Genomic DNA, 49,855 nt, shown 5'->3' on the forward strand with positions numbered 1-49,855 from the left:
GTTTAAATCGATACGTATCAGAGCCGCCTGGTAATACACATCGATACAAACCTTAAGGAATTTAAATCTTTTCCTCTATCTGCCCTTCACCCCAGATTGCGAATTTGCACGGACCATCGGCAACGTGGCAGTCGCTAACAATTACAGATCTGGAGCACTTTCGTAATCCAGTACTGGCCCGCTCACTACCTGATCAACGACATGAGGCAGATGAGTTGCACCCACTTTGGATGAAGGCAGTGACTAGACACAGGATCAGGTGATTCAGAATTGTTGAAATAGGCAAAACCTGAAAGGGTTCTAAGCGTGGAATATCAATCAGTTAAGCAATTGAATGACATAGACCGATACTTATGTGTAAGTGATCGGTGCACAGCTTTCGCTTAGGATGATTCCAGCGCTGATCATTACTGCACTTAGCTATAAGTTGCAGCTGCCTGCAGTTGGTTTGGTGCGCAAGTGGATCATATCGACTAATTTTGGAAGAAGTCTGATGCCTGAGATATCTAATATATCATGTTCGCATTAGCTTCCTCTTGGTATGTCCCCTGCTAATCAATATCGGCCTGTAATACGTTCTGTCTAAATAGAATATAGCCTTCCACCTCGATGGTGTACGACGAATGCGGTACGTTACGACCTATCCGAACATCACGTAGGATTGGCTTTAACTACAGTTGTTGGTCTAGTCAATATCGATCCGTGCGTCGGATGCGCAGCGATTTTTACGGTGGCGTTATGGGGGACTTCCTCATGTTAGCAAGTATGCGGAATGCTCCGCTCCACGCCTTTATCTGCCAGATTTTTGCGTCTTGTTTTCAGGACAAACTTTACTTGTAGGAGTTCATCAGATGGCAAGAACAGTGTCGGACTTTGTAGTTGAAGCCTTGCGAGGTGCTGGAGTGAAGCGCGTCTACGGTGTGGTGGGCGATTCGCTCAACGGGTTTACGGATGCACTGCGCCGGGATGAATCCATCGACTGGATTCATATGCGCAACGAGGAAGCAGCTGCATTTGCAGCTGGTGCGGAAGCACACCTTACCGGCGAGCTGACCGTTTGTGCTGGTAGCTGTGGCCCCGGAAACCTTCACCTCATCAACGGGCTTTTCGATGCTCACAGAAACCGTGTTCCCGTATTGGCGATTGCAGCCCATATCCCAAGCACCGAAATAGGGATCGAATACTTCCAAACGACTCACCCTGAAGTACTGTTCAAGGAATGCAGCCATTATGTTGAATTGGTTTCCCGTCCGGATCAGCTCCCTCAGGTGTTGGAGCGCGCGATGCGCGCGGCGATCTCAAAAAAAGGGGTGGCAGTAGTGGTGCTCCCGGGGGACGTCGCTTTGCATCCTATCTTGGTACCGGTACCGCGTTGGCTTGTGCCCAGCGATCCTGTCATCCATCCGCGCAGTGACGAGCTTGAGCAGCTCGCTTTCATGCTGAATAAAGGCAAAAAGATCACACTGCTTTGCGGGGCGGGTTGCGCGGGCGCACACGAGGAGATTTTGAGCTTAGCTCAGAAGCTGAAAGCTCCTATCGTACATGCGCTTCGTGGCAAGGAATTCATCGAGTACGACAATCCCTACGATGTGGGAATGACTGGGTTAATCGGGTTCTCTTCAGGCTATGCGGCTATGAAGGATTGCGACACTCTACTGATGCTGGGCACCGACTTCCCTTACCGGCAGTTTTATCCAGCAGATGCGCGCATTTTCCAGGTTGATATTCGCGCTGAAGCACTTGGAAACCGTTGCGGTTTGGACATGGGTTTGGTTGGCCAAGTGAAACCCACACTTCAAGTACTGCTTCCTTTGCTAGAGGAGCACAATGACTGCGGTCATCTCGATGCTGCCCTGAAGCATTACAGGGAAACTCGCGCAGACCTGGACGCGCTGGCAGAGGGAGGCTCAGACGGCGCGATGATTCACCCGCAGTACGTGACCCGCCTGGTTAGCGAACTGGCGTCTGAGGATGCTATTTTCACCTGCGACGTCGGCACGCCAACTGCTTGGGCTGCACGCTATTTAAAAATGAACGGGAAGCGCCGCCTCATCGGTTCGTTCAACCACGGTTCTATGGCCAATGCAATGCTCCAGGCTATCGGTGCGCAGTGCGCCTTCCTTAGTCGCCAAGTCGTCTCTATGTCTGGCGACGGTGGTTTTGCAATGATGATGGGCGATGTCCTGACATTGAGGCAGATGAAACTGCCCGTAAAAATCATCGTGCTTAACAACGGTACGTTGGGTTTTGTGGAAATGGAGATGAAAGCCCACGGTTTTCTGGACGTTGGTTGTGAACTGGAGAACCCGAACTTTGCAGCAATGGCCCAAGCCATCGGTATCAAGGGCATCCGGGTTGAAAAATCTGCGGATTTGGCCGGTGCATTGAAGGAAGCCTTTGCTCATCCGGGCCCCGTCGTGGTGGACGTTGTCAGCGAAAGGCAAGAGTTGATCATGCCGCCAAAAACCACATTCGCCGAAGCGCAAGGGTTCGGGCTCTTCATGTTGAAAGCTGTCCTTGATGGCCGGGCCAAGCAGCTCATCGATCTAGCCAAGGTGAACCTGGTGCGATAAACACTACATTCCACAGTAAACGTCGACAGCCGCAGTGCCGTTGCAACTTGCAGTGCTCGCAAAAAAACGCTCATCCAATTTTCTATCACGGACACAGTAGACGTAAGACTAAGTGTAAAAGCGGTATCGCCGGCTGCGCAGCACACCCCGTTCAAGACCTCCTTATTATCACAAGGAACAATAGACGATCGATGCCGCAGACGCTGGAATACTAGCCTCTAATGGGTATTCAAATATCAACCATGCATGCTGGTTCGTGGAGGTAATATGCGAATTGTGTTCTGTGGCGAGACCTTTCCCGATACTGCGGAGGCCCTTCAGCAAGCATTGCCAGTCGATGCCGGTGACGAAGTGATTGTGTGGTCGGGAGAAGATCTAAGTACGCTTCCTCACAACATAGATGTATTGATTCCCAAAATGCACGGTGTCGATTCCCGCTTGCTTGAAATGAGCCGCTGCCGCCTCGTGCAACAATGGGGGGTCGGTCTGGAAGGTATCGATATTCTTGCGGCCGAAGATTTAGGGATTCCAGTCGCTAACGTCCCGGCCAATGGAGGAAACGCAGACTCCGTTGCGGAGCATGCGTTGCTTTTGATATTGGCGTTGCTCCGAAATCTGACCCAAGCTCAACTTAATGTGCGGAACGGTATATTGGGTGCGCCATCAGGGAGTATGTTGGCGGGGCGTACAGTGTGCCTCTTCGGCTTGGGAGCAATCGCATTGCCGCTTGCTCGGCGTCTCAAATCTTTTGACGTCAAATTAATCGGCCTGACGCGCCAGTTCAGTGCCGCGAAGATGGCGGAATTTGGCTTAGATGAATGTTACTCGCTAGAGGAAAAATCGACCTGCTTGAAACAGACTGACATATTGGTCATCTGCGCTCGCCTCACTCCTGAAACCCGCAATAGCATAAGTGCCGATGACCTTGCTTCTCTGCCCTCTGATGCATTGCTTATTAATGTGGCGCGTGGTGGTCTCGTTGAGGAAGCTGCGTTAATTAGCGCACTTCGCTCGGGGCATTTGGGCGGTGCAGGGATAGATGTGTACTGGCAGGAACCTGTCGATACTCAGCATCCGCTTTTGCAAATGAGTAACGTGATCGCTACACCTCATATTGCTGGCATCACACTCGACTCGCTCAAAGATATTGCGGCAGGCGTTGCGGCTAATATCAATCGCCTGCGCTTGGGTTTGCCCTTGCAAGGGGTGACGAACAGTCGAACTGCCGAATGATCTTTTAGCACAGCCTATATCCTGTGCATCCATCTATCCGTTAGGCTAAGAGCAACTTACTACTTGCGTTAAGCGAGACTTATCGAGCGCATGGGCGTAGCGTAATGAAAGAGGTTTCAATGAGCAATTTCATCAAAAACACAGATACGAATATTGCGGCGTTAAACCAAGGTAGTCACTTTGCAGACTTGAACGGCGTCAAATTACACTACCAGGTAAAAGGGAATGGTCCGCTATTGTTTGTTGTTTCTCCTGGATGGGGTATAGGAAGCCTTTATCTGCAACGCGGCCTAGACTTTCTGACGGGACGGTTCAGAGTGGTGTTTGTGGATACCCGCGGCAGCGGTTTATCTGGGCGCCCAAGTGACCCGGCCATGATGGGTAGCAACCAAATGGCTGACGACCTGGACGCTCTAAGATCGCACCTCGGGCTCTCCACTATTGTTTTGTTGGGACACTCAAATGGCGGAGCTATTGCATTGTCCTTTGCTCAACGATACGCCGACCGGGTCAGCAAGTTGATACTGATCGATAGTCAGTTGTTTGGGTTTGCTGCAGCAGAGGATACTCATCGCTTCCTCTCCACTCGGGCCGAGGATCAGGACTACTCAAGCGCAGTCAAATTGGCTCATCGCTTTTTTTCGGGCAAGGACAGGCAGCCAATCAACGATGACGAACTCACGGAGTTTGTCGGTAATATCCTTGCGCTGTATTTGAATAATCCGAGCAAAAATCTCGTCACTACCCGTCAGCAGCTTTCAGATAAACCGATCTCTTTTTATGCGTTTGGCAGTCAAAATGCCGCAGACGCCGCTGCTCAAAATGATCAGACGGTTTTGCTCCATTTGGTAAAAGCACCCGTCCTAATCGCCAGTGGCAGGCATGACTGGGTTTGCCCTGTCGCCGTCGCAGAACGAATGCACGCAGGTATTGAAAATTCCACTCTGGAAATATTTGAAGAAAGCGGGCACTTGCCGTGGATCGAAGAGCCGACGAAATTCCAGTCACAAATTTTCCACTTTCTATCCATCGGTTGAGGCAGATCGACTCTGGGCGTCGATTGGCGCATCACTCCGAGAGAAGTGATCAGCTCTATCCTAATGGATACCTCTTGCGAGGTCAGATACCGATTTTCATAAACGTCCACTATTGGCCGAGGCTGTGTAAAAACGTTTTTGAGCGCGACAGGTACTCAAAACCGGACTGAAAATCGCGTTTCTACGCGAAATCCACATCTGCTGACGTGCCGATAAATTTCAGATTTAACGTAGACGCGCACACTTCAATTTTGGCGCAGCGTTTTTACACACTCTGGGCCGAAAACGGTCCAGAGCGACATGCTCAAACCACAGTGGGCCGCAACGCGTGCGCCAGATCAATCAATGCGCGTAATCGCGCCGGCACGAAGCGATGGCCCGAGTAGTAAAGCCTCAAACCGCCAAACGACGGGCACCACGGTACCAGCACTGGCACCAGGGCGCCGCTGACCAGTTCTTCCTGCATGAACCACTCGGAAATGAAATCGATGCCAAGGCCCATCACCACGGCCTGTTTGATAGCCAGCATCTCGTTGAAAATGAAGCGCACCGGCAGATCCATCTGCAACCTCTCACCGTCTCGCTCCAGTTCCCACTGGTAGAGGCCGCCGTGGGCCATGCGCATGCCAATGCTCTGGTGGCTGAGCAGGTCTCGCGGATGCTCGGGCATACCATGGCGTTCGAGATACTCGGGCGTTGCCACCACAAGCATTCGGATGTCATCTGACAGCCTTAAACGCCTCGTGCTCGAGCAGAGACTGTCTACCAGCGAGCAAACCCACTACAGGAAAATGAGCGATGCCCAACGTGACCAGGATCGCCTGCGCGATCGCCTTGCCACTGCTGATGTCCGGCTGTCAGTCCTCCTCGACGAGGGTTCAGCCGGTGGCTGTTCAGTGTCTTCCGCCTCCGGCGCCGGCGGCGTGGATCATGCAACCGTACGCGCCCGACTTGACCCGGCGCATGCTCAACGAATTATCACCATCACCATCACCATCACCATCACCGACGCCGGCGACCGTGGACTGATCGCGCTACAGGCGTGCCAAGCCTATGCGCGATCAGTGTCCCAGTGATGTGGGAAGCGGCTGGCGAAAGGATCTTCGCCGTTCAGGATTTTGATTTGGGTCGATAGCTCGGTGATGTGCTTGTCTTTCGCCATCAACTCCCATGCGCTTTTGGTTTCGATATCGGATGCTCTCCTGCTTGCTTCACTTGCCTCAGTTCTGGCAGCGGCCAGTTGCGACCGGAGTGCTTCGCACTCCTTGGTAGCCTGGCCGTGTATTTCGACCAGCTTGAAATCCTCTCGCGCTCCTGGCGAAGCTGTGTAGTCAGCTCCTGAATTTCGTTCTCGCTCATCAGCAGCTGGTGCTGGCAGGTTTCGAGCGGCGTGGGTGAGTCAAGCCAGTCGTAGGTGTCTTCAATCAGGAAATCCGCCAATGGTAGATACTCATAAATGCTGTGCAGTATTATTTCTACGAACGAATTTCGAGCCGCAAGCGACCAGCAGCGCTATATTCAGACCTCCGGTGGATTTGGGTGAGCGAGATGAACGAATATCAGGCGCTGCGCGCTGTCATTTCTGATGTGCTGACTCAGGAATTGCATCAGGATTTGAGGGTTCGGCTTTAATGTGTCGTACGACGGCGGGGGTGTCACGGATCAGGCGCACAGCGCCAACCGCCAGATGGAATGAATGTGCCGAGTGAAGACATGACGGCTTCATTGGCGAAAACATCCGGAGCAAACGGGTCCACCGATCATGGCAGCAGGAATTGGCCAGTGTTGGCGGGGAGCGTTGAGCACTCGATTTTCCATGGGGTTTCTCCGGCGTGATGCCGGCCAAAAGACAGTTCGTGCCATTGGCAAATGTCAGCGTCTATCTGGGTCACCCCGGCGAAACCTTTCTGTCAGACAGCCGCTCCATGATGACGCGCGGCACTGGACTCGTCGGGTACACCTCTGCACGGAGTGCGCCAAGGCCACGTCGGCCAGTGCTTGAGCGGGACGCATAAAAAATCCCATGCCAATACAAGCATCGGATTTTTATTTCTTGCGATTAAAGGAGGATTGAGCAAGGAAAACAATCCTCGATGGAGTTGGGAGTCGAGACGATGTTCTGGGTCAGTTCCCCATTGGCCTAATGCCGATCAGTTAAGCCTCTCTGCTTGAACAGGTAGGCGTAGCGAACTTGCGCAAGCATTAGCAGTCGGCATGACGACACTCTTCTAGCTTACCCTCTACAAGCGACAGGCGCCGAGTCAAATTGAGTGCCTTCAGAAAGCGCTCATCATGACTCACCACCACGAGCGCCCCTCGGTAAGCACTCAATGCCATTTCGAGCTGTCCCACCGCATCCAGATCCAGACTGTTAGTCGGCTCGTCTAGCAGCAGTAACTGCGGCGCCGGTTCAGCGTGTAGCAAACATGCCAATATGGCGCGCAAACGTTCCCCTCCCGACAGCAATCCTACCGGCAATTGCATTTGCTCACCGCGCAGGAGCATGCGAGCCAGACGATTGGCTCGCTCTATAGCCGGTAGGGTTGGCGCAAACCGCGCGAAATTCTCGACCGCAGAGGCCTCAGCATCTAGCAGATCCAAGCGCTGAGAAAGGTAGGCCACTCGTCCTGACCCACGGCAGATTGTTTCTGCAGTGAAGTGAGATATGCCACCGATCACCTGCAGCAATGTAGATTTGCCTACCCCGTTCGCACCACTGAGGCCGATTCGTTCGGGGCCGCGAATATCAAGATCCACTCCTGACGAACCAAACAGTGGTCTTTCATCGCGAAGGACCTGCATGCTTTTCCCAGAAAAGACAATCAGGCCTTGAGGCACCTGAGTCGCAGGCAGTGAAAGGTCCGAACAGAGCTCCTCACGCAAAGCATGTTTGGCCTCGGCTAACCGTGCTTGAGTACGATCAACCTTCGCCCCATGGGCTTCGTTGGATTTAGCCGCCGACACTTGGGCGCCGCGCTTGAGATTACCAGCGACGATTTTCGGCAATCCTGCCGAAGCAAGGTTACGGGAGGCGTTACTTGCCCGACGTTCAGCCCTTTCACGCGCCAACTGCATCTGTCGCTGGTCACGCTTCACCTCTTTTCGCAGGCTGTTCACGTTTTGCTGGGCAGCTTGCTGTTGAGCTCGGACTACTTGCTGGTAGAAATTGAAGCCTCCACCGTAGAGACGCAATTCAGTGCGGTTCAACTCGGCGACCTGGTCCATACGCTCCAACAACTCGCGATCATGACTGGCTACAACCAGGCAGCCGCTCCAAGTATCGAGCACTTGATACAGTCGTTGTCGCGCCTGATGGTCGAGATTGTTAGAAGGCTCATCCAATAACAGGATGTCGGGTTGACCGAGTAACTGCGCAGCCAGCCCCAGCGACATGATTTCACCGCCGCTAAATTCGTTCAACTTACGATCAAATGGCACATCGCCAAGACCCAAGCGAGCCAAGCCTGCACGAGTTTTCTCCTCGATGTCCCAATCGTCTCCGACCAAGTCAAAGAGAGCTTGCTCAGCATTGCCCGAAAGAATTGCAGCCAAGGCTTCTAATTTCACCGCAATGCCCAGTAGTTGGGCGACGCTCATGTCGAGTGTCAGCGGTAAATGTTGAGGAAGATAGGCCAGCGTCCCCTGAACGGCAATCTGACCTGCCATGGGCTCAATATGGCCCGCCAAGAGTCTTAGTAATGTGCTCTTGCCGGCGCCATTAGGTGCCACTAAACCGGTGCGGAGCGGACCAAATACGCAGGACAGTTGATCAAATACAATCTGACCGTTGGGCCAGGCAAAGCAAAGTTGGGAAGTGTGAATGAGAGATTCAGACATAAGCGATTCTCCGGCAGCGCCAGCAAACGTTCGCATGGCGGCTTGACAAGTGCGCGGACGTGGCGAAAAGCAACGTTCGAGCCTATCGAGGGCGGAAAAGAATCGCGTATCACATGGCTTAGCGGGTTATCCTTCAGTTATCGAATATCGACCTTGAACTTTTTGGTCTGGCATTCCGCCGAATTTATATGGCTTTGACGGCAGGGTCAAATTCTATTAACCAAAAAGAACTCCATGTGGGAGCGAGATTGCTCCCACATGTTTGGCAACTCAACTGATCGGCATTAGGCCATTGGCCCCTGTTTTTGTATGCGCATTTCACCGCTGCATTTCGGCCGCGTCAATCCTACTCCTGACGACACCAGCACGATTGAGCTTAAGCGCAACCGTCAACACCTTTTACCTATCAAGTGCATTCGTACTGCTTGCAGCTTTGATTTCAATTGCATTGCCTCGTTATGCGTCTAGTGAATGAACGCTTCGACGCAAGGCGTATGGAAATTAGCGAAGTTATGTCCGGAGCATAAACTCGCTAATTTCGTTACACATGCCTGGTTCAGACGGAGATTGCTCCGTCGGCGTCCAGTAAAGGGTGAAATAACCACGAGAGGTCTACCCCCCTCCCACAAGGTGGGAAGGGGGCTGCATCTGTTCAACGATTTTGTTGTTAACCAACCGCGATCACGTTAAACCGGCGCGACTTGAAGCTGATCGTCTCTTTGAATTCCTCCACCTGACCAATGCGCCGGACACTGTCCCTTACTTCGGAGAGGTGACGAGCTTCTTGGAAGCCTGCATCTCACCTGACCCGAACGCCAAATTCGCCTAATCACAGCGGAGGGCTGATCTCCGTATTTTTGACAACTTTTTGTGATTAAAGTCTCAAACAGCAAAATCCCGGAATTTGATCGCAAAGTGCTGGAGGTTTTAAGGGAACCGCTCGAATCCGGGCATATCGTCATCTCCTAGGACAAAAAAATTAATGAGAAAACAAGGAATAAACTGAGAGAAAAAAATGCGATTACACGTTCCGTTGACGTGTCATGCGTATTCAAAAAGGTCATTGCTGTACCGGCCTCATCAAACCAGCTGGGTGGTGTCGCTCGATTTCTCGAGTGCGCTCGTAGTTAGTACACTGGGTTGGCTGACCAACCACATCCGCCCGACGTTGCGTTGAGCTTCTCGCTCCAAACGTCGGCTCGACTGGATCTGGTTGAGATAGTCGTAGATGTAGTTCTTCAGTAAGATTGCGGGGTGGTAAGCAGGCCGGCCAGTATCGGCTGGAATGGCACCTTCAAAACCCAAATTGACCAGGTCGAGTTCGTCGACAAAGAAGTCGACTACGTGCACCGGATTGGTATCGCTGACGCAGTCGTCGAGGCTCTCGGGAAGTAAGGTGCCTTGGCTGGTAGGCTTTGCTGGCCTTTTCGCTACTGATTGGTGGAGTTGGCGACCGACAGCTTTTGGCCGAGGCTGTGTAAAAACGTTTTTGAGCGTGACAGGTACTCAAAACCGGACTGAAAATCGCGTTTCTACGCGAAATCCACATCTGCTGACGTGCCGATAAATTTCAGATTTAACGTAGACGCGCACACTTCAATTTTGGCGAAGCGTTTTACACACTCTGGGCCGATTGCTGCCTATTTAGGACCCATGCAGGCGATTTCGGTGACTTCAATTTAAAGTCCTGCCTTTTATCCTGCAAAGTCGTCGTCACCAACTTGTCTTTCCGAAACCCTCATACTCGCCCGCTGTAAAATCTAATGACTTCATTTTACTTTTAATGACCGACGAAGGGAAGGTAGACGGTAATTGCAATAAGCTGTGTAAGCCCAAAGTTTATTGTGACATCTATGGAAACCTTCAGGTGTATCGAATGCTTTGTGCGCAGTGCCGGGGTCGATAGCTTCGCCAAGACCGCTTGATGCTTGAGCTATACCAACTGCGGGGCCAAGAGTGTCGCCAAGCTGGAGGTGTGCTTCGGAGTGAGGCTGTTCAGCGCTGCACCGCGGAAACTCTTCTAGCAATGGTCCGACATCACGACATAAAACCTTTCACAAACGGTGCCCATGCTGGCGTTTAAGGTTTTCGCGATACGGCTGGCTATGGTCAGCTGATTCCATTCTTAATGAAAAGAATTCCAATCGTAGTGAAAACTCATGGCAGGGTTCGCGACTAGGGTAGGGCCCATGCCTGCGCTTGCCAAGGGGTGCTGCACATTTGGATCAATAAGTTGTCAGTTACGGTCATTGAGTGACAGCAGTGCGACTCTTAGTCTGTCGAACATGACTGACGGGGGCCGAAGAGCTCCTGCATTTTTTCCGTGATCGCTCGTTGTGGAGTTACCGATGGCCGCCGCTCATTACCCGCACCTGTTGGCCCCGCTGGACCTGGGTTTTACCACGTTGCGCAACCGCACCCTGATGGGCTCGATGCACACGGGCCTCGAGGAAAAGCCCGGCGGTTTCGAGCGCATGGCGGCGTATTTCGCCGAGCGTGCCCGTGGCGGTGTAGGCCTGATGGTTACCGGCGGTATCGGCCCGAACGACGAGGGCGGGGTTTACTCCGGCGCGGCCAAGCTGACCACCGAGGAAGAGGCGCTCAAGCACCTGATCGTCACCCGAGCGGTGCATGAGGCGGGCGGCAAGATCTGCATGCAGATTCTTCATGCCGGGCGTTATGCCTACAGCCCGAAACAGGTGGCCCCGAGCGCGATCCAGGCGCCGATCAACCCGTTCAAGCCTAAAGAGCTGGATGAGGAAGGCATCGAAAAGCAGATCAGTGATTTCGTCACCTGCTCGGCGCTTGCGCAAAAAGCCGAGTACGACGGCGTCGAGATCATGGGCTCCGAAGGTTATTTCATTAACCAGTTCCTCGCGGCCCACACCAACCATCGCACTGACCGCTGGGGCGGTGCTTACGAAAACCGCATGCGCCTGCCGGTAGAAATCGTCCGCCGGGTACGCGAAGCGGTCGGCCCGAATTTCATCATTATCTTCCGCCTGTCGATGCTCGATCTGGTGGAAGGCGGCAGCAGCTGGGAAGAGATCGTGCAATTGGCCAAGGCCATCGAGCAGGCCGGTGCGACGATCATCAACACCGGCATCGGCTGGCACGAAGCGCGGATTCCGACCATCGCCACCAAGGTGCCGCGTGCGGCGTTCAGCAAGGTCACGGCCAAACTACGTGGGGAGGTAGGAATTCCGCTGATCACCACTAACCGCATCAATACCCCGGAAGTCGCCGAGCAGATTCTGGCCGAAGGCGATGCCGACCTGGTGTCCATGGCGCGCCCGTTCCTCGCCGACCCGGATTTCGTCAACAAGGCTGCGGCCGGCCGTGGCGATGAAATCAACACCTGCATCGGTTGCAACCAGGCGTGCCTGGATCACACCTTTGGCGGCAAGTTGACCAGTTGCCTGGTGAACCCGCGGGCCTGCCATGAAACCGAACTCAATTACCTGCCGGTGCAGCAGATCAAGAAAATCGCAGTGGTCGGTGCCGGCCCTGCAGGTCTGTCCGCCGCCACCGTGGCTGCTGAGCGTGGTCATCAGGTGACCCTGTTCGATTCAGCCAGCGAAATCGGCGGCCAGTTCAACATCGCCAAGCGCGTGCCGGGCAAGGAAGAGTTCTTCGAAACCCTGCGCTACTTCAACCGCAAATTGCAGACCACCAACGTCGAGCTGTGCCTGAACACCCGTGTGGATGTGGCGCAGCTGGTCGAGGGGGGTTACGACGAAATCATCCTGGCGACCGGCATCGCGCCACGGGTGCCGGCGATTCCGGGCGTCGAGCACGCCAAGGTGCTGAGCTACCTGGACGTGATCCTCGAGCGCAAACCGGTGGGCAAGCGTGTCGCGGTGATCGGCGCCGGCGGTATCGGTTTCGACGTGTCGGAATTCCTCGTTCACGAGGGTGTGGCCACCAGTCAGGACCGCGAAGCGTTCTGGAAGGAGTGGGGCATCGATACACACCTCGAAGCGCGCGGCGGTGTTGCGGGGATCAAGGCTGAGCCGCATGCGCCGGCCCGTGAAGTGTTCCTGCTGCAACGCAAGACATCCAAGGTCGGCGACGGTCTGGGCAAGACCACTGGCTGGATTCACCGCACGGGACTTAAGAACAAGCAGGTGCAGATGCTCAACAGCGTCGAGTACCTGAAGATCGACGACGAAGGCCTGCACATCCGCATCGGCGAAAGCGGCGAACCGCAGGTGCTGCCGGTGGACAACATCGTGATCTGCGCCGGGCAGGATCCGTTGCGTGAGTTGCAGGACGGTCTGGTTGCGGCCGGGCAGAACGTGCATTTGATCGGCGGCGCGGACGTGGCGGCGGAGCTGGATGCCAAGCGCGCGATTAACCAGGGTTCGCGGTTGGCGGCTGAGTTGTAATACGCAGGTTTAACGTGCCAATGGCCATCGCGAGCAGGCTCGCTCCCACAGGTTTTGTGGTGTTCACGTATTTTGTGACCGACGCAAATCCAATGTGGGAGCGAGCCTGCTCGCGATGGGTTCCTTTGAGCGACTAGAATGCGGGCTCTATCTGAGAACGATCAGGCGCCAATGCTTTCTCCTCCTGCCAACTGGCTCCCCCAAGCCCCCCTCGAATCCCTTCACCTCGACTGGCTCGCCACCGCTGGCATCGAAGTAGCAATCCTGCGTCTGGACCAGATTGACCCGCTGATCAGTGGCAACAAGTGGTTCAAACTCATTGAACACCTGAAAGCTGCCGACGAGAACGGCGCCCAGGGCATCATCAGCCTGGGCGGTGCCCATTCCAACCATCTGCATGCATTGGCCGCAGCGGGCAAACGCTTCGGTTTCACCACGGTCGGCCTGCTGCGCGGGCATCCGCAAGACACCCCGACGGTGAAGGACTTGCAGGCGTTCGGCATGCATTTGCACTGGTTGGGTTATGGCGGTTATCGAGCGCGGCACGAACCAGGTTTCTGGGCGCCATGGAGGGAGCAATACCCCGAGCTACATCCAGTGCCGGAAGGTGGCGGCGGCTTGCTTGGGGCGAAGGGCTGCGGGCAATTGGTGACTCTGGCCTGCGAGCAACTGAGTGGTCCGGCCTGGAGCAACTACGACGGATGGTGGCTGGCCTGCGGAACGGGTACCACCCTGGCGGGGCTGGTTCTGGCCGAGGCGGGTGAGCATCCGGTGTATGGCGCGCTGGCGGTGCCTGACGATCATGGCGTGACGCAGCAGGTCGAGATGATTGTGCAGGAAGCCGGTCTGATCGATCCCGCGTATGAACTGCTGGACGCTAGCCGTGGCGGTTTTGCCAAAATCGATCCGCCGTTGCTTGCGTTCATCGAGCAGACCGAACAGGCCAGCGGCATTCCCCTCGAACCTCTGTACACCGGCAAAGCGTTGCTGGCGCTCAAGCAGCAAGTGGAGGCGGGTAAATTTGCCCGGGGAACGCGGCTGATCTTCATCCACACCGGCGGCTTGCAGGGCCGCCGGGGTTTCAGTTCACAAACCTGAAGGGGGCATTGTGCTTTTGTGGTGATCAGTATTTTCAGTAGCCGGGCTCAACCGCGCTTGGGCATCATCCGCAGCAAGGTGTTATCGCGCACTACATAGTGGTGGTAGAGCCCGGCCACGGCGTGCAGTCCGATCAGCCAGTAGCCGATCGTCCCGCCGAGCACATGCCAGCCCTCAAGTTGCTTGGCCAGCGGTTTGTTTTCTTCGATCAGCAACGGCAGGTCGATGCCATAGAACATCACCTGATGCCCCTCGGCGCTGGTAATCAACCAGCCCAGAATCGGCATGGTGATCATGAAAATATACAGCGCCCAATGCATCAGTTTGGCGAGCAGGGTTTGCCATTGAGGCGAGGCGGGAAAGATCTGCGGCGCCGGCCCCAGGCTGCGGGCGAACAGCCGCAGCCAGACCAGCACGAATACCGTCAGGCCGAGCATGAAGTGCGCTTCCTTGATCAGCGTCCGGCCGCCGCTGCCTTTGGGGAATATCCCGCGCAATTCGATACAGGCGTAAACCGCTATTAACAGAACCAGCATTAACCAGTGCAGCGCGATCGATACGGTGCTGTAACGTGATTCGGAATTCTTCCAGGGCATACGGTGTTTCCTCACAGGTCTGGTCTGAAGTCACCGTTCTTGTTCGACGGTGTGCAGTCACTGTAATCCTGTTTGGCTGGATTTGCCTGCGGGCAATGGGCTGTTTAATGCTCTAGATCAAGTGATCGGCCACAAAAAAGCGCCAGCTCCGTTAAAGGAACTGGCGCTTTTTTATGAAGTGAAAGGTGCAATCAATTGGTTTGCGGCATCTCGCCATTGGCCAGACGCTTGTTGATGTCGGCAATCACCTCGGGTAAATCGGTGATGGTGTCGATCATGTAGTGCGGCCGTGAACCTTCGAACATTGCGTGAATGCGCTTGCGTTCGCTGGCCAGTTTATCGCTGCTCAGGGCGCGATAGCTTTCGTAATCCAGACCCAGCGCGTTGCCGGAGCAGATCAACGCCACGGTCCACATGCCGGCGCGGCGACCTTCGAGGATGCCCGGCACCGTGTCGTCGATTTTCACGCAAGCCGCAACGTCGTCGATACCCAGGGCAATCACGTTGGCCAGTGCCTGAGCCGGCCATGGGCGGCCGTTGGGCACTTCGTCGGTGGCGACTACGTGATCGGCGGCGTAGCCGTTGGAGGCGGCCAGTTCGACGACTTTGTCCATGACCTGTTTCGGGTAGCCGGAGCAGGAGCCGATCTTGATCCCTTGCTGGCGCAGATTGGCGATGGTGTCCAGGGCGCCCGGAATCAGGGCCGAGTGTTCGGCGATTTTTTCGATCTGCAGCGGCATGAAGCGTTTGTAAATGGCGGTAACGTCATCGTCGGTCGGGGTGCGACCGAACACGTTGCGGTAACGCTCGGCGACTTGAGGCTGATCGCACAGGGTACGAATGTGGTCCCACTTGCCCATGCCCATCGGCCCGCGGGCTTCTTCGATGGAAACCTGGACGTCGAACTCGGCGAAGGCTTCGACGAAAATCTGCGTCGGGGCGAAGGAGCCGAAGTCGACCACGGTGCCGGCCCAGTCGAGGATGGCGGCTTGGAGTTTGGTTGGGTTGGTGTAGTGCATGGTGATTAAATCCTGTGGCAACTGGCTAATAGGGGAGCTGCTTTTGGTGGGAGCGGGCTTGCTCGCGAAGGCGGTGTGTCAGTCGACATCAATGTTGAATGTCAGTCCGCTTTCGCGAGCAAGTCGAATCGTCGCACCGCCGCTCCCACAGGGATGGGTGGTGAATCAGATGTCGAGTACTTCCATCTCGCGCAGCACCTCGGCGACCGCCGCCACAGCCGCGCGCATTTCGGCCTGGTTGAGGTGGCCGATGCTGCCGACGCGGAAGGTTTCGACCTGGGTCAGTTTGCCGGGGTAGAGGATGAAACCCTTGGCCTTGACCCGCTCGTAGAATTCCTTGAACTGATAGCGCGGGTCTTTCGGCGCGTGGAAGGTGACGATGATCGGCGCCTGGATCGCGGCGGGCAGGAAGCTGCGCAACCCCAGTTTGGCCATGTCATCGAGCAGCACCTGGCAGTTATTGGCGTAGCGTTGATACCGTGCGGGCAAGCCGCCTTCTTCGTTGTATTGCAGTAGCGCTTCGTGCAGCGCCGCGACCACGTGAGTTGGCGGGGTGAAGCGCCATTGGCCGGTCTTGGCCATGTAGGTGTGCTGATCGAACAGGTCCATCGCCAGTGAGTGCGAGTTACCGGCAGCATTGGCCAGCGCTTCTTTGCGCGCAAAAACGAACCCCATCCCCGGCACACCTTCCAGGCATTTGCCCGAGGCGGCGATCAGTGCGTCGAATGGCACGTCCCGGGCGTCGATCGGCAGGGCGCCAAACGAGCTCATGGCGTCGATGATCAGGCGTTTGCCGTGCTGCTCGATAACGTGGGCGATTTCCGCCAGCGGGTTGAGGATGCCGGTGCTGGTTTCGCAGTGAATCAGCGCGACGTGGGTGATGCTGGTATCGGCCCGCAGCAGGCGGTCGACGTCGGCGGCGGTGGTCGGTTCGTCTTCGGCGGTTTCGAAGGTGCTGAACGAGCGGCCGAGCACTTCGCAGATTTTCGCCAGGCGTTTGCCGTAGGCGCCGTTGATCAATACCAGCACTTTACCGTCGCGAGGCACCAGTGTGCCGATGGCCGCTTCGACCGCAAAAGTGCCGCTGCCTTGTAACGGCACGCAGTGATGGCTGTCGCCCCCGTTGATGATTGTCAGTAGTTGTTCGCAGAGGCTCGCGGTCAGTTGGTTGAAGCGGTCATCCCATGAGCCCCAGTCGACCATCATTGCCTGACGGGTGCGGCTCGATGTGGTCAATGGGCCGGGGGTGAGCAGGATGGGCTCGGCAGTACTCATTCTTGTGTCCTCGCAAAAGCTCCGTGGGATGAAGCTACGGGACATAAATTGCAATTCGGTGAGCTATCAATCAAATTGTTTGTTGTTATACCAGCCATCAGTGAGGGTTATTCATGAATCTGTTCCAGCTGCGCGCCTTCGACGCCGTGGCCCGCGAGGGCAGCTTTACTCGTGCCGCCGCGCGGTTGTTTATCAGTCAGCCGGCCGTCACCGGGCACATCAAGGCGTTGGAGGAGCACTACCAGATCACGTTATTGCGACGTACCGCGCGGCGCGTCGAGCTGACGGAAGAGGGCACTAAACTGGCGGCGATCACTCGGGCGATGTTCGGCCTGGCCGAAGAAGCGCAGGTGATGCTGGAGGCCAACCGGCAGTTGCTGACCGGGCGTCTGGAAGTGGCGGCGGACGGACCGCACATGGTCATGCCGATGCTTGCCAGCCTGCGCGCGCGTTATCCGGGGATCACCGTGAACTTGCGGTTGGGCAATGCTCAGGAAACATTGGCCGCGTTGTTGTCGGAGCATGCCGACGTGGCGGTGCTGACCGAGGTCGAGCCGCGCAAGGGGCTGCACCTGCAAGCGTTGAGCGAGTCGAGGATTTGCGCGTTGGTGCCTGCTGGACATCCGTGGGCCCAGAAGTCGAAAGGAGTACAGCTCAAGGACCTGGACCAGGTGATCATGGTCTTGCGCGAGCCGAGTTCGATTACCCGACGCACGTTCGACGAGGCGTGCGCTCAGGCCAAGGTCAATCCTCGGGTGTTGCTGGAGCTGGACAGTCGCGAGGCAGTGACCGAGGCCGTGGCCGCAGAATTGGGCGTGGGCGTGGTGTCGTCGGTGGAAGTCAGCCACGACCCGCGAGTGGCGGCGGTGCCGATTATTGGTGAGGGGTTGGTCAATCGGCACATGATCGGGTGCATGGAACGGCGGCGGGATTTGCGGTTGATACAGGCGTTTTTTGGGTTGGCGCCCGCTAGATAGACCGCGGCGCCTGCATCGCGAGCAGGCTCGCTCCCACAATGATTTTTGCATCAGACACAAAATGTGTGACCAGCGAAGATCCCCCTGTGGGAGCGAGCCTGCTCGCGATGAGGCCGGACCTGCCTACAGACTCTCGCGAACCATCTCCAGAAACGTCGCCACCACTCGCCGTGTGCAATCGGTAATCGACAAAGGCGTCACTGCATGGGATCCGAGCGGTTGACCAGCCAATCGAGCAGCAGACGGCCATCGCGACGTGGCTCCGGAACGGGCCGGGAAGGCTGGGTATGACCCATGCCGGCACACAGCACTGGTCGGTCCGGGTCGCTGTCGAGAAAGCTGACCAACACCTCGGTGCCGGCCATGGGGAGCCTGGCCGGATCGATCCGACCATCCGGTGTTGCGAGGGCGACCGGTAGCCAGAGACCGTCGGATTCATCCACCTCGAGCGCCGGCGTCGGCCATAGTCTGACCTGTATCCGGCCCTGATCATCGAGCGCTGCCGGTTGCCCGGCAGGGCCCAGCACCCGGGCGGTCTGATAGCCCGGGATGCTCGGCCTGGCGTGTTTGAGCGCCGGCCTGAAGACCGTTGACCAGGGAATGGCGGTGAACTGATTGCTGTAGCGTCGGGCACTGCCGGGCTGGTCCTCGGCGAGAATCGACGGCTGCTGTCCTTGGTGCCGGATATCGGTGAGCAGCCACTGATCGTTGAAACTCGAGAGCGGGTGCTGCGCCACTTGCAGGATCCGTCCGCTGCACAGTTCGCTCTGGTTGCTTTGGCCGTGGATCTGCCGTTGCTGGCAACGCAGGCGTTCCAGCCGTCGGCGGCTGAGCTGATCGTGATGCAGCTGTTCAGGCGCGGGGCGTGCCGTCATCGGGGCCGTTCTGGTGAGCGGGTGGTTCGCTGCTCCATCGCCGATCACCTGCGTGCCGCGGTTTCTGGCCTCCCATCGTGCAGGGGCGAGGTCCGGGTCATGGCGCTGGAACAGTTCGCTGATCACCGGCAAGGCGGAGTCGTTGAATGCGTCGTCATGGAACGGCATCAGCAGCGGTTCCTGAGGGAAACTCAGGCTGTCATCGGCCAGCACCAGCACGTGCCCGTCATGCTGATGTTCGAAGTGATAGTGGATGCCTTCTTCTTCACACAGCCGCTGCATGAAGGCCAGATCGCTCTCATCGTACTGAATGCAAAAAGGTCGGGGCGGGTAGCACCCGTTTGCCAGTTCGAAGCGGTAGCTGTGCTCGGGTAATTGATGCTCCTCCAGCAATTGGTGCACGATCGCGGGCACGCTGAGACGATGAAACACCCGACGCGAGCTGTGCAGGTCAAGTTGTTGAAGATGGGGCGTCAACACCAGGGAGTAGCCGACCCGGTGCGGGCCGCGATGTTCGCGGCTGACGCTGTGGATCACGCCGTGAATGCCCTGGTCACCCGCCAGCCGCAAAAACGCCGGTTGTTGTAACCATTGGTCGAGGTTCATCGCCGGTGCGAGGCCGATCACGTCGATGTCGAATCGATAGGGCTGGTTGAGACCTTCACGGCCACTGAACTGCAACACCTGCAGACTCAAACCGCCGTCAAGAAGTGTCAGGGTGAAGGGGCTTTCCTTGTCGTTGTGCATCGAACGCGCTTCTACCAGGGAGGATGGGCGCAGAGGGTACGGAACCATAGCCCTGAAGCGTCACCGCAAATCGACTTTTCAGAATCGCCCTACAAACACTGGTGAAGATGTCGATTCGTCACGGGGTGAAGATCTTGGAATTTTTGGTCGATTGGCATCTTTAGGCCGTATAAACTTGCGCCATGCGTCGGCCAATAGATGTCTCGGCGCCACAGATCAAGAGAGTGAGTAATGGGCGCACAGTGGAAAGTTAAACACAAAGAAGCGGCATCTAACGCCAAGGGCAAGATCTTCGGCAAACTGGTGAAAGAAATCACCATCGCTGCCCGCAACGGTGCCGATACCGCCACCAACGCACACCTGCGTCTGGTGGTCGAGCAGGCCAAGAAAGCCTCGATGCCCAAGGAAACCCTGGATCGCGCGATCAAGAAAGGCGCGGGCCTGTTGGGCGAAACCGTGCAATACCATCGCGTGACGTATGAAGGGTTCGCACCGCATCAGGTGCCGCTGATCGTTGAATGCGTGACTGACAACATCAACCGCACCGTCGCTGAAATCCGCGTCGCGTTCCGTAAGGGCCAGTTGGGCGCTTCCGGTTCGGTGGCCTGGGACTTCAACCACGTCGGCATGATCGAGGCGTCCCCGGACAGCCCTGACGCCGATCCGGAAATGGCTGCGATCGAAGCCGGTGCCCAGGATTTCGAGCCGGGTGAAGACGGCGCGACGCTGTTCCTGACCGAACCTGCGGACCTGGATGCGGTACAGAAAGCGCTGCCGGAGCAGGGTTTCACCGTGTTGTCGGCCAAGTTGGGTTACCAGCCGAAGAACCCGGTCAGTGGTTTGAGCGATGAGCAGATGGCAGAAGTCGAAGCATTCCTCGAAGGCCTCGATAACCATGATGACGTGCAGGATATGTTTGTCGGGTTGGCGGGTTAAGTCTGTGTGTCATTGATGGTTCTGTTGCCTGACAGGCCGTCATCGCGAGCAGGCTCGCTCCCACAGGAGATTTGTGAACGCCACAGATCAATTGTGGGAGCGAGCCTGCTCGCGATTGACCGCGCAGCGGTCACCAGCTATTCAATTCCCGCACAACCTCGCTGAACCCCGGCCGCGCCAGCACATCCGGCTGACAGCAGCGCTGCTGTAATGCCTCTAACGCCTCACGCCCTTCATCGCTCAACCCCGAGTCGATCCGCGCCAGCAATTCCCCCAGCAGCACCCCGAACGCCCGTACTTCGATCCGTTGCAGCGCACGGCTTTCAAGGCTGTCCGAAGTGGCATGGAAAGACGCCGCGCCAAAGTCACCCAACAGGCAATCACCGTGCTCGTTCCACATGATGTTGTGACCATAGAGGTCGCCGTGAGTAATGCCTTGGTGGTGCAAATGTTCAGCCACTGAAGCAATGCCACCGGCGATGCGCAGCGCTACGCCAACGCTGAACCGGGTGTCGTCGGCGTAGACATCGCGGGTGCAGGACGCCAGGCTCGGCAGGCCGGCCAGGTTGCGGTAACTCGGATCGATCAGTTGCATCACCAACCCGGCCTGCGCCTGCGGATGGCCGACGATCCGCCCTTCGACCCGGATCAGGTTGGGATGGATGCCGGCGGTGATGCAGGCGTTCATTTCGTGCAGCGGCGAGCCATCGCTGGTCATTTCGCCTTTGTAGAGTTTTACCGCGACTTGTTTCGTCTGCTCCCACAACGCCTGATAAATAACCCCAGACGCACCTTCGCCGAGTTTTTTCGCTAGGCTCAGTTGGGACCAGGGAATGCTCGCCGTGGCTTCGAGGGCGGCGGCATCGGCTTCGGTTTCCAGCGGGTTACCGGCGTACGCCAGCCAGGTCAGGCTCGGCAGGGTCAGCAGCCACTGCGGGAGCTCGGTAAGCTGATTGGCGGCGATGCGGATCAGTTCGAGTCGATGGCAATGGCTCAGGCTTTCGGGGAGACGCTGTAACTGGTTGCCGGCGAGCATGAGCTTTTGCAGGTGCGGGCGTTCACCCAGTTCGGTCGGCAGATCCGTGAGGCGGTTGTCGGTCAGGATCAGCCAGCGCAACAGCGGCGGCAGGGCGGCGCCCGGCACGTTTTCGATGGCGTTGGCCTTGAAGCCGATCATCGTCAGCGCCGTGCATTGGCCGAGACAGGCGGGCAGTTCAGTGAACAGGTTGTCCGAGCAGAACAGCACGCGTAAACGGGTCAGGCGGTGCAGGTCGTCCGGCAGGCTGCGCAAGGCGTTGCCGCTGAGGTTGAGCACTTCGAGCGAGTCCGCCAGGTCGAAGATTTCCCGGGGGAACTCGGTCAGGCCGCAGGACAGATCCAGACGGGTGATGCCCGACAGTTGGCCGGCGCGCAGTTGTGCGAGGGTATCCATGGGCAGGTTCGCTATTGATCAGGAGGAGGGCGTGGGGGGCCTGGAAATGGGCGACATGATAGCGGGAAAGTTGTGGTGGCGGTCAGGCCGCCTTCGCGAGCAAGCCCGCTCCCACACGGATCGCCATTGTTCGCGGATTTTGTAGCCACTGGAAATCAAATGTGGGAGCGAGCCTGCTCGCGATGAGGCCGGTGCTGCACCACAAACCTTGCGGTCAAGCCAGACCCCTGACCTCCACCAACTGCCCCAACCGACTGCGCGTGCGCGCCAGATCGATAGCATCGCCACCCAGGCTTTCGCGCAATGACTGGTGACCGAGCAGAATCAGATGCTTGTCCTGGTCGTACAAGACGTCGATCAGGTTGATGAAGCGCTGCTGGGCGGCGATTGAACAGTCGGCGAGGCTGGGCAGTTTATCGATGATCCAGCGGTCGAACCGTCGGCACAGTTCGAGGTAGTCCATGACCGCGGTGGGGTGTTCGCACAGGTCGGCGAAGGTGAAACCGACGCTTCGCCCTTCACAGTATCGGGCTTGCAGGTGCCGTGTCCCGACGGGCAGTTGAATCGCCGGTGCGTTGTGTTCGAGCAGGTGCAACGCCTGACGCTGCGCCACCGTGGCTGGCCAGACATACCGGCCTTGGGTGAACAGCTGCTGTGCGTGGGTGCGCGCCTGACTTCGATAATCATGCGGGCCGCCGACTTCCATCACCTGCATCCGAGCGTTGACCAGATCGATCACCGGTTTGAAACGGGCGTGGTAGAGCGGGTTGGGCAGCAAACCTTCCGGCGGATAGTTGGAGGTCAGCAGCAGCACAATCCCCCGGCGAAACAGCGCCTTGAACAGCCGCGTGATGAGCATTGCATCGCCGATGTCATGCACGTGGAACTCATCGAAACACAGCACTCGGCAGTCTTGCAGCAGTTCGTCGAGGGTGACCGCCAGCGCATCGGGCTGATCGCGATGGCTGAACATGCCCTGATGCAGTTGCGCAAAAAACTCATGGAAGTGCAGGCGCTGTTTTTCCGCGATGGGGATGGCCTGGAAAAAACCATCGAGCAACCAGCTCTTGCCGCGCCCGACTGCACCATAGAGGTAAAGACCGGGGAGTGTCGGCGCGGATGTGCCCAGCAGCGCCAAAGCGTGCCGCGCCATGCAGTCGATCACTCGCTGCTGGCTGTGGCTGAGGGTGTAGCCCTGGGTATGGGCCTTGTGGTGGAAGTAGTCGTGGATCACCCGGCCCTGCGCACTGCCACTGGCCGGTGCCGCAAATGCCTTGCCGAACAAACGGCGTAGCGCGGGCCAGCGTGGTGTGAGTCGCGGACGGTTGGGCGGTCGAACGGCCACTGTGATGTCACCCCGTAGTCTTAAGGCCGCCCCCAGGCTGCGGCGGCGTAGTGTAACCAGATGGGGAATTTGCCTTCCACTGGTGTCGACGAAGCTACTATGGTGAGGGGGCTTGCCTGTGGTGAGAGCGCTTTTGTGGCGAGGGAGCTTGCCTGTGGCGAGGGAGCTTGCTCCCGTTGAACTGCGCAGCAGTTCCTTTTTTGGGGCCGCTTCGCAGCCCAACGGGAGCAAGCTCCCTCGCCACAAAAGCCCTCTCGCCACAGGCAATCTTTTGATCTTCGAGGTTAGCGCTCGATACTGCGATTCCACCGGGCATTCCACGCCGGGCGCTGTTCGTTGACCTGATCCCAGTCGATGGCAATCGCGGTGGTCAGATACTGTTTCATCGCCTCGACCTGACCGCGGGTCTTGTCGGTGGTTGGCGTATTCGGGTTGGACGGAATCTGATCACCATCTTCAAGCGCGGCGGCTTGCGCTTCGGGCGTCAGCAGGAAGGCGGCGAGTTTCTGCGCCAGTTCCGGTTGGGTGTTGTTGGCGATGGCGCATTCGGCGACGTTGAGCACCACGGCGCCTTCCTTCGGCTGCGCATATTCCACCGGCATGCCCTTGAGTTTCAGCGCGGTGACCTGGGTCGGCGTCAGCGGGAACAGCGCCGCTTCGTCGGTCTGGAGCATTTCGGAAATCTTCGCCGAACTCGGAATGTACTCCAGCACGTTGCGCCCGACGGTGTTCGGCCAAGCCTTGAACCCCGGTTCGACGTCGGTTTCGCTGCCACCCTGAATCCGGTTGAACATCAGGAAACCGTGCAGGCCGAAGGTCGAAGACGCCATCGACTGGAACACCAGTTTGTCCTTGAAGCGCGGGTCGGCCATGTCCATCCAGGAGGTCGGTGCGTTCCAGCCTTTTTCCTTGAACAGCCGCGTGTTGTACGCCAGCCCCGTGACCCCGAGGCTGACCGCCACGGCTTGATCCTTGATGCGGCCCTTGGCCGGAATCTGTGCCAGGGGCGGACTGTCTTCGAGTTTGTCGCACAAGCCCATGGCGATGGCGCGGTACATGATGCCGTCGTCGAGGAACATCATGTGCATCTGCGGGTTGCCTTTGCTGGCCTGGACCTTGGCCAGGATATCGGCGGAGGTTCCCGGCACGATCACCACTTTGACGTTATTGGCTTTCTCGAAAGCCGGCAGCACCTTGTCGGCGTAGAGCCGCTCCATGGTTCCGCCGTTCATGCCCAGGTAAAGCGTCGGTTCTGCCTGGGCCTGGCTGACCGTGAGCAGGGCGCCCAAGCAAGAGAAACCGAGCAGTGCACTGCGTTTGAAATGATTCATGGCGCGACCTTCCTCTATCAAGCAACGGAGATGGAGTGAAACCGGGTGATGGAAAACGCATCCAGCGACGTCTTTGACGCGCCGCTACAGATGATCTCGGTGAGCGCCTGGCCCACCGCAGGCCCGATCTGAAAGCCCGCGCCGGCAAAACCGAACGCGTGCAACAGACCGGGTTGGGTGCTGCTGTGGCCGATCACCGGTTGGCGATCGGGCAGATAACCTTCGGTGCCGCTCCAGGTGCGAATCGCCTGGGCACCTTCAAGAAATGGGTAGAGTTCGACGGCCTGGCGCAGGATCTCGATGACGGCGTTCTGACCAGGCCGGGCGCGGGCGTTATCGAGGGCAAAGCCCTGGCCGCCGCCCAACACACAATTGCCGCGAGCGACCTGACGGGCATAGATGCCGCCGCCCTCGACGCCAGTGCTGGCATTCATCACCAATGGCAATGGCTCGGTGACCAACATTGCCGGGTGCCCGGCGTGCATTGGCACCGCTTCGCCGAATTGCGCGGCGAGCTTTCCGGCCCAGGCGCCAGCGCAATTCAGCAGCCAAGGGGCGTGCAGCTCGAGGCCGGATTGAGTGCTGACGTGAAAGCGCTGACCGTCATGCTCCACTGCCGACACTGCGCATTGTTCATGGATTTGCGCACCGTGCCGACGCGCTGCTTGGGCGAAGGCCGGAGACACCAGTCGCGGGTTGGCGTGGCCGTCGTCCGGGCACAACGAGGCACCGACCGCGACCTCTCCGACCCACGGAAAACGTGCGCGCAACTCATTGCGGTCGAGTACCTGCAAATCGAGGCCGAACCCCTGGCTGCTGGCGGCGTAATCCTGCAAGGCGTGCAAGTCGTTGAGGCTGCGGGCCAGTTTCAGGTGACCGCTGCGCTGGTATTCGCCGTTGATGCCAATCAACTGCGGCAGTTGCCCCCAGATCTCGTGAGCCCGTTGCGACAGCGGTAATTGCGACAGCGGCCGGCCCTGACGCCGCACGCCGCCGTAGTTCACGCCGCTGGAGTGTGAACCGCAAAAGTCCCGCTCCAGCAACGCGACGCGCTGACCGGCCTTGCTCAGAAACAGGGCAGCGGAAGCCCCGACAATGCCGCCGCCAATAATGATTGCATCGACCTCGATCATGGCTCGACCTCCAGACCGAACGGCAAGGGTTTGATCGGCGCCTGCGCCCGTAACCGGCCAATGTCAGACAGGGTGCGCTGGCTTTCGCTGGCAATGATTTCCGCTGCGGCGGCGCCACACATCCGTCCCTGGCAGCGACCCATGCCGACCCGGCAATGGGCCTTGACCCGGTTGATCTCCCAATGGCCTTCGCGCACTACCTGGCGGATGTCACCGGCGCGCACTTCTTCGCAGCGGCAGATCATCAGGTCATCCACGGCGTCGGCGGCCCAGCTTTCGGGAAATATGAAAGCGCGCTCCAGGCCTTGGCGGAATCTGCCGATTGTTTGAAGCGACTGTTCCAGTTGGGTGGCCCGCTGTGGCGGGATCAGGTAGCCGATGTCTTCAAGCAGTGCCAGGGCTGCCCGTTCACCGGCCATTTCAGCCGCGTCGGCGCCCATGATGCCGGCGCCGTCACCGGCCAGGTACACCTCGGCGATGCTGCTGCGACCGGCGTTGTCACGCTGCGGCAGCCAGGCACGGTTGAGCGGATTCCAGGTGAATTCGCAGCCCAGCAGGTCGGCGAGTTGGGTTTCACTGCGCAGGCCGTGGGCGAAGGCTATGGCGTCGCAGTCGATTCGATGTTCGCCTTTTGCGTTGTGCCAGTTCAGCGATTGCACGCGGTGTTCGCCATCGATGCGTTTCAAGGTGGCGCCCTGGTGCACCGGGATGCCGTGGGCGGTCAGCCAGGTGCGGTAATAAATGCCTTTGGCCAGCGTGGAGGGTTGCGATAGCAGGCCGGGCAGGGCGCGGGCCTGAGCGCTGAAGGGCGAGCTGTCGAGCACGGCGACTACGTTGGCACCGGCCTTGGCGTATTGGTACGCCACCAGATACAGCAACGGCCCGCTGCCGGCGAACACCACGCGTTCACCAATGGCGCAGCCTTGAAACTTCAAGGCAATCTGCGCCGCGCCGAGGCTGTAGACCCCCGGCAACGTCCAGCCTGGCACGGGCAGAATCCGGTCGGTGGCGCCCGTGGCGACAATCACGCGCGAGAACTCCAGCCGTGCGGCACGGCCCTGATGCAAGGTGTCGAGCGCGCCAGCCTCGGCGTTCCACACCAGCGTGTCGGGGCGGTAATCGAGTTGCTCGCGCAGGTCGTCGATTGTCTGATGCAGTGCCTTGGCCTTGCGTGCTTCGAAGCCATACAGCTTGACCGGCGAACGCTTGAAATTCACCGGCTGACGCCGATAAATCTGCCCGCCACCGCGTGCCGCTTCGTCCAGCAGAATGGGGCGAACACCATGCGCCACCAGCGTCTGCGCGGCACGAATCCCGGCGGGGCCAGCCCCAACGATAATCACAGAATTCATACCCGCCCCCCTGTGGGAGCGAGCCTGCTCGCGAAGACGTCGGCACATTCAACACGGGTGGTGGCTGACAGATTGCTTTCGCGAGCAGGCTCGCTCCCACAGTGGATCGGGGGTGCCTGCAATGTTTGTGATCGGCACGGAACCCCTGTGGGAGCGGGCTTGCTCGCGAAGGGGGCGGAACATTCAACATCGGTGGTGGCTGACAGATCGCTTTCGCGAGCAAGCCCGCTCCCACATTTGATTGGCGTTGCCCACCTGTTTTGTGACCGGCGCAGACCCCCTGTGGGAGCGAGCCTGCTCGCGAAGACGTCGGCACATTCAACACGGGTGGTGGCTGACAGATTGCTTTCGCGAGCAGGCTCGCTCCCACAGTGGATGGGGGGTGCCTGCAATGTTTGTGATCGACGCTGACCCCCTGTGGGAGCGGGCTTGCTCGCGAAGGGGGCGGAACATTCAATATTGATGCTGGCTGACAGATCGCTTTCGCGAGCAAGCCCGCTCCCACATTTGATTGGCGTTGCCCACCTGTTTTGTGATCGGCGCGGAACCCCTGTGGGAGCGAGCCTGCTCGCGATGACGGCGGTACATTCAACATGGGTGGTGGCTGACAATCCGTTATCGCGAGCAGGCTCGCTCCCACAGTTGATTGAGGTATGCCGCATTATTTGTGGCCGGATCCCACAGGGAATCGGGTTTCTGCGGGGAGAGTTGGTGTTCATACCGATCGCCCCGGTTCGCGGCTGATGTGCTGTCCGGCTTCAAGCAGCGTTGAGCAGGCGCGCACCCGGCGGCCATCGCCCAGGCGTACCCAGCAGTCCTGGCAGGCGCCCATCAGGCAGAAACCGGCGCGGGGTTCGGCGCTGAAATCGCTGCCGCGCAGGTGCTCGCTGCAGGTCAGCACGGCGGTCAGCAAGGTGTCGCCGAGCAGGCCACTGGCAGGCTTGCCGTCGAGGGTAAAGTCCAGGGCCGGGCGGTCGCCTTCGGCCAGTCGTTTCAGCAGAGCCATGGCGCCCTCATTGTTTACCCACCAGAACCCGATCCAGGCCATAGACCCGATCAAGCAGAATCATCGTCAGCGCGGTCAGCGCAATCACCAGTGCCGACACCGCCGCCATCATCGGATCGATGGATTCGGTGGCGTACACGTACATGCGCACCGGCAGCGTTTGCGTGGCCGGCGAGGTGACGAAGATCGACAACGTGACCTCATCGAAACTGTTGATGAACGCCAGCAGCCAGCCACCGGCGACCCCCGGCAAAATCATCGGCAAGGTGATTTGCCGAAACAGCGTGAAGCGTCCGGCGCCCAGGGATTGCGCGGCGTGTTCGGCGCTGCGGTCCAGGCCGATGGCCGAGGCCAACACCAGTCGCAGCACGTACGGCGTGATCACCAGCACATGGGCGAAGATCAGCCAGGCGAAGCTGCCGTTGACGCCCATCAGCGCAAACAAGCGCAGCAATGCGACGCCCAGCACCAGATGCGGAATGATGATCGGCGACAGGAACAGACCGTTGAAAAAGTCTCGTCCGGGGAACTCGAATCGAGTGATTGCCAGGGCTGCCGGCACCGCGATCAGCGTCGCCAGCGTGGCGGCGCAGAACGCCAGGATCAGGCTGTTGTAGAACGCATCGACAAAGTCCGCGCGCTCGAACACTGCGCGGAACCAGCGCAGGGAAAACTCCGTGGTCGGCAGGCTCAGGGTGTTTTCCGGGGTGAAGGCGACGAGGCACACCACCACCAGCGGCGCGAGCATGAACAGCACCACCAGGGTATGGAACAGTAGCGCGAAAGGACCGTTTCTGGACATGACGAGTTATCCCAATGACTTCTTGTAGCGGCCTTCGATCATCCGGTTCCACGACAGCATGATCAGCAGGTTGAGCAACAGCAGCGCGACGGCGATGGCCGCGCCCATGGGCCAGTTGAGCTCCGACAGGTACTGGTCGTAGATCAGCGTGGCGACCATCTTTATCCGGCGTCCGCCGAGCAGTCCGGGGATGGCAAATGAACTGGCCGCGAGGCCGAACACGATCAAGGTGCCGGAGAGTACGCCGGGCATGATTTGCGGCAGCACCACTTTGCGCATCACCGTGAGGTGGCTGGCGCCAAGCGACAGCGCGGCTTGTTCGGCGGCCGGGTCGAGTTTTTGCAACGAGGTCCAGACCGGAATGATCATGAACGGCAGCATCACGTGAACCAGCGCGATCACCACGGCGAACGGCGTGTAAAGCAGCTTCATCGGCGAACCGCCGAAGGCTTGCAGCGTCTGGTTGACCAGGCCGTCGGCCCCGAGCAACAGGCTCCAGCCGAAGGCGCGCACCACCACCGAAATCAGCAACGGCGTGAGGATCAGAATCAGGAAAATCGAGCGCCACGGCGCGCCCATGCGGCTGAGGATGTAGGCCTCGGGTACGCCGATCACCACGCAGAGCAGGGTGGTCAGGGCGCTGATCCAAAACGTCCTCAGAAAGATCTCGTAGAAGTACGGATCGCCCAGCAGGCTGCTGTAGTGATCGAGGGTGTAGGCGTCGCTGTTGATTCCCGAGCTGTAGTCGAAGACGTTGAGCGACAGCACCAGCGTCAGCAGCAACGGGATCACCAGCAGACCGAAATACAACGCCAGGGCCGGTGCGGATAACCAATAGCCCTGACGTGCCTGGCGTCCCTGAGGGATGACGGCAAGCGTACTCATGCCGACACCTCGTCGACACTCAGCACCCGCAGCAATGTTGCATCCCAATCGAGGCCGACCGCCGTGCCTTCGATCAAGGGGGCCGAACCGTCGTTGCGACGCACTACGCTGAGTTCGCCCAAGGTTGTCGAGACGCCATACAACCACTGGCTGCCGAGGAAGAAGCGGCTGACGATCTTGCCTTGCAGGCGGCCCAGACCTTTATCCAGCAAGTCGATTTTTTCCGGGCGCAAGCTCAGGGTCAGTTCGCCGTTGCCACGACCGCAGACCTGCGCAACGCCAGTGCTGTCTCGCTCGCCGGGCAGCAGATTGGCCTTGCCGACGAAGCCGGAAATGAACTCGGTGCGCGGGTGTTCGTAGAGGGTGTAGGGCGCGTCGATCTGAGTGATGCGCCCGGCCTGCATCACCACCACCCGATCGCTGATCGACAGCGCTTCGGACTGGTCGTGGGTGACCATGAGTGTAGTGATGCCGACTTCGCGCTGGATGCGGCGGATTTCGAACTGCATCTCTTCGCGCAGATTGGCGTCGAGGTTGGACAGCGGTTCGTCGAGCAGCAGCACCGGCGGCTCGATAACCAGTACCCGGGCCAGCGCAACACGTTGGCGCTGCCCGCCGGAAAGCTCTCGTGGATAACGCTCGGCGTGCAGGTGTAGACGTACCAGTTTCAGCACCCGATCCACCCGTTGCTGCAATTCGCCGTTGGGCACTTTGCGCATGCGCAGGCCGAAGGCGACGTTGTCTTGCACAGTCATGTGCGGGAACAGCGCGTAACTCTGGAACACCACGCCCAGACCGCGACTGGCGGGTTTGGCGTGGGTGATGTCGCGACCGTCCAGGACAATGCGCCCACTGCTGACTTCAACGAAGCCGGCGATCATTTGCAGGGTGGTGGTTTTGCCGCAACCGGAGGGGCCGAGCAAGGAGACGAACTCGCCTTTCTCCACTGACAGATTGGTGGCGACGACCGCGTCGATCTCACCGTAACGTTTGCCGAGGTTTTCAAGTTGCACGAAGGCCATGACTGCGCTCCACCTGAGATTGTTATGCGTCGCCAAAGGCGCGCTTTTTTGTATGGGCAGATACGAAAAGGATGTTGCCGGGGTGCGTTGGCGCTCGACTTCTGTCGGCTGCCGCTGTTGTTCGAATCGCCCCTGATGGACGCAGAGTAGGACGAAGAATAGGATGGGCTCAATGGCCTATTTCACTGAAGCGATGACTATTTTCAGTTTCATTCAGTGAGTAAATTTATTGTCGAGAAATAACATGTCAGATTCCATTAAGCGGAATGAAAATAAAAATGAAGTCGGCGTCGGTGCCGTCTCAAGACTATTTGCGGTGCTGCGCAGTCTGGGTGACACCGTCGAAGGCGGAGAACGCGTGACGCAACTGGCCCGGCGCATTGGTTTATCGCAACCGACCACCCACCGCTTGCTGCGCAGCCTGATGGACGAGGGCATGGTCGAACAGGACGCGCGCAACAAACGCTATCGCCTGAGCCTGGAATTTTTTGCATTGGCGGCACGTGCCGGCAACACCGGCAACTTGCGCGAACTGGCGCGGCCGGCGTTGCTGCGGCTGTCGGCATCATTGGGGGATTCGTTGTTTTTACTGGCACGCAGCGGCTTCGATGCGATCTGTCTGGACCGCAGTGAAGGGCCGTTTCCGATCCGCACCTTTACCGGTGACATCGGCGGGCGGGTGGCGCTTGGTGTGGGGCAGGGCAGCCTGGCGATTCTGGCGTTTCTGCCGGAAGAAGAGCGCGACACAGTGATTCATTACAACCTGCCGCGGCTCAAGGATTTTCACCTGTATGACGAGGTGTTCCTGCGCTCGGAAGTCGAGAATGTGCGCACCCTCGGTTACGCGGGGCGCAACACTGGCGTATTGCAAGGCATGGCTGGGGTGGCCGTGCCGATCCTCGACCGCGAAGGCCGGGCGGTGGCGGCGCTGAGTGTGGCCACGGTCAGCGATCGCCTGGGGCCGGATCGCTTGCCGACGGTGGTGGAGATGCTCAAGCGTGAAGCTGCGCTGATCGGGCCGCGGATCAATCCGTTCGATCCGCTGTTGCGAAGGCCTTCGCAAGTGTTTGGGCAGGGGTGACCACAATTCACAAGTCTCCACCGATCCAAATGTGGGAGCGAGCCTGCTCGCGATTGCGGTGTATCAGTCGATATTAATGTTGAATGTACCGGCCTCATCGCGAGCAGGCTCGCTCCCACAGGGGGGGGTGGTGATCAGAACTGCGCAGTTTGTTTGAGCATCTGCGCCGCCGGCGTATCACTCGGGCTGACCATCGCGTAGTTGTAACCGGCACCCGACCAGTACTCGGCCTGCAACTCACCGTCGCTGCGACTACCGCGAGGCAGCAGGGTGTTTTTCGGTCCGGGTGGACGGACGTAGAAGCTGACTTTATGCCCGCTCTGATCCTCGTACACCACCATTGCCGCCGGCCCTTGTTCAGTGCTGAGCAGCCGCCCGCTGATGGGGGTGTATCCGGCAGCGGTCAGGTTCGGCAGGCGATGGGCCTGGCTGAAATACCGATCGAGCCAACCCTGCATGTCGCCGTCATCGCTGACTTTGTAATCCGCCGGCAGGATGCCTTGCTGGGCAATCAGCCGGTAGGCCTGCATCGCATCGGTCATCGGCAATGGAGCGCTGACCAGGGTCATTTCCCTCGCTTGCCAACCGCTCAAACCGCCGACGCTGACCGCGATCAGCAACACCGCGGCGCTGGCCAGATGGCGGCGCGACTGGTGTTTGACTCGCTGGCGAATCATTGTCGGGTCGAGTTGCGGGTTGGCCGGTTGCTGCAAGGCGCCGCTCAGGGCCGCGCGCAATTGTTGGGCATCGTGTTGCCAGGCGCGTACTTGCGCGGCCACTTCGGTGTTGTTGGCCAGATAAGTCTCCACCCGATGTCGGTCGGCATCGCTGAGTTGGTGATCGACGTAGGCGTGCAGGTCACGCTCGCTGGGAGGCAGGCTGATCATTTGAGTCTCCGCAGAGAAGGGTGGGTGATTTCGCCGTCACTGAGCTGGCGCAAGGCCTGGCGTGCGCGGGACAGGCGCGACATCACGGTGCCGATGGGGACGTCGAGAATCTCGGCGACCTCCTTATAGCTCAAGCCTTCCACCGACACCCAGAGCAGCAGCGCACGCTGTTCGGTGCTGAGCTGATCGAAGGCTTGCAGGGTCGATTGGGCGATCACCGTGCGTTCTGCCGAAGGCTGCGCATCATCACGGCCGGTAAAGAATTCGAGCATCCGCGCATAACGCCGGGAGCGGCGATGGGCGTCGAGAAACTGTCGATAAAGAATCGAAAACAGCCAGGCACGCAAGTCGCCCTCGGGACGTTTGTCGCCCCAACTCGACAGCGCGCGCTCAAGGCAGGCCTGCACCAGATCATCGGCGCTGCTGGGGTTGCGCGTCAGCGATACGGCGAAACGCCGCAGCCTGGGAATGACTTCCCTGAGTTGTTCGTCGATATCGTTCATGAAGTTCTGACCAGTCACTACGCTGTGGTGAGTGTTCAGGAAGACGCCTGGCATTCGAGGTTATTCCACGCCTGGAAAAATAAACACCGGGCGATGGAATAAACCTTGGCGCGGTTCGTCTGCCTGATTCTTCTCACTTGTGGCCGATGGCCCTGGAGTCATTCATGGTAGATCGCTCATCACCGCCAACGGGACCTGACCGGCCACCGCTGAGTGCCGCGAGCCTGACGTTGCGCCTGACCGGCATTGTCGTGGTGGTCGCCGCGCTGGCCGGGGCTTTTGCCTACGTCAACGGCACATTGGACCCACAACGCCTGACGCCAAAAGCCTTGGTCAATGTGCTGGAGAAAAACAACGGTGTGCATCCGGGGTTTCGTCGCAATCATGCCAAAGGCGTGTGCGTGATCGGGCATTTCGAGAGCAGCAGCCAGGCGCGCGAGTATTCCAGCGCCCAAGTGTTCAGCGAAGCGCGGACCCCGGTGGTCGGGCGTTTCGCGCTGCCTGCCGGCAATCCTTACGCGCCGGACAATAGCGTGCCGATCCGCAGCCTGGCGTTGCGTTTCACCCAGGCCAACGGTCAGCAGTGGCGCACCGGGATGAACAGCATGCCGGTGTTCCCGGTGGGTACACCGGAGGCGTTCTATCAGCTGCAACAGGCACAATCACCGGACCCGGCTACCGGCAAACCGAACCCTGGGGCTGTTCCGGCATTCTTCGGTTCTCATCCGGAAGCCGCGCCATTTCTGGCCTGGATCAAAACCGCCAAACCTTCGGCCAGTTACGCGACGGAAACCTATAACAGTGTCAACGCGTTTTACCTGGTGAGCGCGGTCGGTCACCGGCAAGCGGTGCGTTGGAGCATGACGCCAGTGGCTCAGGATGCGACAGGTGCAACGGCCCCCGAGGGCGGTGATTTTCTCGAGAAAGATCTGGTGAAGCGTTTGTCCGCCGGCCCGCTGCGTTGGCAGTTGAACATCACCTTGGCGAACCCCGAGGATCCGGTCAACGACGCGAGCAAGGCCTGGCCCGACGGCCGCAAAGTGCTGAACGCCGGCACTCTGGTGCTCGAAAGTACCCAGCCGCAACTCAATGGCGAGTGCCGTGACATCAACTACGACCCACTGGTATTACCCAGCGGTATCGAAGGCTCCGATGACCCGTTACTCGCTGCTCGCTCAGCGGGTTACGCCAGTTCCTACTTGCGTCGTACCAGCGAAGTCAGCCAGTTGCCCGCCGCTAAACAGGAGGCTCAACAATGAGTACCCAACCGAATCATTTCGCGCCGTTGGCGCGGCTGCTGCACTGGCTGATGGCGCTGATGATCATCTCGATGCTGTTTATCGGCGCGGGCATGGTTGCCTCGGTGTCCGAGCGCCATCAGTGGCTGATCCATCTGCACAAACCTTTGGGGGTCGCGATTCTGTTGCTGGTGATCGTGCGTCTGGCCGTGCGTTTTTCGACCCGGCAACCACCACTGCCGGCGGACCTGCCGGGTTGGCAAGCGCTCGCGGCCAAGGCTTCGCATATCTTGTTGTACGCCTTGATGCTGATTTTGCCGCTGCTGGGCTGGGCGATGATTTCGGCGGCTGGCGATCCGGTGATGCTCAGTAGTTCGTTGCAGTTGCCGTCGATCCTGCCGGCGAATGCCCAGGTGTTTGCGTTTCTGCGCAAGGCGCATGGGTATCTGGCGTATCTGCTGTTTCTGACTGTGCTGTTGCATTTGGCGGCGGCGTTGTTTCATGGTTGGGTGCGTCGGGATGATGTGCTGAACAGCATGTTGCGGGGTAAGGATCGCGGCTGATCCCAGCAGCCGCAGCTAAATACTGTGGATGTACGCGATCAATGTAGGAGCTGCCGAAGGCTGCGATCTTTTGATCTTGGGGACACCTTCGATTTCTAAGATCAAAAGATCGCAGCCTTCGGCAGCTCCTACGCGTCAGCGTGAAGCTGCTTCCATAGGTTGGTCCTTTGTGGCCAACGTCATCCACCAGTAAATCAACGCCACGGCATTGATCCCCCCTCCCAACAGGCACACTCCAAGCCATCCGGCCCAGGCATACATCGCCGTCGAACCGATAGAACCCAAGGCGCTGCCGATCGAATAGAACAGCATGTAGCCAGCGGTGAGTCGGCTTTGCGCTTCGGGGCGCACGCTATAGATCATGCTCTGGCTGGTGACATGAACGGCTTGCAAGCCCAGATCCAGCGTAATCACCCCGAGCAGCAGCGCCCATAACGAAGATTGGGTGAGTGCGATGGGCAGCCATGAGGCGAGCATCAGCAGCAACGACAGTCCACTGGTCCATTGACCCAGACCGCGATCGGCAAGATGCCCGGCGCGAGCGGCGGCTAGCGCACCGGCGGCTCCGGCCAGGCCGAACAGCCCGATTTCGGTGTGGGAAAGTGAAAGCGGCGGGGCACTCAGCGGTAATACCAAGGGTGTCCATAGCACCATGGCGCTGGCGAAGGTCAGCAGGGCGAGCATGGCCCGTTGACGCAATACCGGTTCTTCCTTGAACAACGTGAATACCGAGCCGATCAACACGCCGTAAGCGCTATCCGGTCGCGCATCTTCGTGCTTGGGCAGCACACGAAACAACAGCAGCGCCATCACCAGGGTCAACCCGGCGGACAACAGATAAATCGAACGCCAACCGGCCAGATCGGCCATGCCGCCCGCCACCGTTCGTGCCAACAGAATGCCGACGACAATGCCGCTGGTGATCACGCCCACCACACGTCCACGTTGCGCCGGGATGGCCAGGGTCGCGGCGTAGGCCACCAGGACTTGCGTCACGACCGCCAGTAATCCGGTCAGCGCCATGCCGAGCAACAGCCAGATGCTGTTCGACGCTAATGCAATCATCAACAAGGCCAGCGCCGACAGCAGGGTTTGCACGACGATCAGCCGGCGACGGTTGAGCAGATCCCCTAGCGGAACCAGCAACAACAGACCCACGCCATAACCGATCTGGGTAAGAGTGACGACGATACCGATGGTTGCCGGTTCCATGGCGAAGGCTTCGGCCATGGCATCGAGCAGCGGTTGTGCGTAATACACATTGCCGACGGCCAGGCCGCAGGCGACGGAAAATAGCAGCACCACTGCGCCGCTCAGTGGGTGGTCACGTTTCATCACAGGCTTCCTTGTGTGGTTTCAAAATAAAACCAGTTGTACGGTAGGGAGTCTGGTTTTATATTGCAACCACATTTGTTGCCGGCGGACGCGGTCATGGTTAAACGTACAAGCATGGAAGGCGCCGAATGCCCGGTCGCCCGTTCACTGGATGCGATTGGTGATTGGTGGTCGTTATTGATCGTGCGCGATGCGTTCGATGGCCTGCGGCGATTCGGTGAGTTCCAGCGCAATCTGGGCATGGCCAAAAACATTCTCTCGGCACGCCTGCGCACGTTGGTGGCTCACGGGATTTTCGATTTGGTGCCTGCGTCGGACGGCAGCGCGTATCAGGAATACGTGCTGACGGAGAAGGGCAAGGGGCTGTTCCCGTTGATCATCGGGTTACGGCAGTGGGGCGAGGCGTTTTTCTATGAGGCGGGGGAGGCACATTCGCGGGTTGTCGATCGTGAGAACGGTCGACCCGTGCGGGCTCTGGAATTGCGTGCCGAGGATGGGCGTTTGTTGGGGCCGGAGGATTGTGTGCGGATTGTGGCTGAGTAAAAAATCAAAAGATTAAAAGATCGCAGCCTTCGCCAGCTCCTACAGGCGTACACAAAACCCTGTAGGAGCTGGCGAAGCCTGCGATCTTTTGATCTTAAATAATCAGCGCAAGGTATCGACCATGTCGGTGATGGTCGTCAGCACATCCTTGCCCAACTGCTTCGAGCGTTTGCCGGACCAGCCGGTCAGCGGGTTCGGTGCGTCGTTGTGGTCTTTGAAGGGCATTTCCAGGGTCAGCGACAGGCAGTCGAACTTCTGACCGACGCTGTTGCAGGCCAGGGTCATGTTGGCTTTGCCAGGCTCGTCGCGGGTGTAACCGTGTTTGGTCTGGAAGTCTTTGGTCTGGTGTTTCAGATGACTGCGGAAATGTTCTTCGAGTTTTTCGATCCGCGACGTATAGCCCGGGTTGCCTTCGCAACCGGCGGTGAACACGTGGGGGATTTCTTCATCGCCATGGATGTCGAGGAACAGGTCGACGCCATACTTTTCCATCTGCTGCTGAACGAACAACACTTCCGGGCTGATTTCCTGGCTGGCGCTCTGCCATGCACGATTCAGGTCCTGGCCCATGGCGTTGGTGCGTAAATGACCGTGGAAGGCACCGTCCGGGTTCATGTTCGGCACCAGGTACAGGTCGGCACTGGCCAGGAGTTTTTTCAGCACCGGGTCATCGTGTTTTTCCAGGCGCTCGATCACGCCTTCCATGAACCATTCAGCCATGTGTTCGCCGGGGTGTTGCTGGGCGATGATCCAGACCTTGCGCTGACCTTCGGCACCCGTACCTTTGCGCAACAACTGGATGTCGCGACCTTCAACGCTCTTGCCGGTGGCCAGCAGTTCGGTACCGGTCTTGGTCAGGGCCTGTTCGATCAGCCAGTCATGGCGGCCACGGCTGTAGGGTTCGAAGTAGGCGAACCAGGCATGGGTGGCAGTGGCTTCGAGGCTGAAACGCAGGCAGTCGCCTTCGAAGATGGTTGGCACCCGGAACCAGTTGACGTGGTCATAGGACGCCACCGCCTGATAGCCATCCCAGGCTTTGTTGTACGAGGATTTGCTGGCGTTGTTCAGACGAAACCAATGATCTTGACCGACGTGCAGACCGCTGGCCTTGAAATGGAACCACTGGAAGTGCTGGCTGCGGGTGTCTGGCTTGATCGCCAGCAGCGCTTGCAGCGGATTGCTGATGTCCAGCACTTCGATGTTGCCGCTGTCGAAGTTTGCGCTGATGTCGAAAGAAGATTTACCCACGGCCATAATCGGTTCCTGAATATGATTTTTATGGCTGCTACTTTACACGCAAGGGAGGGAGAAACCGGGGGGAAATTGCGGGGATAAAAAGGGGGGGCGTCCTCCTTGACGCCGATGCAGCTTAGAGACTGTGAAAGTGATTCTCAAGTGCTATTTTCGTTAGTTTGGCCCAACGCTGCCGGGCTTCTCTTGCCAGCAGATATTCTTTTGATATCATCCGCGCCAATCGAATTCGCAGCACCTACAGACTTCATTAGCCTGAAGCTCAAAGCCAGATTAACTGGCAAAAAAAGACCCGGCAAAAAGCCGGGTCAAAAACCGTGATTAGCCTGATGAGGAGATAGTCCAGGAGACCGACCTAAGGTCCCTTGGGCCATCGACTGATCTCGCGACCAGATGCATGCAATAATAATCATTATCATTTGCAAGTCAAATGTTTTTATCTGCGCGATTGGAGAATGTCCTGTCCACCTCCTGAGCGCTTCGTCCTCAATCGTTCTGATTGCCCTCCAGGGACCGGTCGACCATCGCCTTGGCCATGTCGATCATATGCACCGTCGAAAACGCCAGATCCCGGCTTGCACCCTGCAGCTGGTTGGCTGATTCATGCGCGGTGGCGGCGGCACATCGCAACAGATCCGAAGCATGGACCAGTGCCTCTTCGCTGCTGATGTTACGGTTCACATCAAAGAAACGTTCTTCGCCGGCCTCTTCTGACACAGCTGGTTTCAAGTAATAGTCCAGCGCCCGCTGCGCGGCAGCAGAGCCTTTTGGCGAGTTGAGCGTCGTGTCGAATTGCATGTCGGGCAGGGTAATGCTGGGGATGGTCATGACGATGGCAAGCTCCGTGATAGATTCAAATCCGTGAGCCCAGCTTAGTACGTACTGTATTTGTGTCTTGAATTTAAATACTACAATTTGTGTTTTGTTGGTCGGAGTACCCCACGTATCGTGCCGCACATGGATAAATGGATTGAATTGGTCAAGGCCAAAATGAGTGAACTCAAAGTCACTCAAGAGATACTCGCCGAGCGCATCGGAATGTCCCAGGGCGGCGTCGGCCATTGGCTGAATAAACGTCGTCAACCCGGCATCCAAGAGATGAACCGTGTCTTGCAGGCGCTGGGGATGGACTATCTGGAAGTCGCGATGGTGATCAGGGAACCGCAGATCTCACAGGATGAAGAGATCTCTCTGACGCAGAAGTACAACCCGTACTTTCGCTACCCGGTCAGTGACTGGCGGGAAACCGGGGAGGTGCGCGACGGCGAGTTATTGAGCTACGGCGCTTCATCGGCTGTCAGCAAGCCGCGCTTCGAGCTGTCCGATTACCATGCACAGGGCGCGGCGTTCTGGCTGGTGGTGGTCGGCGATGCGATGACCGCACCCACGGGTGTGAGCATTGCTGCGGACATGTTGATTCTGGTGGACCCGGCCATCGTGCCGGAGCCTGGCAAACTGGTGATCGCCCAATGGCCCGGGAGCGCCGAGGCGGTTTTTCGCAAACTGATCGAAGAGGGCGGGCAGCGTTATCTGGTCCCGCTCAATCCGACCTATCCGAAAGCCCTTTACACCGAAGAGTGCCGAATCATCGGCGTGGTGGTTCAGGCGACTGCCAAATTCTAATCAGATCGGTCCTCGAAAGGCGTAGGACCGATCTTCATTTCATGCTTGTTCCAACTCCACCAACGCACTGCCTTCGCTGACCATCTCGCCTTCCTGGCAATACAGCGCCTTGATAATCCCAGCGTGGGGCGCGCGAATGCTGTGCTCCATTTTCATCGCTTCCAGCACCACCAATTGCGCCCCGGCTTCGACCGTTTGCCCGGCCTCCACCAGCACTCGCACGATGCTGCCGTTCATGGGCGCGGTGAGGCCGCCCTGATGGCTGTGGCTGGCTTCGACAGCACCGATCGGGTCATATGGCTCGATGCGGCGCAGCTCACCGTCCCATTGCAGATACAGCATATCGCCACGGCGGATTGCCCGATGCTGGCGGCGCAAGCCGTTGTGTTCGGTCAGCAGGTATTCACCCTTGAGCTGTGCGGTATGAGCGTCGGCATCACCCAGGGTCAGCGCCCGGTCTTGCCCTTCGCAAATCAAATGCAGGGTGATTTCTGTCGGCAGTCCGGCACGGAATCCGTTGCCGATACCCCAAGGCGAACTCAGGTCATCAGCGCGGGTTGTGCTCGGCTGGCTCTGGGCAAATGCCTGCGCGGCCGCTTGCCAGAATTCATCGCTGAGGTTTGAAGGTGCTGGCAGCAGTTGTTCCTGATAACGCGGAATGAACCCTGTATCGAGTTCAGCCGCGGCAAATGCAGGGTGGCCGATGATTCGGCGCAGGAAGTTGATGTTGGTTTTCAGCCCGCCAATGGCAAACTCATCAAGCATGCTCAGCAAACGCAGCCGCGCCTGTTCACGGTCTTCGCCCCAGGCAATCAGCTTGCCGAGCATCGGGTCGTAGAACGGCGAAATCTCGTCGCCTTCTTCAACGCCACTGTCCACGCGACGACCCGGTCCTTCGGCGGATTCGCGGTACAACGCCAGATGCCCGGTGGCTGGCAGAAAATCGTTGCCCGGGTCTTCGGCATACAGCCGCACTTCGATCGCATGACCGTTCAGTGGCACCTGATCCTGGGTCATCGGCAGCGCTTCACCACGGGCTACGCGAATCTGCCAGGCCACCAGGTCGAGGCCGGTGATGGCTTCGGTGACCGGGTGCTCGACTTGCAGGCGCGTGTTCATCTCCATGAAGAAGAACTCACCGCGCGCATCCAGCAAAAACTCCACGGTGCCGGCGCCGACGTAACCGATGGCCTGTGCCGAGCGCACGGCGGCTTCGCCCATGGCCCGACGCAGTTCCGGGCTCAGACCCGGAGCCGGGGCTTCTTCGACGACTTTCTGATGCCGGCGCTGGATCGAGCAATCACGTTCATTGAGGTACAGGCAGTTGCCATGCTGGTCGGCGAACACCTGGATTTCCACGTGGCGTGGCTTGAGCAGGTACTTCTCCACCAACATCCGCGAGTCGCCGAACGACGACTGCGCTTCACGTTGCGCCGAGGCCAGGGCTTCGGCCAGTTGGCTGACGTCCTCGACCACTTTCATGCCTTTTCCGCCACCGCCCGCCGTGGCCTTGAGCAGCACCGGATAACCGATGCGTTCGCAGGCGTCGCGGAAGGTGTCGAGGTCTTGGGCTTCGCCGTGGTAGCCGGGCACCAGTGGCACACCTGCGGTTTCCATCAAGGCTTTGGCCGCGGACTTGCTGCCCATGGCGTCAATGGCCGAGGCGGGCGGGCCGAGGAAGATCAGGCCGGCCGCTTCGATTGCGCGGGCGAACCCGGCGTTTTCCGAGAGAAAGCCATAACCGGGATGAATCGCCTGAGCGCCGCTGGCTTTCGCGGCAGCGATCAGTTTGTCGATTTGCAGGTAACTGTCGGCGGCTTTGCTGCCGCCCAGGTCGACGCGGAGATCCGCTTCGCGGCTGTGCCGGGCATCACGGTCTGTGGCGCTATGCACGGCCACGGTGGTCAGGCCCAGAGCCTTGGCGGTGCGCATCACTCGGCAAGCGATTTCACCGCGGTTAGCCACCAACAGGGTGGTGAGAACAGGTGCGCTCATCAACGCGGCTCCTTGAGGGTGTTTTCGGCTTGCCAGTTCGGCGGACGTTTTTGCAGGAAGGCGCGCAGGCCTTCCTGGCCTTCGGGGCTGACGCGGATTCGGGCGATGGCGTTCTCGGTGTAGCGCCGAAGCGCCGGGGTCAGCGCGCCGTGGCCGACTTCACGCAGCAAATCCTTGCTGGCGCGCATGGCCGCCGGGCTGTTGAGCAGCAGGTTGTCGATCCACTGATCGACTTTCTGCTCCAGCTCAGCCATCGGGTAGCTCTCCGACAACAAGCCGATTTCCCGAGCCCGCTGCCCGCCGAAACGTTCGGCGGTCAAGGCATAGCGCCGTGCCGCGCGTTCGCCAATGGCTTGCACCACGAACGGGCTGATGACCGCCGGCGCGAGGCCGATGCGCACTTCCGACAGGCAGAACTGCGCGTCGTCGGCACCGATGGCCATGTCGCAGCAACTGATCAGACCCAGCGCACCGCCATAGGCCGCGCCTTGCACTACCGCCACGGTCGGAATTTTCAGCTTGGCGAGGTTGTACATCAACTCCGCGAGTTCCCGGGCGTCGTCGAGGTTGGTGTGGTAATCGAGTTCGGCCGATTGCTGCATCCAGGCCAGATCGGCGCCGGCGCTGAAATGCTTGCCGCGCCCACGGATCAGCAGAAAACGCAGACTGGCATCGCTCGACACTTTGTCCAGCGCGAGGATCAGTTCGCGGATCATTTCGGCGTTGAAGGCGTTGTTTTTTTCTTCACGGCTGAGCCACAAGGTCGCAAAACCCCTTGGATCGCTCAGCAGTTCGAGGGTGTTGAAGTCGCTCATATTCATCCGTCTCCACAACTCATGTGAGAGCGGGCTTGCTCGCGAACGCGATAACCGGTTTTACGATTGCTTCGCAATCGAACGGGGGCAAGCCCCCTCGCCACACAAGCCCGCTCTCACAGAAAATCACATCCGGAACACGCCGAAGCGGCTCGGTTCGATAGGCGCGTTCAGCGACGCCGACAAGGCCAGGGCCAACACGTCACGGGTCTGCGCCGGGTCGATAACACCGTCGTCCCACAGTCGAGCGCTGGAATAATAGGGGTGCCCCTGTTCTTCGTATTGATCGAGGATCGGTTGCTTGATCTCGGCTTCCTGCTCGGCGCTGAACCCATGGCCACTGCGCTCGGCCTGCTCACGTTTGACCTGCACCAGCACGCCCGCTGCCTGTTCGGCCCCCATCACCCCAATCCGTGCGTTCGGCCACATCCACAGGAAGCGTGGATCGTAGGCCCGACCGCACATGCCGTAGTTACCGGCGCCGAAGCTGCCGCCGATGATCACGGTGAATTTCGGCACCTTGGCGCACGCCACGGCGGTCACCAGTTTCGCGCCGTGCTTGGCGATACCGCCGGCTTCGTATTTCTGGCCGACCATGAAGCCGGTGATGTTTTGCAGGAACAGCAATGGAATGCCGCGCTGGCAGGCCAGTTCAATAAAGTGCGCGCCTTTCTGCGCGGCTTCGGCGAACAGGATGCCGTTGTTGGCGAGGATCGCGATCGGGTAACCGTGCAGGTGGGCAAAGCCGCAGACCAGCGTAGTGCCGAACAATGCCTTGAATTCATCGAACACCGAGCCGTCCACCAGGCGCGCGATCACTTCGCGCACGTCGAACGGTTGCTTGGCGTCCGCCGACACCACGCCGTATAACTCGTCGCTGCTGTACAGCGGCGCGATCGGCGTGCGTTGTTGCAGTTCACCGAGCTTGCGCCAATTGAGGTTTGCGACACTGCGGCGGGCCAATGCGAGGGCGTGTTCATCACTCTCGGCGTAATGGTCGGCGACCCCGGAAATCTTGCAATGCACATCGGCCCCGCCAAGGTCTTCGGCGCTGACCACTTCACCCGTCGCGGCCTTCACCAGCGGTGGGCCGGCGAGGAAAATCGTTGCCTGCTGACGGACCATGATTGCTTCATCGGCCATCGCTGGTACATAAGCGCCACCGGCGGTGCAGGAGCCCATGACCACCGCAATCTGCGGAATGCCCATGGCGCTCATGTTGGCCTGGTTGAAGAAGATCCGCCCGAAGTGTTCGCGGTCCGGAAACACTTCATCCTGACGCGGCAGGTTGGCGCCACCGGAGTCCACCAGATAAATGCACGGCAGGCGATTCTGTTGGGCGATGGTCTGCGCGCGAAGATGTTTTTTCACCGTCAGCGGATAGTACGAGCCGCCTTTCACGGTGGCATCGTTGGCGACGATCATGCATTCGACGCCTTCCACCCGACCGATTCCGGCGATCACGCCAGCGGCGGGAACGTCTTCGCCGTACACCGCGTAGGCGGCCAGTTGACTGATCTCGAGAAATGGCGAGCCCGAATCGAGCAGGCGATTGATCCGTTCCCGCGGCAGCAGTTTGCCTCGCGAGGTGTGGCGTTCTTGAGCCTTCGGGCCGCCACCTTGCTGCACTTGCGCAAGCAGGGTGTGCAGGGCGTCGACCTGCTTGAGCATCGCTGCGCTATTGGCCGCGAACTCCGCCGAACGGGGATTGAGCTGGGTATGCAGGATAGCCATGTGCAGCTCCGTTTAGCGGGTTTCGTTGAACAGTTCGCGACCGATGAGCATGCGACGGATCTCACTGGTACCGGCGCCGATTTCATACAGCTTGGCGTCACGCAGCAGACGACCGGCCGGGAATTCGTTGATGTAGCCGTTGCCACCGAGAATCTGGATCGCGTCGAGGGCCATTCGGGTCGCGCATTCGGCGCTGTAGAGGATGACTCCGGCGGCGTCCTTGCGGGCGGTTTCGCCGCGCTCGCACGCCTGGGCCACTGCATACAGGTAGGCGCGGCTGGCATTGAGTTGGGTGTACATGTCGGCGACTTTGCCCTGGATCAGCTGGAATTCGCCGATGCTCTGGCCGAACTGTTTGCGGTCGTGGATGTACGGAACGATCAGGTCCATGCAGGCCTGCATGATCCCGGTCGGGCCGCCCGAGAGCACAACGCGCTCATAGTCGAGGCCGCTCATTAGCACTTTCACGCCGCCGTTGAGCACGCCGAGGATGTTTTCTTCCGGGACTTCGACGTCATCGAAAAACAGCTCGCAGGTGTTCGAACCGCGCATGCCGAGTTTGTCGAACTTGTTGCTGCGGCTGAAGCCTTTGGAATCACGTTCAACGATGAACGCGGTGATGCCGTGCGGGCCTTTTTCCAGGTCGGTCTTGGCGTAGATCACATAGGTGTTGGCGTCGGGGCCGTTGGTGATCCAGGTTTTGCTGCCGTTGAGCACGTAGTGATCACCACGTTTGTCGGCGCGCAGTTTCATCGAGACCACGTCGGAGCCGGCATTCGGTTCGCTCATGGCCAAGGCACCGATGTGCTCGCCGCTGATCAGTTTCGGCAGGTATTTGCTTTTCTGCTCGTGAGTGCCGTTGCGGTTGATCTGGTTGACGCACAGGTTGGAGTGGGCGCCGTAGGACAGGGCGACCGAGGCCGAACCACGGCTGATTTCTTCCATGGCGACGACGTGCGCCAGGTAACCCAGGCCAGCACCGCCGTACTCTTCCGGTACGGTAATGCCGAGCAGGCCCATGTCGCCGAATTTGCGCCACAGGTCGGCGGGGAACAGGTTGTCGATGTCGATCTGAGCGGCGCGCGGGGCGATCTCTTTGGCGACGAAGGACTGAACCTGATCGCGCAGCATGTCGATGGTTTCACCGAGGGCAAAGTTCAGGGATGGGTAGCTCATGGGGCACCTTTTGGCTTTTTTGTAGGGTGGGGAGGGCACTGATTCGACTCTCACCTTTACGTTAACGTAAGCCTGTGACGAATGGCTGTCAATCACCCTTTACGTTAACGTCAACTTTAGCGAGAGTAGAGCCAGTTCTGAAAGACTGTGGCGAGGGAGCTTGCTCCCGCTCGGCTGCGAAGCAGTCGTGAAATCAGCAATCAGGTGCTGCCTGACACACCTCCGTTGCTGATTTTGCGACCGCTTCGCGCTCGAGCGGGAGCAAGCTCCCTCGCCACACAAGCCTCGTTCCTACAATAAAGACAATAGGGGTCGTCATGGATCAACCCAGTGCAAGCCCGCAGCGCAGCTATACCCGTGGTTCCCAGGACAAAGCCTTGCTGGCGATGACCATCGGTCAGGCGTTCGATAACACGGTCGCGCAATACCCGAACGGGGAGGCGCTGGTCGTGCGCCATCAACAGCTGCGTTACACCTGGCAGCAGTTGGCAGAAACCGTCGACCTGCACGCCAGAGCGTTGTTGGCGCTGGGCTTGCAGACTGGTGACCGGCTCGGCATCTGGGCGCCGAATTGTGCCCAGTGGTGCATCAGCCAGTTCGCCAGCGCGAAAATCGGTGTGATTCTGGTCAACATCAATCCGGCTTACCGCAGTTCCGAACTCGAATACGTGTTGAAGCAGTCCGGTTGCCAATGGCTGGTCTGTGCCGGTGCCTTCAAGACCTCCGACTATCACGGCATGTTGCAAGGGCTGGTACCGGAATTGGCGGAGCAATCCATCGGCCAGTTGCAGAGCGAACGCCTGCCGGAACTGCGCGGGGTGATCAGCCTGGATGCGCAGCCGCCATCGGGTTTCCTGCCGTGGTCGCAGCTGACCGATCTGGCGGCCAGCGTGTCGGTCGAGCAATTGCGCGAACGCCAGGACAGTCTGCATTTCGATCAAGCGGTAAACATCCAGTACACCTCCGGCACCACCGGTTTCCCCAAGGGCGCGACCCTCAGCCACTACAACATTCTCAACAACGGTTACATGGTCGGCGAAAGCCTCGGGCTGACGGCCAATGATCGGCTGGTGATTCCGGTGCCGCTGTATCACTGCTTCGGCATGGTCATGGGCAATCTTGGCTGCGTCACCCATGCCAGCACCATGATTTACCCCAACGACGCCTTCGATCCTTTGCTGACGCTGAGCACCGTCGCCGAAGAAAAAGCCACCGCGCTTTACGGCGTGCCGACCATGTTCATCGCCATGCTCGATCAGCCCAAGCGCGCCGAGTTTGATTTGTCGAGCCTGCGCACCGGGATCATGGCCGGGGCGACCTGTCCGATCGAGGTGATGCGCCGGGTTATCAGCGAAATGCACATGAGCGAAGTGCAGATTGCCTACGGCATGACGGAAACCAGCCCTGTGTCTTTGCAGACCGGTCCGTCAGACGAACTGGAATTGCGCGTCACCACCGTCGGCCGCACCCAGCCGCAACTGGAAAGCAAAATCATCGACGAGGCGGGCAACCTGGTGCCGCGCGGCACCATTGGTGAGCTGTGTACTCGGGGTTACAGCGTGATGCTCGGTTACTGGAATAACCCGCAAGGCACCGCCGAGGCTATCGATGAGGCGGGTTGGATGCACACCGGCGATCTGGCGAGCATGAACGACGAAGGCTATGTGTGCATCGCCGGGCGTAACAAGGACATGATCATTCGCGGCGGTGAGAATGTTTACCCAAGGGAGCTGGAAGAGTTCTTCTTCACCCACCCGGCGATAGCCGACGTGCAGGTGATCGGCATTCCTTGCTCCCGCTACGGCGAAGAGATCGTCGCCTGGATCAAATTCCACCCCGGCCACAGCGCCACCGAGCAGGAACTGCAAGCCTGGTGCAAGGAGCGCATCGCGCACTTCAAGACACCGCGTTATTTCAAGTTCGTCGAGGAGTTTCCGATGACGGTGACTGGCAAGATCCAGAAGTTTCGGATGCGAGAGATCAGCATTGAGGAGCTGCGAGGTCATCACGCCTGACCACAACTCCTTGTGGGAGCGAGCCTGCTCGCGATGACGGCAGCACATCCAATATAGATGTCGACTGAACCACCGCTATCGCGAGCAGGCTCGCTCCCACAGGGGGCGCAGTGGAAATGGCAAACACGAGAAAGCACAAAGGGGAGCCGAAGCTCCCCTTTAATTTTGTCGTACGTGCTCTTTTTTTATTATTGAGGGGCGGTCTGTTGTTGTTTTTGGCAACCGTGGCCCTTTACCGCTGTTTTTGTCGATCCCCATCCGGGATCAAGAGCAAACGTATTTTTTTGAGCGCTGATCTACTTTTTCGCTAAGCGATCCAACCAGTTCGGGAGCTACCTGAAGGTAGTTTTATTGTTCTCTGCCCGGTTGCGGGTTACTTCGAAAAGCACCCTGAAAAGCACATCCTCTCCAAAAAAATCTGTTAGCTGCGTCTCTGCCGTGTTGTTCTTGTTATGTCAGAGTCGTTACGTCTTATTTTTATTGGTTTGCAGTTTTTATTCTTGTTATGCCATAGAGATAGCAGAAGCCGTGCCAACTTTTAAAAACCCTTTAAATTCAATGATTTGAGTTTTTATTAGGATTTTTCATCCAACCCAAGCCCGACAATTTGTTTCCGTGTTACTCGTTTCCGCCCACGTTTCAGAACGTGCGGTAACACCCGGACACATCCACCCTGTCACTGTGCGCTGCGGGCCTTGGCCACGCGCGAACCGGTAGGGCGCCCCAGCACTGCGCAAATCTGTTGGCCGGCCCGAATCAAGGCGTCCAGGTCGATTCCGGTCTCGATACCCAAGCCGTTGAGCAGGTAAACCACATCTTCGGTCGCGACATTACCGCTGGCGCCCTTGGCGTACGGGCAGCCGCCGAGGCCGGCAATGGAGCTGTCGAACACGGCAATGCCTTCCAGCAGGCTGGCGTAGATGTTGGCCATGGCCTGGCCATAGGTATCGTGAAAGTGCCCGGCCAGTTTTTCACGCGGTACGTCGGCCGAAACCACTTCGAACATCTTGCGGGTTGCGCCAGCGGTGCCGGTGCCGATGGTGTCTCCCAGCGAAACCTCGTAGCAGCCCATGGCATAGAGCTCGCGAGCGACCCGGGCGACTTGTGCAGGCGCGACATCACCCTCGTAAGGGCAGCCCAGCACGCAGGACACGTAACCGCGCACGCTGACGCCGTGTTGTTTGGCGGCATCCATGATCGGTACGAAACGCTCCAGGCTCTCGCTGATCGAGCAATTGATGTTGCGCCGGGAAAACGCCTCGGACGCTGCGGCGAATACGGCAACTTCCTTCACCCCGGCGGCGATGGCGTCTTCAAAGCCCCGCAGGTTGGGGGCGAGGGCGCCATAGGTCACGCCCGGCTTGCGCTGGATCTGCGCGAAGACCTCGGCGGAGCCGGCCATTTGCGGCACCCACTTGGGCGAGACGAAACTGCCGACTTCTATATAACCCAGGCCTGCGGCGGTCAGCGCGTCGACCAGTTGCACCTTGTCCGCAACGCTGATGGGCTGGGGTTCGTTTTGCAGACCGTCGCGAGGGCCGACTTCGACCAGGCGTACGTGGGTGGGTAGAGACATGGGAATCGACCTGTGTTGATTGTCTGAATGTTCAGAGAACCCTGTGGGAGCGAGCCTGCTCGCGATAGCGCCGGGTCAGTCGACATGAGTGTTGAATGCGCTACCGCCATCGCGAGCAGGCTCGCTCCCACAATGGGATTGTTAAACCGCTTGCTGGCTCTTGATCGTCTGTTCCAGCGCCTGGGTACAGCGCTCTTCAGCCGTGTCGAGTTCCAGTTTCATCTGTTCGATGTCCAGCAATTGCTGTTCAAGCTGTTCCCGACGCTCGGCGATTTTCGCCAGCATGCTGTGCAGTTGCTTGGTGTTACCGCTGGAGGGGTCATAGAGCTCGATCAGCTCGCGGCATTCGGCCAGCGAAAAACCAATGCGCTTACCCCGCAGGATCAGTTTCAGGCTGACCTTGTCACGGGGCGAATAAATGCGTTCCTGGCCGCGACGCTCGGGGCTGAGCAGGCCTTGCTCTTCATAGAAGCGAATGGCCCGGGTGGTGATGTCGAGCTCGCGGGCGAGGTCGGAAATGCTATAGGTCTGGCTGCTCATGAAAGCGCTCGAAAAAGGTCATGGCGCTAAGCTAATGGCAGGTTGACGTTTACGTCAAGGGGCATGGAGCGTCGGTGTGCT

Annotated in this window: 41 protein-coding genes and 2 pseudogenes; 15 read left to right on the plus strand and 28 right to left on the minus strand. The window is 58.8% G+C overall.

The features are described from left to right. The first annotated feature begins 851 nt into the window (after positions 1–851). The 3 genes from poxB to BK662_RS12205 all read left to right on the plus strand — a co-directional run bounded on the left by poxB (position 852) and on the right by BK662_RS12205 (position 4,843). A complete protein-coding gene (poxB, locus tag BK662_RS12195; protein ID WP_123358271.1) occupies positions 852–2,573 on the plus strand; it encodes a ubiquinone-dependent pyruvate dehydrogenase in 1,722 nt (573 codons plus the stop codon). Positions 2,574–2,840: 267 nt separating this feature from the next. Continuing rightward, a complete protein-coding gene (locus BK662_RS12200; RefSeq protein WP_123358272.1) occupies positions 2,841–3,806 on the plus strand; it encodes a 2-hydroxyacid dehydrogenase in 966 nt (321 codons plus the stop codon). Between the two features lie 119 nt (positions 3,807–3,925). Next, positions 3,926–4,843, plus strand: a complete 918-nt coding sequence (locus BK662_RS12205) for an alpha/beta fold hydrolase (protein ID WP_123358273.1) — start codon at positions 3,926–3,928, stop codon at positions 4,841–4,843. Positions 4,844–5,147: 304 nt separating this feature from the next. On the opposite strand, the gene BK662_RS12210 is transcribed toward BK662_RS12205, so the two are convergent. Continuing rightward, positions 5,148–5,555 carry a LysR substrate-binding domain-containing protein gene (locus tag BK662_RS12210; protein WP_259695905.1) on the minus strand — a complete coding sequence of 136 codons (408 nt, stop codon included), beginning with the start codon at positions 5,553–5,555 and terminating at the stop codon, positions 5,148–5,150. Between BK662_RS12210 and BK662_RS36005 the strand changes: the two genes are divergently transcribed. After that, positions 5,467–5,919, plus strand: coding sequence for a lysis system spanin subunit (locus tag BK662_RS36005; RefSeq protein ID WP_446033146.1), 453 nt, complete (start codon positions 5,467–5,469; stop codon positions 5,917–5,919). The genes BK662_RS12210 and BK662_RS36005 overlap by 89 nt on opposite strands. 85 nt (positions 5,920–6,004) lie before the next feature. Here the strand turns inward: BK662_RS36005 and BK662_RS12220 are convergent, their stop codons facing one another. Next, the gene (locus BK662_RS12220; protein WP_123358274.1) at positions 6,005–6,283 is read right to left on the minus strand and encodes a hypothetical protein; all 279 of its coding nucleotides are present in this window, start codon (positions 6,281–6,283) and stop codon (positions 6,005–6,007) included. Positions 6,284–7,045: 762 nt separating this feature from the next. Then, positions 7,046–8,680, minus strand: a complete 1,635-nt coding sequence (locus BK662_RS12230) for an ABC-F family ATP-binding cassette domain-containing protein (protein WP_123358275.1) — start codon at positions 8,678–8,680, stop codon at positions 7,046–7,048. Between the two features lie 891 nt (positions 8,681–9,571). Here BK662_RS12230 and BK662_RS12235 point away from each other — a divergent pair. Beyond that, positions 9,572–9,646 (plus strand): annotated as a pseudogene (locus BK662_RS12235) (ATP-binding protein); the annotation flags it as partial. 174 nt (positions 9,647–9,820) lie between these two features. On the opposite strand, the pseudogene BK662_RS12240 reads toward BK662_RS12235, so the two are convergent. Then, positions 9,821–10,084, minus strand: a pseudogene (locus tag BK662_RS12240) (transposase); the annotation flags it as partial. Between the two features lie 944 nt (positions 10,085–11,028). On the opposite strand from BK662_RS12240, the gene BK662_RS12245 reads away from it, so the two are divergent. Beyond that, positions 11,029–13,068, plus strand: coding sequence for an NADPH-dependent 2,4-dienoyl-CoA reductase (locus tag BK662_RS12245; protein ID WP_123358276.1), 2,040 nt, complete (start codon positions 11,029–11,031; stop codon positions 13,066–13,068). A gap of 171 nt (positions 13,069–13,239) precedes the next feature. Further along, positions 13,240–14,166: a 1-aminocyclopropane-1-carboxylate deaminase/D-cysteine desulfhydrase gene (locus tag BK662_RS12250; RefSeq protein WP_123358277.1), complete on the plus strand. Its 927-nt coding sequence runs from the start codon at positions 13,240–13,242 to the stop codon at positions 14,164–14,166. A gap of 47 nt (positions 14,167–14,213) precedes the next feature. Here the strand turns inward: BK662_RS12250 and BK662_RS12255 are convergent, their stop codons facing one another. The 3 genes from BK662_RS12255 to BK662_RS12265 all read right to left on the minus strand — a co-directional run bounded on the left by BK662_RS12255 (position 14,214) and on the right by BK662_RS12265 (position 17,056). Then, positions 14,214–14,762 carry a cytochrome b gene (locus BK662_RS12255; RefSeq protein WP_123358278.1) on the minus strand — a complete coding sequence of 183 codons (549 nt, stop codon included), beginning with the start codon at positions 14,760–14,762 and terminating at the stop codon, positions 14,214–14,216. Positions 14,763–14,953: 191 nt separating this feature from the next. Continuing rightward, on the minus strand, positions 14,954–15,781 hold the full coding sequence (gene phnX, locus BK662_RS12260) for a phosphonoacetaldehyde hydrolase (RefSeq protein WP_123358279.1): 828 nt from the start codon (positions 15,779–15,781) through the stop codon (positions 14,954–14,956). A 165-nt stretch (positions 15,782–15,946) separates the two neighbouring features. Further along, entirely contained in the window at positions 15,947–17,056 is a 1,110-nt protein-coding gene (locus BK662_RS12265) for a 2-aminoethylphosphonate--pyruvate transaminase (RefSeq protein ID WP_123358280.1), read from the minus strand. A gap of 113 nt (positions 17,057–17,169) precedes the next feature. Here BK662_RS12265 and BK662_RS12270 point away from each other — a divergent pair, with 113 nt between their 5' ends. Then, entirely contained in the window at positions 17,170–18,033 is an 864-nt protein-coding gene (locus tag BK662_RS12270; protein ID WP_123358281.1) for a LysR substrate-binding domain-containing protein, read from the plus strand. 197 nt (positions 18,034–18,230) lie between these two features. Here the strand turns inward: BK662_RS12270 and BK662_RS12275 are convergent, their stop codons facing one another. Next, positions 18,231–19,655: a type VI secretion system Vgr family protein gene (locus tag BK662_RS12275; protein ID WP_123358282.1), complete on the minus strand. Its 1,425-nt coding sequence runs from the start codon at positions 19,653–19,655 to the stop codon at positions 18,231–18,233. Between the two features lie 231 nt (positions 19,656–19,886). Between BK662_RS12275 and BK662_RS12280 the strand changes: the two genes are divergently transcribed. After that, complete coding sequence (locus BK662_RS12280; protein ID WP_052967776.1) at positions 19,887–20,591, plus strand: YebC/PmpR family DNA-binding transcriptional regulator; 705 nt, start codon at positions 19,887–19,889, stop codon at positions 20,589–20,591. Between the two features lie 130 nt (positions 20,592–20,721). Here BK662_RS12280 and BK662_RS12285 read toward each other — a convergent pair whose 3' ends face one another. The 9 genes from BK662_RS12285 to BK662_RS12340 all read right to left on the minus strand — a co-directional run bounded on the left by BK662_RS12285 (position 20,722) and on the right by BK662_RS12340 (position 30,899). Further along, complete coding sequence (locus BK662_RS12285) at positions 20,722–22,023, minus strand: leucine-rich repeat-containing protein kinase family protein (RefSeq protein WP_123358283.1); 1,302 nt, start codon at positions 22,021–22,023, stop codon at positions 20,722–20,724. Positions 22,024–22,237: 214 nt separating this feature from the next. After that, a complete protein-coding gene (gene zapE / locus BK662_RS12290; protein ID WP_123358284.1) occupies positions 22,238–23,368 on the minus strand; it encodes a cell division protein ZapE in 1,131 nt (376 codons plus the stop codon). A gap of 284 nt (positions 23,369–23,652) precedes the next feature. Next, on the minus strand, positions 23,653–24,699 hold the full coding sequence (locus BK662_RS12300) for an ABC transporter substrate-binding protein (RefSeq protein WP_123358286.1): 1,047 nt from the start codon (positions 24,697–24,699) through the stop codon (positions 23,653–23,655). Between the two features lie 17 nt (positions 24,700–24,716). Further along, complete coding sequence (locus tag BK662_RS12305; RefSeq protein ID WP_123358287.1) at positions 24,717–25,832, minus strand: NAD(P)/FAD-dependent oxidoreductase; 1,116 nt, start codon at positions 25,830–25,832, stop codon at positions 24,717–24,719. Further along, a complete protein-coding gene (locus BK662_RS12310) occupies positions 25,829–27,184 on the minus strand; it encodes an FAD/NAD(P)-dependent oxidoreductase (protein ID WP_123358288.1) in 1,356 nt (451 codons plus the stop codon). The genes BK662_RS12305 and BK662_RS12310 overlap by 4 nt, the downstream gene beginning before the upstream one ends. Before the next feature lie 715 nt (positions 27,185–27,899). Next, positions 27,900–28,190: a (2Fe-2S)-binding protein gene (locus BK662_RS12325; RefSeq protein WP_095053128.1), complete on the minus strand. Its 291-nt coding sequence runs from the start codon at positions 28,188–28,190 to the stop codon at positions 27,900–27,902. Between the two features lie 7 nt (positions 28,191–28,197). Then, positions 28,198–28,992, minus strand: a complete 795-nt coding sequence (locus BK662_RS12330) for an ABC transporter permease (protein ID WP_007896923.1) — start codon at positions 28,990–28,992, stop codon at positions 28,198–28,200. Positions 28,993–28,998: 6 nt separating this feature from the next. Beyond that, a complete protein-coding gene (locus tag BK662_RS12335) occupies positions 28,999–29,877 on the minus strand; it encodes an ABC transporter permease (RefSeq protein WP_123358290.1) in 879 nt (292 codons plus the stop codon). Further along, positions 29,874–30,899, minus strand: a complete 1,026-nt coding sequence (locus tag BK662_RS12340) for an ABC transporter ATP-binding protein (RefSeq protein WP_123358291.1) — start codon at positions 30,897–30,899, stop codon at positions 29,874–29,876. Before BK662_RS12340 ends, BK662_RS12335 begins: the two co-directional genes overlap by 4 nt. A 244-nt stretch (positions 30,900–31,143) precedes the next feature. On the opposite strand from BK662_RS12340, the gene BK662_RS12345 reads away from it, so the two are divergent. Beyond that, positions 31,144–31,980: an IclR family transcriptional regulator gene (locus BK662_RS12345; protein WP_123358292.1), complete on the plus strand. Its 837-nt coding sequence runs from the start codon at positions 31,144–31,146 to the stop codon at positions 31,978–31,980. A 134-nt stretch (positions 31,981–32,114) separates the two neighbouring features. On the opposite strand, the gene BK662_RS12350 is transcribed toward BK662_RS12345, so the two are convergent. Next, on the minus strand, positions 32,115–32,867 hold the full coding sequence (locus BK662_RS12350; protein ID WP_123358293.1) for an anti-sigma factor family protein: 753 nt from the start codon (positions 32,865–32,867) through the stop codon (positions 32,115–32,117). Further along, the gene (locus BK662_RS12355) at positions 32,864–33,370 is read right to left on the minus strand and encodes an RNA polymerase sigma factor (RefSeq protein WP_048396953.1); all 507 of its coding nucleotides are present in this window, start codon (positions 33,368–33,370) and stop codon (positions 32,864–32,866) included. The genes BK662_RS12350 and BK662_RS12355 overlap by 4 nt, the downstream gene beginning before the upstream one ends. A 164-nt stretch (positions 33,371–33,534) precedes the next feature. Between BK662_RS12355 and BK662_RS12360 the strand changes: the two genes are divergently transcribed. Together BK662_RS12360 and BK662_RS12365 are read left to right on the plus strand one after the other, a co-directional pair. Next, the gene (locus tag BK662_RS12360; protein WP_123358294.1) at positions 33,535–34,629 is read left to right on the plus strand and encodes a catalase family peroxidase; all 1,095 of its coding nucleotides are present in this window, start codon (positions 33,535–33,537) and stop codon (positions 34,627–34,629) included. Beyond that, on the plus strand, positions 34,626–35,171 hold the full coding sequence (locus BK662_RS12365) for a cytochrome b (RefSeq protein WP_123358295.1): 546 nt from the start codon (positions 34,626–34,628) through the stop codon (positions 35,169–35,171). Before BK662_RS12360 ends, BK662_RS12365 begins: the two co-directional genes overlap by 4 nt. A 135-nt stretch (positions 35,172–35,306) precedes the next feature. Here the strand turns inward: BK662_RS12365 and BK662_RS12370 are convergent, their stop codons facing one another. Continuing rightward, the gene (locus tag BK662_RS12370; protein WP_123358296.1) at positions 35,307–36,506 is read right to left on the minus strand and encodes an MFS transporter; all 1,200 of its coding nucleotides are present in this window, start codon (positions 36,504–36,506) and stop codon (positions 35,307–35,309) included. 96 nt (positions 36,507–36,602) lie between these two features. On the opposite strand from BK662_RS12370, the gene BK662_RS12375 reads away from it, so the two are divergent. Next, on the plus strand, positions 36,603–37,049 hold the full coding sequence (locus BK662_RS12375; RefSeq protein WP_123358421.1) for a winged helix-turn-helix transcriptional regulator: 447 nt from the start codon (positions 36,603–36,605) through the stop codon (positions 37,047–37,049). A 102-nt stretch (positions 37,050–37,151) separates the two neighbouring features. Here the strand turns inward: BK662_RS12375 and BK662_RS12380 are convergent, their stop codons facing one another. Together BK662_RS12380 and BK662_RS12385 are read right to left on the minus strand one after the other, a co-directional pair. After that, on the minus strand, positions 37,152–38,303 hold the full coding sequence (locus BK662_RS12380; protein ID WP_123358297.1) for a M14 family metallopeptidase: 1,152 nt from the start codon (positions 38,301–38,303) through the stop codon (positions 37,152–37,154). Between the two features lie 483 nt (positions 38,304–38,786). Beyond that, positions 38,787–39,128, minus strand: coding sequence for a DUF6124 family protein (locus BK662_RS12385; RefSeq protein WP_123358298.1), 342 nt, complete (start codon positions 39,126–39,128; stop codon positions 38,787–38,789). A 129-nt stretch (positions 39,129–39,257) separates the two neighbouring features. On the opposite strand from BK662_RS12385, the gene BK662_RS12390 reads away from it, so the two are divergent. Beyond that, positions 39,258–39,923, plus strand: coding sequence for a LexA family protein (locus tag BK662_RS12390; RefSeq protein WP_123358299.1), 666 nt, complete (start codon positions 39,258–39,260; stop codon positions 39,921–39,923). Between the two features lie 39 nt (positions 39,924–39,962). Here BK662_RS12390 and BK662_RS12395 read toward each other — a convergent pair whose 3' ends face one another. The 4 genes from BK662_RS12395 to BK662_RS12410 form a co-directional block, all read right to left on the minus strand. Then, entirely contained in the window at positions 39,963–41,918 is a 1,956-nt protein-coding gene (locus BK662_RS12395) for an acetyl/propionyl/methylcrotonyl-CoA carboxylase subunit alpha (RefSeq protein ID WP_123358300.1), read from the minus strand. After that, positions 41,918–42,733 (minus strand): gamma-carboxygeranoyl-CoA hydratase, encoded by an 816-nt coding sequence (locus tag BK662_RS12400; protein WP_123358301.1) that lies wholly within the window; start codon positions 42,731–42,733, stop codon positions 41,918–41,920. The genes BK662_RS12395 and BK662_RS12400 overlap by 1 nt, the downstream gene beginning before the upstream one ends. Before the next feature lie 126 nt (positions 42,734–42,859). Beyond that, the gene (locus BK662_RS12405) at positions 42,860–44,467 is read right to left on the minus strand and encodes a carboxyl transferase domain-containing protein (protein WP_123358302.1); all 1,608 of its coding nucleotides are present in this window, start codon (positions 44,465–44,467) and stop codon (positions 42,860–42,862) included. 12 nt (positions 44,468–44,479) lie between these two features. Continuing rightward, positions 44,480–45,643: an isovaleryl-CoA dehydrogenase gene (locus BK662_RS12410; protein ID WP_007904074.1), complete on the minus strand. Its 1,164-nt coding sequence runs from the start codon at positions 45,641–45,643 to the stop codon at positions 44,480–44,482. A gap of 317 nt (positions 45,644–45,960) precedes the next feature. Here BK662_RS12410 and BK662_RS12415 point away from each other — a divergent pair, with 317 nt between their 5' ends. Then, entirely contained in the window at positions 45,961–47,658 is a 1,698-nt protein-coding gene (locus BK662_RS12415; RefSeq protein WP_123358303.1) for an AMP-binding protein, read from the plus strand. Positions 47,659–48,334: 676 nt separating this feature from the next. Here BK662_RS12415 and BK662_RS12420 read toward each other — a convergent pair. Together BK662_RS12420 and BK662_RS12430 are read right to left on the minus strand one after the other, a co-directional pair. Beyond that, the gene (locus BK662_RS12420; RefSeq protein WP_123358304.1) at positions 48,335–49,234 is read right to left on the minus strand and encodes a hydroxymethylglutaryl-CoA lyase; all 900 of its coding nucleotides are present in this window, start codon (positions 49,232–49,234) and stop codon (positions 48,335–48,337) included. Positions 49,235–49,375: 141 nt separating this feature from the next. After that, positions 49,376–49,774, minus strand: coding sequence for a MerR family transcriptional regulator (locus BK662_RS12430; protein WP_052967733.1), 399 nt, complete (start codon positions 49,772–49,774; stop codon positions 49,376–49,378). Positions 49,775–49,855: the final 81 nt, after the last annotated feature.

The sequence above is a fragment of the Pseudomonas frederiksbergensis genome, from assembly GCF_003732275.1.
Classification (GTDB): domain Bacteria; phylum Pseudomonadota; class Gammaproteobacteria; order Pseudomonadales; family Pseudomonadaceae; genus Aquipseudomonas; species Aquipseudomonas frederiksbergensis_H.

Bases quoted from the DNA above. Each gene is read 5' to 3' on its own strand.
- poxB (WP_123358271.1), top strand. From the start codon at position 852: ATGGCAAGAACAGTGTCGGACTTTGTAGTTGAAGCCTTGCGAGGTGCT.
- BK662_RS12200 (WP_123358272.1), top strand. From the start codon at position 2,841: ATGCGAATTGTGTTCTGTGGCGAGACCTTTCCCGATACTGCGGAGGCC.
- BK662_RS12205 (WP_123358273.1), top strand. From the start codon at position 3,926: ATGAGCAATTTCATCAAAAACACAGATACGAATATTGCGGCGTTAAAC.
- BK662_RS36005 (WP_446033146.1), top strand. From the start codon at position 5,467: ATGCCAATGCTCTGGTGGCTGAGCAGGTCTCGCGGATGCTCGGGCATA.
- BK662_RS12210 (WP_259695905.1), bottom strand. From the start codon at position 5,555: ATGCTTGTGGTGGCAACGCCCGAGTATCTCGAACGCCATGGTATGCCC.
- BK662_RS12230 (WP_123358275.1), bottom strand. From the start codon at position 8,680: ATGTCTGAATCTCTCATTCACACTTCCCAACTTTGCTTTGCCTGGCCC.
- BK662_RS12245 (WP_123358276.1), top strand. From the start codon at position 11,029: ATGGCCGCCGCTCATTACCCGCACCTGTTGGCCCCGCTGGACCTGGGT.
- BK662_RS12250 (WP_123358277.1), top strand. From the start codon at position 13,240: ATGCTTTCTCCTCCTGCCAACTGGCTCCCCCAAGCCCCCCTCGAATCC.
- BK662_RS12255 (WP_123358278.1), bottom strand. From the start codon at position 14,762: ATGCCCTGGAAGAATTCCGAATCACGTTACAGCACCGTATCGATCGCG.
- phnX (WP_123358279.1), bottom strand. From the start codon at position 15,781: ATGCACTACACCAACCCAACCAAACTCCAAGCCGCCATCCTCGACTGG.
- BK662_RS12265 (WP_123358280.1), bottom strand. From the start codon at position 17,056: ATGAGTACTGCCGAGCCCATCCTGCTCACCCCCGGCCCATTGACCACA.
- BK662_RS12270 (WP_123358281.1), top strand. From the start codon at position 17,170: ATGAATCTGTTCCAGCTGCGCGCCTTCGACGCCGTGGCCCGCGAGGGC.
- BK662_RS12275 (WP_123358282.1), bottom strand. From the start codon at position 19,655: ATGCACAACGACAAGGAAAGCCCCTTCACCCTGACACTTCTTGACGGC.
- BK662_RS12280 (WP_052967776.1), top strand. From the start codon at position 19,887: ATGGGCGCACAGTGGAAAGTTAAACACAAAGAAGCGGCATCTAACGCC.
- BK662_RS12285 (WP_123358283.1), bottom strand. From the start codon at position 22,023: ATGGATACCCTCGCACAACTGCGCGCCGGCCAACTGTCGGGCATCACC.
- BK662_RS12300 (WP_123358286.1), bottom strand. From the start codon at position 24,699: ATGAATCATTTCAAACGCAGTGCACTGCTCGGTTTCTCTTGCTTGGGC.
- BK662_RS12305 (WP_123358287.1), bottom strand. From the start codon at position 25,832: ATGATCGAGGTCGATGCAATCATTATTGGCGGCGGCATTGTCGGGGCT.
- BK662_RS12310 (WP_123358288.1), bottom strand. From the start codon at position 27,184: ATGAATTCTGTGATTATCGTTGGGGCTGGCCCCGCCGGGATTCGTGCC.
- BK662_RS12325 (WP_095053128.1), bottom strand. From the start codon at position 28,190: ATGGCTCTGCTGAAACGACTGGCCGAAGGCGACCGCCCGGCCCTGGAC.
- BK662_RS12330 (WP_007896923.1), bottom strand. From the start codon at position 28,992: ATGTCCAGAAACGGTCCTTTCGCGCTACTGTTCCATACCCTGGTGGTG.
- BK662_RS12335 (WP_123358290.1), bottom strand. From the start codon at position 29,877: ATGAGTACGCTTGCCGTCATCCCTCAGGGACGCCAGGCACGTCAGGGC.
- BK662_RS12340 (WP_123358291.1), bottom strand. From the start codon at position 30,899: ATGGCCTTCGTGCAACTTGAAAACCTCGGCAAACGTTACGGTGAGATC.
- BK662_RS12345 (WP_123358292.1), top strand. From the start codon at position 31,144: ATGTCAGATTCCATTAAGCGGAATGAAAATAAAAATGAAGTCGGCGTC.
- BK662_RS12350 (WP_123358293.1), bottom strand. From the start codon at position 32,867: ATGATCAGCCTGCCTCCCAGCGAGCGTGACCTGCACGCCTACGTCGAT.
- BK662_RS12355 (WP_048396953.1), bottom strand. From the start codon at position 33,370: ATGAACGATATCGACGAACAACTCAGGGAAGTCATTCCCAGGCTGCGG.
- BK662_RS12360 (WP_123358294.1), top strand. From the start codon at position 33,535: ATGGTAGATCGCTCATCACCGCCAACGGGACCTGACCGGCCACCGCTG.
- BK662_RS12365 (WP_123358295.1), top strand. From the start codon at position 34,626: ATGAGTACCCAACCGAATCATTTCGCGCCGTTGGCGCGGCTGCTGCAC.
- BK662_RS12370 (WP_123358296.1), bottom strand. From the start codon at position 36,506: ATGAAACGTGACCACCCACTGAGCGGCGCAGTGGTGCTGCTATTTTCC.
- BK662_RS12375 (WP_123358421.1), top strand. From the start codon at position 36,603: ATGGTTAAACGTACAAGCATGGAAGGCGCCGAATGCCCGGTCGCCCGT.
- BK662_RS12380 (WP_123358297.1), bottom strand. From the start codon at position 38,303: ATGGCCGTGGGTAAATCTTCTTTCGACATCAGCGCAAACTTCGACAGC.
- BK662_RS12385 (WP_123358298.1), bottom strand. From the start codon at position 39,128: ATGACCATCCCCAGCATTACCCTGCCCGACATGCAATTCGACACGACG.
- BK662_RS12390 (WP_123358299.1), top strand. From the start codon at position 39,258: ATGGATAAATGGATTGAATTGGTCAAGGCCAAAATGAGTGAACTCAAA.
- BK662_RS12395 (WP_123358300.1), bottom strand. From the start codon at position 41,918: ATGAGCGCACCTGTTCTCACCACCCTGTTGGTGGCTAACCGCGGTGAA.
- BK662_RS12400 (WP_123358301.1), bottom strand. From the start codon at position 42,733: ATGAGCGACTTCAACACCCTCGAACTGCTGAGCGATCCAAGGGGTTTT.
- BK662_RS12405 (WP_123358302.1), bottom strand. From the start codon at position 44,467: ATGGCTATCCTGCATACCCAGCTCAATCCCCGTTCGGCGGAGTTCGCG.
- BK662_RS12410 (WP_007904074.1), bottom strand. From the start codon at position 45,643: ATGAGCTACCCATCCCTGAACTTTGCCCTCGGTGAAACCATCGACATG.
- BK662_RS12415 (WP_123358303.1), top strand. From the start codon at position 45,961: ATGGATCAACCCAGTGCAAGCCCGCAGCGCAGCTATACCCGTGGTTCC.
- BK662_RS12420 (WP_123358304.1), bottom strand. From the start codon at position 49,234: ATGTCTCTACCCACCCACGTACGCCTGGTCGAAGTCGGCCCTCGCGAC.
- BK662_RS12430 (WP_052967733.1), bottom strand. From the start codon at position 49,774: ATGAGCAGCCAGACCTATAGCATTTCCGACCTCGCCCGCGAGCTCGAC.